The 57,671-nt window shown below is 69.5% G+C and carries 42 protein-coding genes, 5 tRNA genes and 1 pseudogene (1 of these 48 cut by a window edge); 7 read left to right on the top strand and 41 right to left on the bottom strand.

The features are described 5' to 3' along the window. The 4 genes from gap to rapZ all read right to left on the bottom strand — a co-directional run. Positions 1 to 272: the start of a type I glyceraldehyde-3-phosphate dehydrogenase gene (gene gap, locus HMPREF9062_RS07440; RefSeq protein WP_009749474.1), read on the bottom strand. It extends 733 nt beyond the left edge of the window; only the first 272 of its 1,005 coding nucleotides appear in the window; it begins with the start codon at positions 270 to 272; its stop codon lies off the left edge, out of view. Positions 273 to 637: 365 nt separating this feature from the next. Continuing rightward, positions 638 to 1,618 (bottom strand): DNA-binding protein WhiA, encoded by a 981-nt coding sequence (whiA, locus tag HMPREF9062_RS07435; protein WP_009749473.1) that lies wholly within the window; start codon positions 1,616 to 1,618, stop codon positions 638 to 640. Positions 1,619 to 1,652: 34 nt separating this feature from the next. Next, positions 1,653 to 2,660 carry a gluconeogenesis factor YvcK family protein gene (locus HMPREF9062_RS07430; protein WP_009749472.1) on the bottom strand — a complete coding sequence of 336 codons (1,008 nt, stop codon included), beginning with the start codon at positions 2,658 to 2,660 and terminating at the stop codon, positions 1,653 to 1,655. Between the two features lie 6 nt (positions 2,661 to 2,666). Then, on the bottom strand, positions 2,667 to 3,644 hold the full coding sequence (rapZ, locus tag HMPREF9062_RS07425; RefSeq protein WP_009749471.1) for an RNase adapter RapZ: 978 nt from the start codon (positions 3,642 to 3,644) through the stop codon (positions 2,667 to 2,669). A 108-nt stretch (positions 3,645 to 3,752) separates the two neighbouring features. Here rapZ and purT point away from each other — a divergent pair, with 108 nt between their 5' ends. Further along, positions 3,753 to 4,982 (top strand): formate-dependent phosphoribosylglycinamide formyltransferase, encoded by a 1,230-nt coding sequence (gene purT / locus HMPREF9062_RS07420; protein WP_009749470.1) that lies wholly within the window; start codon positions 3,753 to 3,755, stop codon positions 4,980 to 4,982. Positions 4,983 to 5,002: 20 nt separating this feature from the next. Here purT and HMPREF9062_RS07415 read toward each other — a convergent pair whose 3' ends face one another. The 9 genes from HMPREF9062_RS07415 to HMPREF9062_RS07375 form a co-directional block, all read right to left on the bottom strand. Next, positions 5,003 to 6,430, bottom strand: a complete 1,428-nt coding sequence (locus HMPREF9062_RS07415) for a glycoside hydrolase family 1 protein (RefSeq protein ID WP_009749469.1) — start codon at positions 6,428 to 6,430, stop codon at positions 5,003 to 5,005. A 43-nt stretch (positions 6,431 to 6,473) separates the two neighbouring features. Then, positions 6,474 to 8,441, bottom strand: coding sequence for a beta-glucoside-specific PTS transporter subunit IIABC (locus HMPREF9062_RS07410; RefSeq protein WP_009749468.1), 1,968 nt, complete (start codon positions 8,439 to 8,441; stop codon positions 6,474 to 6,476). 211 nt (positions 8,442 to 8,652) lie between these two features. Next, on the bottom strand, positions 8,653 to 9,516 hold the full coding sequence (locus HMPREF9062_RS07405) for a PRD domain-containing protein (RefSeq protein ID WP_009749467.1): 864 nt from the start codon (positions 9,514 to 9,516) through the stop codon (positions 8,653 to 8,655). Positions 9,517 to 9,610: 94 nt separating this feature from the next. After that, positions 9,611 to 9,823: a TOBE domain-containing protein gene (locus tag HMPREF9062_RS07400; RefSeq protein WP_009749466.1), complete on the bottom strand. Its 213-nt coding sequence runs from the start codon at positions 9,821 to 9,823 to the stop codon at positions 9,611 to 9,613. Continuing rightward, positions 9,820 to 11,985, bottom strand: coding sequence for an excinuclease ABC subunit UvrC (gene uvrC / locus HMPREF9062_RS07395; protein ID WP_009749465.1), 2,166 nt, complete (start codon positions 11,983 to 11,985; stop codon positions 9,820 to 9,822). The genes HMPREF9062_RS07400 and uvrC overlap by 4 nt, the downstream gene beginning before the upstream one ends. Positions 11,986 to 12,115: 130 nt before the next feature. Then, positions 12,116 to 12,778: an ArsR/SmtB family transcription factor gene (locus HMPREF9062_RS12160; protein ID WP_083820035.1), complete on the bottom strand. Its 663-nt coding sequence runs from the start codon at positions 12,776 to 12,778 to the stop codon at positions 12,116 to 12,118. A gap of 174 nt (positions 12,779 to 12,952) precedes the next feature. Continuing rightward, positions 12,953 to 13,027, bottom strand: a tRNA-Val gene (locus tag HMPREF9062_RS07385). Position 13,028: 1 nt separating this feature from the next. Next, positions 13,029 to 13,099, bottom strand: a tRNA-Cys gene (locus HMPREF9062_RS07380). Between the two features lie 40 nt (positions 13,100 to 13,139). Then, positions 13,140 to 13,212, bottom strand: a tRNA-Gly gene (locus HMPREF9062_RS07375). Between the two features lie 151 nt (positions 13,213 to 13,363). Between HMPREF9062_RS07375 and HMPREF9062_RS07370 the strand changes: the two genes are divergently transcribed. Then, a tRNA-Val gene (locus HMPREF9062_RS07370) sits at positions 13,364 to 13,436 on the top strand. 63 nt (positions 13,437 to 13,499) lie between these two features. On the opposite strand, the gene HMPREF9062_RS07365 is transcribed toward HMPREF9062_RS07370, so the two are convergent. Genes HMPREF9062_RS07365 through pdxS form a run of 3 tightly spaced genes read right to left on the bottom strand, consistent with a single transcriptional unit; the run spans position 13,500 to position 16,497 of the window. Continuing rightward, positions 13,500 to 14,876, bottom strand: coding sequence for a UTP--glucose-1-phosphate uridylyltransferase (locus HMPREF9062_RS07365; protein WP_009749463.1), 1,377 nt, complete (start codon positions 14,874 to 14,876; stop codon positions 13,500 to 13,502). Beyond that, entirely contained in the window at positions 14,873 to 15,544 is a 672-nt protein-coding gene (gene pdxT / locus HMPREF9062_RS07360) for a pyridoxal 5'-phosphate synthase glutaminase subunit PdxT (RefSeq protein WP_009749462.1), read from the bottom strand. The genes HMPREF9062_RS07365 and pdxT overlap by 4 nt, the downstream gene beginning before the upstream one ends. After that, complete coding sequence (gene pdxS / locus HMPREF9062_RS07355; RefSeq protein WP_009749461.1) at positions 15,541 to 16,497, bottom strand: pyridoxal 5'-phosphate synthase lyase subunit PdxS; 957 nt, start codon at positions 16,495 to 16,497, stop codon at positions 15,541 to 15,543. Before pdxS ends, pdxT begins: the two co-directional genes overlap by 4 nt. 107 nt (positions 16,498 to 16,604) lie before the next feature. Here pdxS and pdxR point away from each other — a divergent pair, with 107 nt between their 5' ends. After that, positions 16,605 to 17,921 carry a MocR-like pyridoxine biosynthesis transcription factor PdxR gene (gene pdxR / locus HMPREF9062_RS07350; RefSeq protein ID WP_034253935.1) on the top strand — a complete coding sequence of 439 codons (1,317 nt, stop codon included), beginning with the start codon at positions 16,605 to 16,607 and terminating at the stop codon, positions 17,919 to 17,921. 10 nt (positions 17,922 to 17,931) lie between these two features. Here the strand turns inward: pdxR and uvrA are convergent, their stop codons facing one another. Then, complete coding sequence (gene uvrA, locus HMPREF9062_RS07345; protein ID WP_009749459.1) at positions 17,932 to 20,778, bottom strand: excinuclease ABC subunit UvrA; 2,847 nt, start codon at positions 20,776 to 20,778, stop codon at positions 17,932 to 17,934. 194 nt (positions 20,779 to 20,972) lie between these two features. Between uvrA and HMPREF9062_RS07340 the strand changes: the two genes are divergently transcribed. Further along, a complete protein-coding gene (locus HMPREF9062_RS07340) occupies positions 20,973 to 21,257 on the top strand; it encodes a YciI family protein (protein WP_009749458.1) in 285 nt (94 codons plus the stop codon). Between the two features lie 66 nt (positions 21,258 to 21,323). Here the strand turns inward: HMPREF9062_RS07340 and HMPREF9062_RS07335 are convergent, their stop codons facing one another. The 13 genes and pseudogenes from HMPREF9062_RS07335 to polA form a co-directional block, all read right to left on the bottom strand. Beyond that, positions 21,324 to 22,715: an NAD-dependent succinate-semialdehyde dehydrogenase gene (locus HMPREF9062_RS07335; RefSeq protein WP_034253932.1), complete on the bottom strand. Its 1,392-nt coding sequence runs from the start codon at positions 22,713 to 22,715 to the stop codon at positions 21,324 to 21,326. Between the two features lie 61 nt (positions 22,716 to 22,776). Then, a complete protein-coding gene (locus tag HMPREF9062_RS07330; protein ID WP_009749456.1) occupies positions 22,777 to 25,335 on the bottom strand; it encodes an HAD-IC family P-type ATPase in 2,559 nt (852 codons plus the stop codon). Further along, positions 25,332 to 26,321 carry a TerC/Alx family metal homeostasis membrane protein gene (locus tag HMPREF9062_RS07325; protein ID WP_009749455.1) on the bottom strand — a complete coding sequence of 330 codons (990 nt, stop codon included), beginning with the start codon at positions 26,319 to 26,321 and terminating at the stop codon, positions 25,332 to 25,334. Before HMPREF9062_RS07325 ends, HMPREF9062_RS07330 begins: the two co-directional genes overlap by 4 nt. Positions 26,322 to 26,971: 650 nt before the next feature. Beyond that, positions 26,972 to 28,651, bottom strand: coding sequence for a glycosyltransferase family 39 protein (locus HMPREF9062_RS07320; protein ID WP_009749454.1), 1,680 nt, complete (start codon positions 28,649 to 28,651; stop codon positions 26,972 to 26,974). Continuing rightward, a complete protein-coding gene (locus HMPREF9062_RS07315) occupies positions 28,648 to 30,153 on the bottom strand; it encodes a glycosyltransferase (RefSeq protein WP_009749453.1) in 1,506 nt (501 codons plus the stop codon). The genes HMPREF9062_RS07320 and HMPREF9062_RS07315 overlap by 4 nt, the downstream gene beginning before the upstream one ends. After that, a complete protein-coding gene (locus tag HMPREF9062_RS07310) occupies positions 30,150 to 30,761 on the bottom strand; it encodes a hypothetical protein (RefSeq protein WP_253270681.1) in 612 nt (203 codons plus the stop codon). Before HMPREF9062_RS07310 ends, HMPREF9062_RS07315 begins: the two co-directional genes overlap by 4 nt. Before the next feature lie 204 nt (positions 30,762 to 30,965). Continuing rightward, positions 30,966 to 33,062 (bottom strand): excinuclease ABC subunit UvrB, encoded by a 2,097-nt coding sequence (uvrB, locus tag HMPREF9062_RS07305; RefSeq protein ID WP_009749451.1) that lies wholly within the window; start codon positions 33,060 to 33,062, stop codon positions 30,966 to 30,968. A 219-nt stretch (positions 33,063 to 33,281) separates the two neighbouring features. Beyond that, entirely contained in the window at positions 33,282 to 34,004 is a 723-nt protein-coding gene (locus HMPREF9062_RS07300; RefSeq protein WP_009749450.1) for a hypothetical protein, read from the bottom strand. Between the two features lie 140 nt (positions 34,005 to 34,144). Further along, positions 34,145 to 35,488 carry a dephospho-CoA kinase gene (gene coaE / locus HMPREF9062_RS12155; protein ID WP_009749449.1) on the bottom strand — a complete coding sequence of 448 codons (1,344 nt, stop codon included), beginning with the start codon at positions 35,486 to 35,488 and terminating at the stop codon, positions 34,145 to 34,147. 232 nt (positions 35,489 to 35,720) lie between these two features. Further along, positions 35,721 to 35,816: pseudogene (locus HMPREF9062_RS13625) on the bottom strand (QacE family quaternary ammonium compound efflux SMR transporter); the annotation flags it as partial. 119 nt (positions 35,817 to 35,935) lie between these two features. Then, positions 35,936 to 37,690, bottom strand: a complete 1,755-nt coding sequence (locus HMPREF9062_RS07290; RefSeq protein ID WP_009749447.1) for a hypothetical protein — start codon at positions 37,688 to 37,690, stop codon at positions 35,936 to 35,938. Between the two features lie 175 nt (positions 37,691 to 37,865). Further along, complete coding sequence (gene rpsA, locus HMPREF9062_RS07285; protein WP_009749446.1) at positions 37,866 to 39,320, bottom strand: 30S ribosomal protein S1; 1,455 nt, start codon at positions 39,318 to 39,320, stop codon at positions 37,866 to 37,868. A gap of 227 nt (positions 39,321 to 39,547) precedes the next feature. Next, complete coding sequence (gene polA, locus HMPREF9062_RS07280) at positions 39,548 to 42,373, bottom strand: DNA polymerase I (RefSeq protein ID WP_034254842.1); 2,826 nt, start codon at positions 42,371 to 42,373, stop codon at positions 39,548 to 39,550. Positions 42,374 to 42,390: 17 nt separating this feature from the next. On the opposite strand from polA, the gene HMPREF9062_RS07275 reads away from it, so the two are divergent. Further along, positions 42,391 to 42,936: a PaaI family thioesterase gene (locus HMPREF9062_RS07275; RefSeq protein WP_009749444.1), complete on the top strand. Its 546-nt coding sequence runs from the start codon at positions 42,391 to 42,393 to the stop codon at positions 42,934 to 42,936. A gap of 71 nt (positions 42,937 to 43,007) precedes the next feature. Here the strand turns inward: HMPREF9062_RS07275 and HMPREF9062_RS07270 are convergent, their stop codons facing one another. Then, positions 43,008 to 43,628 carry an ANTAR domain-containing response regulator gene (locus tag HMPREF9062_RS07270; RefSeq protein WP_034253929.1) on the bottom strand — a complete coding sequence of 207 codons (621 nt, stop codon included), beginning with the start codon at positions 43,626 to 43,628 and terminating at the stop codon, positions 43,008 to 43,010. Positions 43,629 to 43,696: 68 nt separating this feature from the next. Here HMPREF9062_RS07270 and HMPREF9062_RS07265 point away from each other — a divergent pair. Next, positions 43,697 to 43,770: transfer RNA gene (locus tag HMPREF9062_RS07265), tRNA-Leu, on the top strand. A gap of 293 nt (positions 43,771 to 44,063) precedes the next feature. Here HMPREF9062_RS07265 and pyk read toward each other — a convergent pair. From pyk to hisF, 9 genes are all read right to left on the bottom strand, one after another. Next, positions 44,064 to 45,482 (bottom strand): pyruvate kinase, encoded by a 1,419-nt coding sequence (gene pyk, locus HMPREF9062_RS07260; RefSeq protein ID WP_009749442.1) that lies wholly within the window; start codon positions 45,480 to 45,482, stop codon positions 44,064 to 44,066. Between the two features lie 72 nt (positions 45,483 to 45,554). Next, positions 45,555 to 47,015: a glutamate synthase subunit beta gene (locus tag HMPREF9062_RS07255; protein WP_009749441.1), complete on the bottom strand. Its 1,461-nt coding sequence runs from the start codon at positions 47,013 to 47,015 to the stop codon at positions 45,555 to 45,557. Beyond that, positions 47,008 to 51,579, bottom strand: a complete 4,572-nt coding sequence (gene gltB / locus HMPREF9062_RS07250; RefSeq protein WP_034253926.1) for a glutamate synthase large subunit — start codon at positions 51,577 to 51,579, stop codon at positions 47,008 to 47,010. The genes HMPREF9062_RS07255 and gltB overlap by 8 nt, the downstream gene beginning before the upstream one ends. 106 nt (positions 51,580 to 51,685) lie before the next feature. Next, positions 51,686 to 52,588, bottom strand: a complete 903-nt coding sequence (lgt, locus tag HMPREF9062_RS07245; RefSeq protein WP_009749439.1) for a prolipoprotein diacylglyceryl transferase — start codon at positions 52,586 to 52,588, stop codon at positions 51,686 to 51,688. Further along, positions 52,589 to 53,413: an indole-3-glycerol phosphate synthase TrpC gene (locus HMPREF9062_RS07240; protein WP_009749438.1), complete on the bottom strand. Its 825-nt coding sequence runs from the start codon at positions 53,411 to 53,413 to the stop codon at positions 52,589 to 52,591. 118 nt (positions 53,414 to 53,531) lie between these two features. Continuing rightward, complete coding sequence (hisI, locus tag HMPREF9062_RS07235; protein ID WP_009749437.1) at positions 53,532 to 53,930, bottom strand: phosphoribosyl-AMP cyclohydrolase; 399 nt, start codon at positions 53,928 to 53,930, stop codon at positions 53,532 to 53,534. A 47-nt stretch (positions 53,931 to 53,977) separates the two neighbouring features. Beyond that, the gene (locus tag HMPREF9062_RS07230; protein WP_009749436.1) at positions 53,978 to 54,364 is read right to left on the bottom strand and encodes a DUF2752 domain-containing protein; all 387 of its coding nucleotides are present in this window, start codon (positions 54,362 to 54,364) and stop codon (positions 53,978 to 53,980) included. A gap of 22 nt (positions 54,365 to 54,386) precedes the next feature. Further along, positions 54,387 to 54,929 carry a DUF4190 domain-containing protein gene (locus tag HMPREF9062_RS13620; protein WP_253270680.1) on the bottom strand — a complete coding sequence of 181 codons (543 nt, stop codon included), beginning with the start codon at positions 54,927 to 54,929 and terminating at the stop codon, positions 54,387 to 54,389. 64 nt (positions 54,930 to 54,993) lie between these two features. Continuing rightward, a complete protein-coding gene (gene hisF / locus HMPREF9062_RS07220) occupies positions 54,994 to 55,764 on the bottom strand; it encodes an imidazole glycerol phosphate synthase subunit HisF (protein ID WP_009749434.1) in 771 nt (256 codons plus the stop codon). Between the two features lie 128 nt (positions 55,765 to 55,892). Between hisF and HMPREF9062_RS12150 the strand changes: the two genes are divergently transcribed. Continuing rightward, a complete protein-coding gene (locus HMPREF9062_RS12150; protein ID WP_009749433.1) occupies positions 55,893 to 56,570 on the top strand; it encodes a 4-amino-4-deoxychorismate synthase in 678 nt (225 codons plus the stop codon). On the opposite strand, the gene HMPREF9062_RS07210 is transcribed toward HMPREF9062_RS12150, so the two are convergent. Next, positions 56,548 to 57,671 (bottom strand): hypothetical protein (locus HMPREF9062_RS07210; protein WP_009749432.1); only part of this gene is annotated, 1,124 nt, incomplete at its 5' end. The genes HMPREF9062_RS12150 and HMPREF9062_RS07210 overlap by 23 nt on opposite strands.

Genomic DNA, 57,671 nt, shown 5'->3' with positions numbered 1-57,671 from the left:
ACGCCCAGCTTGCCCCAGGGCAGGTCGGCGGGGTCACGGTGAGCGAGGACCTTGATGTGCTTGCCGTCGACGACGATGCCCTCATCATCGTAGGAAACCTCACCGTTGAAACGGCCAAGGATGGAGTCGTACTTGAGCAGGTGAGCGAGAGTCTTGTTGTCCGTCAGGTCGTTGACGGCGACGACTTCAAGGTCCGCCTTCTGCTCGAGGGCGGCGCGGAAGAAGTTGCGGCCGATACGACCGAAGCCGTTGATACCAACGCGGGTGGTCACTTTGGGTCCTCCTAGTGCACCAGTGCGGCACACGCTATTCGTAGGTCTTCGCACACCTCGGTGTGCCCCGGACCGGTGAGGCAACCGCCTCCTCGCTCCGACACGGCGAGTCTAGCCTTTGCCACTGACCGCACGCGAGCACCCTCCACGCCACGGGCGAACAGATCGGTGACGGAACAAGCTCTGGACGTGACCTGATAGACGTCCGGCAGCCTGAAATGGGACTGATGTCCCATAGCGCGGGGGAAGACCCGCTGACGAGCGCACCGCCGCCGCACCGCGTCGATACCGACAGGCGCCCTGCGCGACTCGTGCGACCTCGATGCACGGCTGTAAAACCCCACCTCGCATGGCCTCATATGTCCTCACATATCGAGCATGTCCTGAGTGAGGACGGACTCGGTATCGGGAACGCCCATCTCATGGGCCCGTTTGTCCGCCATGGCCAGCAGACGTCGGATGCGACCCGCGACCGCATCCTTGGTCAGCTGTGGATCGGAGAGCCGACCGAGCTCCTCCAAGCTGGCCTGCTTGTGGTCGACGCGCAGACGACCGGCCTGCACCAGGTGGTCGGGAACGTCGTCGCCCAGGATCTCGAAGGCCCTCTCGACGCGTGCGCCGGATGCAACGGCCGCCCGCGCTGAGCGGCGCAGGTTGGCGTCGTCGAAGTTGGCCAGGCGGTTGGCCGTCCCGCGGGTCTCACGACGGGATCGGCGCTCCCCCCAAGCGGCAAAGGCCTCCGCCGCACCCATGCGGTTCAGCAGGATGCCGATGGCCTCCCCGTCGCGCACGACGACCCGATCGGCCCCGCGCACTTCGCGAGCCTTGGCGGCGACGTCGAAACGCCGTGCCGCACCCACCAACGCCAGCGCGGCCTCGCTGCCGGGACAGGTGACCTCCAGGGAAGAGGAGCGTCCGGGCTCCGTCAGCGAGCCACGAGCCAGGAAGGCCCCGCGCCAAGCGGCCGCCGAGGCGTTGCGACCGCCCTGAACAACGGCCACCGGCATGCCGCGCACGGGGCGGCCGCGCCCGTCCACGAGCCCGGTCAGTCGCGCCAGATCCCTGCCGCGCTCGGTCACCCGCAGCACGTAGCGGTTGCCCCGGTGCAGGGATCCGGACTGGACGATCATGACCTCGGGGTCCATGGAAAACAGATCGCGCAGCTCGCGGTGAAGACGCCGCACCGCTCCCCCGTGGTCGAGCTCGGCCTCGACGACGATTTTGCCCGAGACAAGATGCAGTCCCCCGGAGAAGCGCAGCATGGCGGCGACCTCGGCGCGCCTCTGAGCAGCGTTCTGGGTGGTTGCGTGTGCGAGCTCGTCCTTGACGGTCACCGTCAGTGACATGGCAGGAACCTCCTCGATCGGTGGGGGCGGGCAGTCAGTCCGCCACGGTCTGGGTGACGTCCCCCATGACGCCGTCGAAAGCGTCGCGGAAGGCCGCAGCCAGACGCAAAGGGTCATGGTTGCACACGGTGTCGCCCGTGCGCACCTGACGCAGGACAACAGCGGCTCCGAGCTGGCCCGCAACGGTCTCCAGGTCGTCAATATCCTCCACGACGCTCGGGTCCGCGATCACGACGTCCAGCCGCAGGCCCGGTGCGTACTCGGCCAGCACACGCAGGTGGTCCGCCGAGGTCATCCCGTCGGTCTCCCCACGCTGGGCGGATAGGTTGAGCACGACGGCCTTGAGCGCCTTCGTGCTCTCCAGGGCCTGTCGCATCGAGGGCAGGACCAGGTGGGGCAGGACCGAGGTGTACCAGGAGCCGGGACCCAGCACCACCCAGTCGGCCTCGCCGATGGCCCGCAGCGCCTCGGGGTGAGCCCGCGCATCGGCGGGGACGACGCCCACGTTCTCCATGCGGCCACGCTCGGTGGCCACCGCCACCTGCCCGCTCACCCGCCTGCGATCGACCCCGTCGACGATATCGGCCTCGATAACCAGCGGCGAGGAGCTCATCGGGACCACCCGGCCGTGGATCCCCAGGAGCCGTCCTACCCAGTCCAGGCCCTCGACCTCGTCGTCGAGCAGCTGCCACAGCGCCAGGATGAGCAGATTGCCCAAGGCGTGATTGTCCAACTCGCCCTCACCGGCGAAACGGTGCTGGAGCACGTCGCGCCAGGTCAGTCCCCATTCGGAGTCGTCGGTTAGAGCCGCCAGCGCCATGCGCAGATCCCCGGGCGGCAGGCAGTCGAACTCCCGGCGCAGGCGGCCCGAGGAACCGCCGTCGTCGGCCACGGTCACGACCGCCGTGAGCCGGTGGGTGACGTGGCGCAGGGCCCGCAGCGTCGCGGACAGGCCGTGCCCGCCGCCGAGGGCCACGACCGCGGGGCCGTCCTCACCGCGTCGTGGCCAGCCCGCGGAGTCGAGCATCGTATGCGCGCCCATGGCCTCTCACTCCCGTCCCAGGTCCCGGTGCTGGGTGGAGACCTTGAAGCCGGCGGTACGCAGGTGGGCGGATATCCGCTCGGCCGATGCCACCGAGCGGTGCTTGCCGCCCGTGCACCCCACGGCGATCGTCACGTTCGGCTTGAGCTCCTCAATATAGGAGGGCAGGGCCGGGATGAGCAGGGCCGCGTAACCGTCGACGAACGCCTCCGCGCCCTTCTGCCTGAAGACGTACTCGGCCACCGGCGCATCCCGCCCTGTCAGGTGGCGCAGCTCGGCGATCCAGTAGGGGTTGGGTATGAAACGCACGTCCAGGACATGGTCCGCGTCCATGGGCAGGCCGTACTTGAAGCCGAAGGACATCACCGTCACCCGCAGTGCCAGCTCGGACTCGGTGGCGACCAGCTCTCGCACGTGCCGCGCCAGGTCGTGAACCGAGTAGTCGGTGGTGTCGATGACGTCGTCCGCCTGCGCCTTGAGGCCTCCCAGGAGGGTGCGCTCGTGCTGGATGCCATCGAGAATCGAGCCGGTGCCCTGCAGCGGGTGAGGGCGCCGGGAAGACTCGAAGCGGCGGATGAGAGCGGAGTCCGAGGCATCCAGGAAGATCAGGCGCAGCGTCACCCCGGATGTGCGCAGCTCGCCGAGATACCGCATGAAAGAGGCGAAGAACTCGCGGCTGCGCACGTCCACGACAGCGGCCAAGCGGTGGACGCCCGCACCGACCGTCGTCATCATCCCCGCCATGGCGGGCAGGAGCTGGGGCGGAAGGTTGTCGACGACGTACCAGTCGAGATCCTCCAGCGCGTTGGCGGCGCGCGAGCGCCCGGCTCCCGACAGCCCGGTGACGATGATCATCTCGGGACGCTGAGCCGGTGCAACCGGCGGAGTCGCCTCGTCGATCGCGGGAATGAAGGACGGCACGGTGTCCCGCAGGGGGTCGCGAGCGGAGTCGGCGGCGGGCTGCGAGCGGTCCTGTGGATCCATGGGCCTAGCATGGCACGCCTCGCCGACGCAAACGGGGTGCGTTACGGGTTGCGTTGGGTAGCGTGTGCCGGTGATCCGTCCTCGTTCCGCACGTCTACGGAGGCGCCCGTGACCGCCCGCCGTTATCCAGACCCCCCCGTCATCGGGACGCCGGGAACGCCGTCCGCCACCCATGTCGCGCTCCTGGGCTCGGGAGAGATCGGCAAGGAAATCGCCATCGCGCTGGCCCGTCTCGGAGTGGAGGTCACGGCGATCGACCGCTACGACGGCGCCCCCGCCCAGCAGGTGGCGCACAACGCCCTGACGGTGGACATGTCCAACCCGGCCGAACTCACCGCCGCGATCCGCTCCACCGGCGCGAGCATCGTCGTGCCCGAAATCGAGGCCCTGGCCACCGACGCGCTCCTCGCCATGGAAGGCAGCGGCCAGGTGCGCGTCGTGCCGACGGCGAGGGCCGTCCACCTGACGATGGATCGCGAGGGCATCCGCCGTCTGGCCGCCGAGGAGCTCGGCGTGCCCACGAGCCCCTACGTCTTCGCCGCGAGTCAGGCCGAGTTGGCGGCCGGCGTTGAGAAGATCGGCCCTCCCTGCCTGGTCAAGCCGGTCATGTCCTCCTCCGGGCACGGTCAGACGGTGATCCGCTCCCCCGACGACGTGGCGACCGCGTGGCGGCGCGCGGCCACCGACGGGCGAGTGGACCGTGGGCGCGTCATTGTCGAGGGCCTGATCGACTTCGACACCGAGATCACACTGCTCACGGTGCGCTCGCGCAGGGAGGGGACCGGCGGGACCGTTACGGACTTCTGCGAGCCGATCGGCCACCGTCAGGAGGACGGCGACTACGTGGAGTCCTGGCAGCCGCAGGCGCTGGCGACCGCGGCGCTGAAGCGCGCCCGGCAGGTGGCGGCCACGGTGACCGGAGCTCTCGGCGGCTGGGGCGTCTTCGGCGTCGAACTGTTCGTGTGCGGCGACGAGGTGCTCTTCTCGGAGGTCTCGCCCAGGCCCCACGACACCGGGCTGGTGACGCTAGCCAGCCAGCGCCTCAGCGAGTTCGAGCTTCACGCCCGAGCCCTGCTGGGCCTACCGGTGGACACGGCGCTGCGCCTTCCCGCCGCCTCCGCCGTAGTCAGAGCCGATCGGGAGATCGGACGCGAGCACGGTCCCCGAGTACAGGGGGTGGCCGAGGCACTGGCGGTTCCCGGGACGGACCTGCGCGTCTTCGGCAAGCCCGAAGCGCGTCCGGGTCGGCGCATGGCGGTGGCCGTGGCGAGCGCTGACAGCGTGGCGGCCGCCCGCGAGCGGGCGCGGGCGGCCGCGGCGGCTGTCAGTGCGGGGTGACCGGTCGGCCCCTCAGGTTCTTATGGACGTGCAGTGGCCCCGTTGGAGGCGATAAGGTTCCTGTACCAGTCGAAAGACTTCTTGCGGTAGCGGGCGAGCGTGCCGGTGCCGTCGTCGTTGCGGTCGACGTAGATGAAGCCGTAGCGCTTGGACAGTTGGGCCGTGGAGGCGGAGACGAGGTCGATGCAGCCCCAGGCGGTGTAGCCGAGGACCTCGACGCCGTCGGCGATGGCCTCGCGGACCTGGACGAGGTGATCGTTGAGGTAGGCGATGCGGTAGTCGTCCTCGACGGTTCGCCCGTCGGGGCCGCCGTCGACGAGGACGTCCTCGGCGCCCAGGCCGTTCTCCACGATGAACAGGGGCTTGCGCCAACGGTCCCAGTAATCGTTCATGATGATGCGCAGGCCCACCGGGTCGATCTGCCATCCCCACTCGGAGGCCTCGAGAGTCGGATTGGGCACCCCGCCCATGAGATTGCCCGGTCCCGGTTCGACCGACTGGGTGACGGTCGAGCACATGGACATGTAGTAGCTGAAGGAAACGAAGTCGACGGTGTTGTTCTTCAGGAGCCTGCGATCGTCCTCGGTGATGTCGAGCTCGACGCCCTTGTCCCTGAGCACGCGCAGGAAGTAGCCCGGGTACTCCCCGCGCACGTGCACGTCCCCGAAGGCGTAGTTCTCGCGTTCGGCCTGCTTGGCCGCCCATACGTCCCGCGGATCGGGGGTCAGCGGGTAGAAGGGCGCCGCCAGGATCATGCAGCCGACCCGCATGTCCGGGTTGATCTCCCGTGCGGCTCGCGTAGCGGCCGCCGATGCGACGAGCTCGTGATGCATGGCCCGGTAGAGATCCTGATCGCTCAGCTCGCCGCGGGGCGTAGCGATGGCGCCGGAGGTCAGGGGATGGAAGCCCAGCGAGTTGATCTCGTTGAAGGTGAGCCAGTAGCGCACGCGCTTCCCGTAGCGCTCGAAGAGAACCCGGGCATAGCGTTCGTAGAGGCCGATGAGCCTCCGGTCGGTCCAGCCGTTGTACGTGCGCGCCAGGTGCAGCGGGGTCTCGTAGTGGCTGATGGTGATCAAAGGCTCGATGCCGTGCCTCTCCAGTTCGTTGAGGACACGGTCGTAGAAGGCCAGGCCCTCCTCATTGGGCTCGGCCTCGTCTCCGCGTGGGAAGATGCGCGACCAGGCGATGGAGAAGCGGAAGACCTTGAAGCCCATCTGGGCGAGCAGGGCGATGTCCTCGGCGTAGCGGTGGTAGAAGTCGATGCCTTCGAGCTTGAGGTTGTCCGGGGTCGGGGTTTCGGTGGGCGGTGCGGTGATGCCCTTGGGGGTGACGTCCTGGACACTCAGTCCCTTGCCCCCTTCGGCGTAGGCGCCCTCGATCTGGTTGGCGGCGGTGGCGCCTCCCCACAGAAATCCGGTGGGGAAGGTGAGAGCGGTGGTGTTTGTCATGGCTGGTCCTTTCATGGGGAGCGTCGGTCTGCCGGAGGCGCGGTTATCGGCTGATGACGAGTGCGTCCTGACCCGCTTGGACGTCCTGGCCCGTGCGGGTGGAGGTGACGGCGGTGTAGGAGGCGGCGTTGGTGACGAGCAGGACGGTGATCGGCGAGTAGCCGGCGGCCTTGATGCGCTCGAGGTCGACGTGCACGAGGACATCACCGGCCTGGACGCGCTGTCCTTTGACGACAGCGGCCGTGAAGCCGTCGCCTTTCATGGTGACCGTGTCGATGCCGACGTGGACGAGGATCTCGACGTCGTCGTCGGACTTGATGCCGAAGGCGTGGCCGGTGTCGGTGGCCACGACGACGTCCCCGGTTATCGGGGCCACGACCGTGCCGTCGGCGGGGACAATGCCGGCGCCCTCGCCCATGACGCCGGAGGAGAAGACGGGGTCGGGCACCTCCTGGAGGTCGATGACCCTGCCGGCGATCGGGCTGACGACGCTGATGTCGGCGGGAGCGCCGGGCCGGCCGGCCGTTTTCCCGTCCCCCTCGTCCCCGTCGGGCGCGGTCGCCGGCTCGGGGCCGGTGCTCTGCGTCTGGTTGTCGGCGCCGCCAGCAGTCTGCGCGCCCTCGACATCGTCGGCCGGCCCGGCGCTGCCGGTGGTGTCCTCGTCTCTGACGCCGAAGAAGAAGGTCAGCGTGAAGGAGATAACGACCGCCAGAATGACGCCGATGAGCCACAGCGCAACGTTGGGTGTATCCAGCAGGTAGGCGGGCAGGCCGATGAGTGAGGGGAAGATGCCGGCCTGCCCGACGCGTCCACCTGCGAGGGCGCCCAGAGCGCCGCCGATCGCCCCGCCGACGATGCCGAAGTAGAAGGGCAGTTTGCGGGGCAGGTTGACGCCGTAGATCGCCGGCTCGGTGACGCCGGCGAGGAAGCCGGACAGGGAGGCGGGGCCAGCGAGCTCGCGGGTTCTCTTGTCGCGGGTACGCAGCATGACGGCCGCGGTGGCGGCGGCCTGGGCCAGGACAGCGGCCTCGATGGGTCCATAGATGAGGGAGTAGCCGTTGGTGGTGATCTCCTGGGTCATGATCGGCACCAGACCCCAGTGCAGACCGAACATGACGAAGACCTGCCAAAAGCCCCCGATGACGATGCCGCCGATCAGCGGAACGGTCGCGAAGAGCCACTGGACGCTTGAGGCGATGCCGTCGGCGATGAGCGTGGTGGCCGGTCCGATGGTGAGCAGAGTCAGTGGGACCATGATGAGGACAGTGATCCACGGAGTCATGAAGTTGCGGAAGGAGCTGGGGACGAGCCTCATGCAGGCGCGTTCGATGTAGCTCTGGACCCATACGGCCACGATGATGGGCAGTACTGAGCTCGTGTAGCTCATGACGACCAGGGGGATGCCGAAGAAGGTATGGGGAGCGCCGTCGTTCATCGCGACGACGGAGGGGTAGACCAGGGCTCCGGCGATGGCCATGGATGTGAACTGGTTGGCCTTGAAATGGCGTGCTGCGGTCACGGCCAGCACGAGGGGCAGGAAGTTCATGAAGGCATCGGAGGCCGCGTACAGGACCGTGTAGGTGTCGCTGGTCTGGCTCAGCCATCCGAATGAGGCGAACATGGCCGTGAAGGCCTTGAACAGGCCGGTTCCCGCCAGGGTCCACAACATCGGGGAGAAGATGCCGGAGATCAGAGCGATGAAGGCATCCAGGAGATTGCGCCCGGAGGCGGGGTCGTCGTCGGAGTCATCTGCGAGGTCTGGGAGGAGCTTCATCAACTCGGCGTAGACCTCGGGGACGTCGTTGCCGATGACCACCTGGTACTGTCCGCCGGACTGGACGACGGTGACGACACCGCCAGTGTTCTTGATAGCGTCGGTGGCGGCCTTGGACTCGTCTTTGAGGGCGAAGCGAAGGCGGGTGGCGCAGTGAGACAGGGCGCGGACGTTGCCCGCGCCCCCGACCCGGGTCAGCAGATCGGGCGCGAGTGCCGCGTAGTCGGTGCCGGGCATTGTCAGATCCTCCTCGATCCAGGGCCAGCCGGAGCGGAGACGAAAAAAGACCTGAGACGCCGTGCGCTCGCATGCGCATACGTCTCAGGTCTTGCCCCTGGCGGGTCACAATCCTGCGGGCCCATTGGGCCCGCATCTAGGCTAGTGATGATCATCTTTCTCGACTAGGCCCCGTCATGGTGTCCTAGCTCTCACCGCTCACTCTCGTCCGTCATCCGTCGTTGCAGCCCGGAGGCGCGGGGCCGAGGGACTGTTCGAAACGGGCGACGTGCATGGTCAGGTAGGCGGTCTCGTCCTCGCAGACCGTTGTGCCCAGCCTTAGTTCGAGGAGCTCCTGGACCCGCAGGGCGACCTGGTAGGCGTGGGGACGTGCGTCCCGCAGAGCGGCTCCGATGACGTCGGCGGTGGAGTCCACCACCTGGGCGCCGGTGCGGGTGCGAGTCAGGAAGTACCGCAGATGGGTGGCGAAGCGGGCGGCGTCGATAGCGTCGGGGTCGAAGGCCGGGCCGTAGGCAGCCGCCAGGACGCTCATGACCTGGCCGATGAGGCGCGACTGGCGCACGGCCTCCCGTGTCGAGGGGACCCCGACGACGGCGGTGAACAGGTGGAGCGCCAGCGCGACGGCCTCGCCCGCCGGCAGCTGGAGCTTCTGGGAGGCGTTGAGCTCGCGGACCATCTGCTCGGCCAGGCGCAGCTCGTCGGGGTGGAGATGGGCCGCCTCGGCGCGCAGGGGGTAGTCCATGACCTCGCCGCGGCCGACACGTTCCATGGCCTGGTTGACGTGGTCGACGACGGCGATGACGGTCGAGGAGGGCACGCTCACGCCGAGCTCACGAACGGCCCGCCGGAAGGTCCGTTCTATCAGCGCCAGGCGTTCCAGAGGTATGCCGGCGATGACCTCGCCGACGGAGGCGGCGTTGTCGACGGGGATGAAGCGGCGCGCGATTCGGGAGGTGTCGACGGCATCTCCCGCCCGCCGTTGGAAGCCCAGGCCCCGGCCGGTCAGCACCGCCTCGCGGCCGAGCTCGTCACGGGCCAGGACGACATTGTTGTTAAAGACCCGCAGTACGCGCACACGCCGGATTGTCTCACTCAGGAGCCGCCGGCGGCAGCGGGTCGCACCGTCCCGTCCCGGCGGGGCCAGGCCCGGGGACGGCACGGTGGCGCGGTCAATCCGTCACGCCCACCATGACGGAGGAAGCCTTGATGACAGCGGTGGCCGCAGCGCCCTCGGTCAGGCCGAGCGCATCGATGGCGGCGTTGGTGATAGTGGAGGTGATGACCAGACCGGGAGCGACCTCGATCTTGACGATGCCGTTGACGGCGCCTTTGTCGATCGCGACGACGGTGCCCGGGAGCTGATTGCGCGCGGAGAGCCTCATGCATGTTCCTTCCCTTCGTTCTCGCCGGCGACGCCCTGAAGCGTCTTCGGGGCCGGCTTGAGGTGCGTGAGGATCGTATCTGCCAGAGCCGGGCCGATGCCCCGCACCGAAGCAATCTGCTCGGGTGTGGCGGTGCGGATCCGCTTGACGGAGCCGAACTTCTTGAGTAAGGCGGCCTGCCGCGCGGGGCCGAGCCCGGGAACGTCATCGAGCACGGAGCGGGTCATGCCGGCCGAGCGCTTCTTGCGGTGGTGGGCAATGGCGAAGCGGTGGGACTCGTCGCGCAGGTACTGCAGCAGGTAGAGCGCGGGCGAGGTGCGTGGCAGGACCACGGGGAAGTCATCGTCCGGCACCCATACCTCCTCCAGACGCTTGGCCAGGCCGACGAGGGGCACGTGGATGCCGAGGTCGTCGAGGACGGCGCGGGCGGCGCCCACCTGGGGCAGCCCGCCGTCGACGACGACGAGGCTGGGGGCGTAGGAGAAGCGCTTGGCACGGCCGGTGGCCGGGTCGATGGGTCCCGAGGCAACGGGGACGCCGTCGCCGTCGGCTCCGATGAGCTCGGCGTCAGCGGCGGTGAGAGCGGCGCCCTGCTCGGCCAGCAATCGCCTGAAGCGACGAGTGAGGACCTCGTGCATGGCGGCCGTGTCGTCGGCGGCGCCCCCGCCGTCGGTTCCGCGGACGGTGAAGCGCCGGTAGTCGGACTTCCGCGGCGCCCCGTCCTCGAAGACGACCATGGAGCCGACCTGGTGGGTGCCCTGAGTGTGGGAAATGTCGTAGCATTCGATGCGCAGGGGCGCCTCGGGAAGGTCGAGGGCCTCGGCGAGCTCCTCCAGAGCGGCCGAGCGCTGAGTGAGGTCGCTGGCACGGCGCGTCTTGTGCAGGCGCAGCGACTCCTCGGCGTTCTTGCGCACAGTGCCCATGAGAGCCGCTTTGTCGCCGCGGGCCGGCACGCGCACATCGACCCTGGCACCGCGCAGGCCGGCGAGCCAGGTGCGCACGGCGGCGGCGTCGGCGGGCAGGACCGGAACAAGGACCTCGCGCGGAACGGCGGTGGTGGCGGTGTGAGCGACGTCGTCAACGCTGGTGGCCGCGGCCCCGCCGGACCCCCGGCATACTCCCTGGGGGCCGGAGCGGGCCAGGGGCGCGGCGGGGGCGCGAGCGCCCACACCGAGTGAGGTCGTGGGACCCGAGCGTCCGGGCGCACCGGCCCCGGAGGGGTCGAGGAGATCGCCGTAGACCTGTTGAAGAAGCCGTTCGATAAGCTCGGTGTCGGTGGCGTCCTCGACCAGGTCGATGACCCAGCCGCGTTGGCCGCGCACGCGCCCGCCGCGCACGTGGAAGACCTGGACGGCGGCGGTCAGCTCGTCGCGCACGAGGGCGAAGACGTCCGCGTCAGTGGCATCGGGCAGGACGACGGCGTTGCGTTCGATGACCCTGTGCAGCGCCTCGGCATCGTCGCGCAGACGTGCGGCTCTCTCGAACTCCAGATTCCCGGCGGCCAGACGCATGCGGTCCTCCAGCTCGCGCACGTAGGGGTCGGTGCGTCCGGCCATGAAAGAGCAGAAGTCCTCGGCGAGCGCGCGGTGATCCGCCTCGCTGATGCGGCCCACGCAGGGGGCCGAGCATTTGTCGATGTAGCCCAGCAGGCAGGGGCGCCCCGAGGCGCGGGCGCGCTTGAACACGCCGGGCGAACAGGAGCGGATGGGGAAGACGCGCAGGAGCTGGTCGAGAGTCTCGCGGATGGACCACACCTGGACGAATGGGCCGAAGTAGCGGACTGCGGGTCTGCGAGCGCCGCGGACCACCTGAGCGCGCGGGTAGGTCTCCTGCATGGTGACGGCCAGGTAGGGGTAGGACTTGTCGTCCTTGTACATGACGTTGAAGCGCGGATTGAACTCCTTGATCCAGGAGTACTCCAGGGCTAGAGACTCCACCTCGGTGCCCACGATCGTCCATTCCACGGCGCAGGCCGTGGTCACCATCCTCTGGGTGCGCGGGTGGAGGGCCGCCACATCCTGGAAGTACGTGGACAGGCGGGCCCTGAGGTTCTTGGCCTTGCCGACGTAGATGACGCGGCCCTCGGAGTCGAGGAACCGGTAGACGCCGGGCGAGGTGGGGACCTCGCCGGGCGCGGGGCGGTACGTCGAGGGGTCGGCCATAGAGGGCAGCCTAGATGAGCCGTGCGGAGGGCCGCCGTAAGCGATCTCGCACAGGCAGGTCGCCCGCGCGAACCGCCTCGCCCACGTCCAGCCGTCGCTCAGGAGACGGATGATCCGCACGGTCCGAGCCTCACACCGCTTCCGGGGTCTCCTCCTCGTCGTCGCGCCCGGGCGTGCGCTCGACCGGGACCTCCAGGCGCGCGCCCCGTCGAGTCTCGGGCACGAGATCGGTGGCGAAGGCGTAGCGGGTGAAAGCCGTGCCGGGTTCGGCGCTCCGCCGAGCGGCCTCGGCGGCCCGCCGCATCTCACGGGCCAAGTCGGCCAGACGGCGGACGTAAGTACGGGCCAGATCCGTCGGCATCCAGATCATGCCGTTGACGTGGACCAGCGGGCCCTCCTCGGCCGCCCGAGCGCGGATGACGTGCTCGATGACCTGGTTGGCGCGTGTGCGCAGGGCGGCGTTCACGATCTCATCATCGTCATCATCGGCGTCGGCGGCCCCGGCGGCCGGGTCGGAGGCGGACTGCGCGGCGTCGGAGGCCGCACGCTGGGGTGAGGCGTACCAGTGATCACGCGCGGTGCCGCCCTCGGGTCCTTCGACGTCGACCACATAGCCGGCGTCCCGCAGCCTGCGGATGTGGTAGCTGACGGAATTGGCGGGCTCACCGAGAGCCTCGGCGAGGTCCGCCGCCCGCAATGGTCTGTCGGCGTCCCACATCTCGGCGAGAATCGCCAGGCGCAGCGGGTGCGCAACAGCCCTCATGACAGCGGGATCGACGCTTTTGCGGGGCATGTTCCGACCCTAGACAGCACGAAGATTCCGCGCAACACGCAGTGTGCACGATTTGTTGCGCATAAGGTGTTGCGCAGCGACCGGTCGTGATGCCGCCCCGCTTCGGGGTTGTGGGACCGTGCGCCGCTGGCGGTGAGAAATAAGGGCCCGGAACCGTGTGGTTCCGGGCCCTGCTGGTGGGCGATACTGGGATCGAACCAGTGACCTCTTCCGTGTCAGGGAAGCGCGCTCCCGCTGCGCCAATCGCCCGAGGTGGGTACCGGATTCGAACCGGTGTCAACGGCTTTGCAGGCCGGTGCCTAACCTCTCGGCCAACCCACCAACGAGATGCCGGGGGCGGGGAGGCTCCCCAGCTCCTCGGAGCGGATGACGGGACTCGAACCCGCGACCCTCACCTTGGCAAGGTGATGCTCTACCAACTGAGCCACATCCGCGCATGTTCCACACGGCCCATCCGAACCGGTCGGTGCTGAGAAACCATAGCACCCCGACAACCATCGACGGCAAACGACACCACGGTGATCCACCTCACCGGACCCGTATTTGCTCCACTCACCCGCCGCTGGTTAGCCTGTCCCCCGCGCCGGGCGATTGGCTCAGGGGTTAGAGCGCCTCGTTCACACCGAGGAGGTCACTGGTTCGATTCCAGTATCGCCCACCCATCGTGCGCAAGAGGGCTGGGCCGGCATGCTCCGGTCCTCTTGCGCACTGGATGCCCGGCTCAGAGCCGGGTGCCGGAGGCCACCTCGCCCGGCGAGCCCGCCTCGCCGACACGGGCGTCCCCGATGGCGACAACGTCGGCCCCGAAGGTCCAGTCGCCCTCGACCGTCAGTGACTTGGCCTGTCGAACGGAAGGGACGCCGTGGGGGAATCGCGCCTCGAAGTCCCTGATCTTCTTGTAGTAGCGCGGGTCGAGGTTCACCGTGCAGGCGCGCTCGGGCACCATCTGGAGCAGACCGGCATCATCGACCTCGTAGACGTCCGAACGCAGCAGAAGCAGGTCGTTGGTGGTCTTGACCGGCAGGAAGCGACTGCGCGGCACTTCGATGGCGGTGGCGCCCTCGAAGGCCTCCACGGCTGTACCCATGGCCGTCTCGAGCTGGATCACCGGTACCGAGGAGGCATCCGCCGGATCGACCGTCTTGGCGTTCTTGATCAGCGGCAGTCCGAGGATCCCTCTGCGCTCGGCCAGCGTGTCGCGCAGGACTTCCAAGTCGAACCAGAGGTTGTTGGTGTGGAAGAAGGGGTGGCGGTACTGGTCGGTGAAGAAGTGCATCTCATCGGCCGGGGTCTGGGCGGTCTCGCGCAGGATGATGCGGCCATCACTCTTGCGCACCGCCAGGTGGCCGCCCTTGACGTCCGCCGGGGTGCGACGGCACAGTTCGGGCGCGTAGGGCGCGCCCGAGGCGGCGAACCAACCGGCGACGCGGGCCGACGGCGCCGCCCCGAGGTTGTCCGAGTTCGAGGTCATGGCGTATTTGTATCCGCTCTCCAGCAGAGCATCGAGCACACCGGAGGCGGTCAGAGCCGTGTAGATATCGCCGTGTCCGGGCGGGCACCATTCGAGATCGGGGTCCGCCGCCCACGTCACCGGAGTGAGGTCGTCGGCGCGCAGCTTGGGCTCGCGGTTCTGCAGGAAGTCCAGAGGAAGCCCGTCGACCCCGATGCCGGGGTGGGCGGCGAGCGCCGCGAGCGTGTCCCGACGGGTGCGGAAGGAATTCATGAAGATCAGCGGCAGGGTGACGTCGTAGATCCGCCGCGCTGCCATCACCTGATCGACCAGCAGGTCGAGGAACGACTTGCCCTCGCGCACGGGTAGCAGCGACTTGGTCCTGTCCATCCCCATCGACGTGCCCAAGCCGCCGTTGAGCTTGATCAGGACGGTTCGCGACAGCGCCTCGCGGGCACCGGCCTCGTCAATCTCGACATCCTCGATGGAGTCGATCCGCGTGAGCGGTTCGATCGAATCCTCGGGAATCAGACAAGTGGCGCCGTTGTCCAGGGCCCTGTAGTAGTGGCTGAAGACGTCAATGGCCTGCTCGGCGATGCCGGCGTCGCGCATCTTGTGCCGGGCAGCGGTAAGTCCGTTCTCGCTCATGGCAGGAGGGTATCCGTTAAAGCGCCCGCTGAGAATGAAGGCGCCTCCGCGCAGGCGGTGTTGCCCGCCCCGGCGAGGCCAGGCCGTGCCGTTTCAGACCGCCCCAGCGCCGCCTCCCGCGGGCCCCGAGCGAGCAGCAGCCGGTGCAGCGTCGCGTCCCCCGTCAGCTCGGGATGGTAGGAGACGGCCATGACACCCCCCTCCTCCACTCCGACGACGTACGGCGGTCGGCCGGGGCGAGCAGGATCGGCGTAGGTCGAGCATACGGTCACGCCCGGCCCGACCCGTGTGATGGCGGGAGCGCGGATAAAGGCCGCCCTCAGCTCGCGCCCCCTCCACTGCAGGTCCGCGCTCGCCGAGTCGACCTGGGGGCCGAAGGCGTTGCGCTCGACATCGACATCGAGCACCCCCAGGGCCGCCAGCATGATGAGCCCCGCGCAGGTGCCCAATGTGGGCAGGCGTCCGGCTGCCCGTTTCAAAGGCTCGCGCAGCCCGGTCAGATCCGCCAGCCGCAGCAGGGCGGTCGACTCGCCCCCGGGCAGAATCAGGGCACCCACGTCGGCCAGCTGCTCGGGGCGCCGCACGAGCACAGCGTCATGGCCCAGCGCATCGACAAGACGGGCGTGCTCGACGACGCCTCCCTGGAGCGCGAGGATGCCGACTCTCACCAGCCCCGCTCCGCCAGGCGGTGGGGCGCCGGCAGGTCGGCGACGTTGATGCCGACCATGGCCTCGCCCAGAGCGCGCGAGGCCCGTAGGACCACGGCGGGGTCGTCGTAGCCGGCCGTGGCCCGCACGATGGCGGCGGCCCGCCGGACCGGGTCCGCGGACTTGAAGACGCCCGAGCCCACGAAGACCCCGTCCGCGCCCAGCTGCATCATCATGGCCGCATCGGCAGGCGTGGCCACTCCCCCGGCGGTGAACAGCACGACGGGCAGCGCACCGCGCTCGGCGACCCCGCGCACTAGCTCGTAGGAGGCGCCAAGCTCTTTGGCGGCGACGTAGAGCTCGTCCTCGCCGAGGCCGCGCAGCGCCGCGATCTCCTTGGTGATGGCGCGGATGTGACGGGTGGCCTCGGAGACGTCGCCGGTGCCGGCCTCGCCTTTAGAACGGATCATCGCGGCGCCCTCGCTCACCCGGCGCAGCGCCTCGCCGAGGTTGGTGGCCCCGCACACGAAGGGGACGGTGAAAGGATGCTTGTTGATGTGGTGGACGTAGTCGGCGGGCGAGAGGACCTCGGACTCGTCGATGAAATCGACCCGCAGTTCCTGAAGGACCTGGGCCTCGACGAAGTGTCCGATGCGGGCCTTGGCCATGACGGGAATGGAGACCGCCTCAATGATGCCCGCGATGAGGTCGGGGTCGCTCATACGGGCCACACCGCCCTGAGCGCGGATGTCGGCCGGAACGCGCTCGAGGGCCATGACGGCGACGGCTCCGGCATCCTCGGCGATACGGGCCTGCTCGGGAGTGACGACGTCCATGATGACGCCGCCCTTGAGCATGTCGGCCAGACCGCGCTTGACGAGCGGGGACCCGGTCTCCGGCGCCTGCGAGGAGGCTGCGCTCCCGACGCTCGTCCCCACGGCGTCGGCGGTGCTGTTCTCAGTGGTGTCACTCATGCGAGTGATGCTGCCTCCGCGGGTGGACTATGGTGAAGTCCAGTTCGGGAGCACTCTTTTGGACCACATGCCGGATCGGAGAGAGGATCCCGGCACGCTCGACGGAGGTGACGCACGTGCAGATCGATCGCAGCCGTCCCCTCCCCGCCCAGATCGTCGAGGACGTGCGCGGCAGGATCACCGACTCCCGCCTCGCACCGGGCGATCCACTGCCCTCCACGCGCGTCCTGGCCCGTCAACTGGGAATCTCCAGAGGCAGCGTGGTGAGCGCCTACGAACAGCTCGTGGGCGAGGGCCTTCTCATCACCAGTCCCGGCGGCACCCGGGTCGACCCCTCACTGCGCGTTCCCGGCGGACCGGCCGCCGCGCCGGCACCCGGACCGCGACCCGCCCCGCCCCGAGGGGATCTGAAACCGGGCGAGCCGGCTACGGGCCTGCTGACGGGCGCACTGTGGCGCAGCGCCTGGCGGGCGGCGGCCGCCCGGCCCACCGCGCATCCGGCTGCGGGCTCCGAACGCCTGCGAGCCCTCGTCGCCGAGCACGTGCGCCTGACCCGCTCCGTGCGCGTCGAGGCGCACGACATTGTCATCACCGCCGGTGCCCGCGACGGCCTGCGCCTGGTTCTGGCCGCCCGTGGCCGTCGGGGAACCCTCGCCGTGGAGGACCCCGGCTACCCCTCGCTGCGCCACGTGCCCCGGGCGATGGGGTGGCGACTCCAGCCGGTCGACACGCGCGCCGCGGGCACGGGCCCCCGCGCGACGCCCGACCGGCACGCCGACGCCATCTTGGTCACGCCCAACCACCAGTTCCCCACCGGTGCGCAAATGCCCGCCGCACGCCGCTTCGCACTGCTGGAGGCGGCCCGGCGCGCGGACGCCCTCATCGTCGAGGACGACTACGACTCGGCGCTGCGGCAGACCCATCCCCCGCTGCTCGCCCTGGACGCCGAGGGGCGTGTCGCCATGCTCGGCTCCTTCTCCACGACCCTCACGCCCGCCCTCGCCCTGGGCTACCTCATCGTGCCGCCGCTCCTGCGCGAGCGAGTCGCCGACCTGTGCCTGCCGACCTCCGGACTCGTCCAGGACGCCGTGGCCGCCTACATGGAGGCCGACGGCCTGCGACGGCACACCGCGCGCGTGCGCCGGGAGTACCGTCGGCGCCGCACTGCCTTCGTCGAGATCTTCCCCGAAGGCGTCCCCATGGAGAGCGGGCTGCGCGCCGTCGTCCCACTGCGCGCCGGCGTCGACGAGGACGGCGTCGTCGCCCGCTGTCGGGCCCAGGGCCTGGCAGTGGAGGGAATGTCCGGCTACTGGTCGGCCCGCGGCCCCCGAGCCCCAGGTATCGTCCTGGGTCTGGGGACTGGTCCACTCGACCGTCTGCGGGAGCGGCTCGCCGTGCTGCGGCGCACCGTCGACGGGAGCTGAGAAAACCGCCTCAGGACCGCGCCCGCTCCAGCATGGGGGCGAGGAAGCGTCCCGTGTAGGAGTCCTCGACCGCGGCGATCTTCTCGGGCGTGCCCGTGGCCACGATGGTGCCGCCTTCTCTGCCGCCCTCCGGCCCCATGTCGATGACCCAGTCGGCGTTGGCGATGACGTCCAGATTGTGCTCGATGACGACCACCGAATTGCCTTTGTCGACAAGTCCCTGAAGCACGCCGAGCAGCTTGCGGATGTCCTCGAAGTGCAGGCCGGTGGTCGGCTCGTCCAGCACGTAGATGGTTCGCCCGGTGGAGCGGCGCTGGAGCTCGGTGGCCAGCTTGACGCGCTGCGCCTCGCCGCCGGAGAGGGTGGTCGCCGCCTGCCCCAGGCGCACGTACCCCAGCCCCACCTCCACCAAGGTGTTCAAGTGACGAGCGATGACCGGGGTGGCTGCGAAGAAATCGGCGGCCTGACGGATCGTCATGTTCAGGACATCGGCGACCGTCTTGTCCTTGTAGCGGATCTCCAAGGTTTCACGGTTGTAGCGAGCCCCGTCGCAGACCTCGCAGGGCACGTAGACGTCGGGCAGGAAGTTCATCTCGATCTTGAGTGTGCCGTCGCCTCTGCAGGCCTCGCAACGCCCGCCCTTGACATTGAAGGAGAAGCGACCGGGCCCGTAACCGCGGACCCTGGACTCCGGCACGGCGGCGAAGATCTTGCGGATGTGGTCCCACACGCCCGTGTAGGTCGCGGGGTTGGAGCGCGGCGTGCGTCCGATGGGCGACTGGTCGACGTGGACGACCTTGTCGAGGTTGTCCAGACCGCGCACCGTCTTATGACGCCCCGGCACGCCCCGGGCCCCGTTGAGCCGGTTGGCCAGCACCTGGTAGAGGACGGCATTGACCAGGGAAGACTTGCCCGAGCCGGAGACCCCGGTGACGGCGGTGAGTACACCGAGAGGAAAGGTGGCGGTGACGTCCTTGAGATTGTTCTCACGCGCGCCCACGACCGTCACCGCCCGGCCCCTGACCGGCTTACGACGGGCGGCGGGGAGTTCGATGGCGCGCCGGCCGGCGAGGTAGTCGCCGGTGACCGAGGCCGGGGCGTCGAGCAGTCCGCTCACGTCCCCGCAGTAGACGATCTCGCCGCCCTTCTCCCCCGCGCCCGGGCCGATATCCACGACCCAATCGGCGGCTCGAATGGTCTCCTCGTCGTGCTCGACGACGATGAGCGTGTTGCCCAGGTCCCGTAGACGCTCCAGGGTCTCGATGAGACGGGCGTTGTCGCGCTGGTGCAGCCCGATGCTGGGCTCGTCGAGGACGTAGAGGACGCCGACCAGGCCCGAGCCGATCTGGGTGGCTAACCGGATGCGCTGAGCCTCCCCGCCCGAGAGGGTGGCGGCCCCGCGCGACAGGCTGAGGTAGTCCAGGCCCACGTCCACGAGGAAGCCGAGGCGGGCATCGATCTCGGTGAGCACGCCGCCGGCGATCCGTCTGGCCTGACCGGTCAGGTCGAGAGCCTTCAGGGCGGCGCGAGCCTCCCCGACAGGCAGGTCGCACAGCTCGGCGATGGAGCGCTCGCCTACGCGCACCGCCAGCACCTCAGGCTTGAGACGGGTACCACGGCAGACGGGGCAGGGCACCTCGCGCATATAACCCTCGTAGCGCTCCTTCGACCGCTCCGACTCGGTCTCATCATGCTTGCGCATGATGTAGTCGAGCACCCCCTCGAAGCCGGTGGAGTAGATTCGCTCGCGGCCCCACCGATTGCGGTACCTGACCTTGACCTCGTAGTCCTTGCCGCGCAGGATCGCCTCCCTGGCGCGTCGAGGCAGGGCCCGCCAGGGCGTGTTAACGTCGAAGGACAGCTCCTCGCCTAGGGCCCTCAGCTGACGAGTGAAGTACTTCTGGTGGCCGGCCCACGGCGCGATGGCGCCCTCGGCCAGGGTGAGCTCCTCGTCGGGGACGACGAGCTCGGGATCGACCTCCAATCGGGAGCCGATGCCGGTGCACTGCGGGCAGGCGCCGTAGGGGGCGTTGAAGGAGAAAGTGCGCGGCTCGATCTCCTCCAGCGTCAGAGGATGCTCGTTGGGGCAGGCGCGCTTCTCCGAGAAGCGGCGCACCCGCGCCGGATCGTCCTCGTCCAGATCAACCAGGTCGATGAGGACCAGCCCATCGGCCAGGCCCAAGGCCGTCTCGATCGAGTCGGTCAGGCGCTGACGGATGCCCTCGCGCACGACCAGCCGATCGACGATGACGTCGATGTCGTGCCTGAGTTTCTTGTTCAGCTCGGGGACCTCGCCGAGCCGATGGACTCGACCGTCGACCCTCACCCGGCTGAAGCCCCGCCCCCGCAGCTCGTTCAGCAGCTCGGAGTACTCCCCCTTCCGGCCACGCACGACCGGAGCGAGGACCTGGAAACGGGTGCCCTCGTCCATGGTTCGCACCTGGTCGACGATCTGCTGGGGCGTCTGGGGGGAGATGACGGCGTCGCACACGGGACAGTGCTGAACACCGGCGCGAGCGTAAAGCAGACGCAGGTAGTCGTAGACCTCGGTGACCGTACCCACGGTCGAACGCGGGTTGCGGGAGGTGGACTTCTGGTCGATCGACACCGCTGGCGACAGGCCCTCGAGGAAGTCGACATCGGGCTTGTCCATCTGTCCGAGGAACTGTCGGGCGTAAGAGGACAGGGATTCGACGTAGCGGCGCTGGCCCTCGGCGAATATCGTGTCGAAGGCCAATGAGGACTTACCCGATCCGGACAGGCCGGTGAAGACGATCATCGTCTCGCGCGGAAGGTCGAGATCGACGCCCTTGAGGTTATGCTCACGTGCGCCGCGGATGATGAGGGAGTCGTTCACGGAGGTCGAGTCTAGGAGGGGCGCAGATCGAGTCAAACACGTGTTCGACTCGGGTCGGCGAGGGATTGGCCACTCGACGTCCTTCCGACACCGCTGCGCCAGCGACCCCGCGACCCCGGCACGAAGACCGCACTCGGCATGACGGGCTAACGCCCCGGTGAAACGGACATGCGGAGATCACCTACGCTGGGCTCATGAGCAGGATCTACGCCATCGAGTACCGCTACGTCACCGACCACGACGAGGAGATGGCCGAGGTCAGACCCTCCCACCGCGCTTTCAACAGCGCCCTGGCCGACAAGGACCTGCTGCTGGCCGCGGGTCCGTACACAGGCACCCACGACGCCCTCATCGTCGTGCGCGCCGAGGATGCGGCCGGCGCCCTGGCCCTCGTGGAGGAGGACCCCTTCAACAGGGCCGGGTTCATCGCCGAGCGCGTCCCGCGCGAGTGGAATCCCGTCGTCGGTCGTCTGTCCTGAGCTCCGGCCCGCCGCCGCCCCGACATCGGAAGGCTCCCGCGGCCGGCGGGCGCGGAATCCCCGTGCTCAGAACCGTCCGTTGATGTCCGCAACGGCGATGACCTTCTCGTTGACGAACTCCTTGAGTCCCAAGTCAACGAGCTCCCGACCGTACCCGGATCGTTTGACCCCGCCGAAGGGGATGTCCGCGGCCACACCGGTGGGCTGGTTGATATACACCATCCCGGTGTCCAAGCGTCGCGCCACGCGCTGCGCACGGCGGACGTCGGTTGAGAAGACCGAACCGCCCAGGCCGAAGGGTGAGGAATTGGCCACGCGGACGGCGTCGTCCTCATCCTCCACCCGGAAGATCGAGGAGACGGGCCCGAAGAACTCCGTGCTCGCGGTCGGAGAGCCGACGGGAATGCCGGTCATGAGAGTCGGCTGGAAGAAGGCGCCCTGTGCCGGAACCGGGGCCCCCACCTCTTCGACGGCGACCCCCGCCTCCCGCGCCGCCCGAACCTTCCCGGCCAGCTCGTCGACCGCAGACTGAGAGGACAGCGGGGCCAAAGTGGTGTCAGGGTTCATCGGGTCGCCCGGGACGAGACGAGCGACCCCGGCGCGGTACCTTTCAACGAACTCCTCGTAGAGGGAGTCGACGACGATGATCCGCTTGGACGAGCAGCAGACCTGGCCGCAGTTCCAGTGACGACCGAAGACCGCCCAGGCCACGGCCTTGTCCAGCTCGGCATCCTCCAGGACGATGAAGGCGTCCGCACCGCCGAGCTCGAGGGTAGACTTCTTGAGGTTTTTCGCGGCGATCACGGCCACCGAGGCGCCGGCCGCCTCGGAGCCGGTAAGCGCCACCGCCCGCACGCGATCGTCACCGAGGATCTGCTCGGAGGCGTCATGGGCGGCGAAGACGTTGACGATGAGCCCCTCGGGCCCGCCGGCCTCGGCGAACAGTCTCTCCATCAGCAGCGCCGATTGGGGTACGTTCGAGGCGTGCTTGAGGACCAGGGTGTTACCCGCCGCGAGCTGGGGCGCACCAATGCGGACGACCTGGTAGAAGGGAAAGTTCCACGGTTCGACGGCGTACAGGACGCCCTGCGGCTCGGCGATCAACTGAACGTCGGTGTCGCCGTACCCGGCGGCCGGCAGGAACCGAGGCGCGAGCTGCTCGGCGGCGCTGCGCACGTAGTAGCGCAGCATGTCGACGCACAGAGCCACCTCGGCCTCCGCCTCGCCGATGAGCTTGCCCATCTCCAGGGTGATGGTCCGGGCGCACTCGCGTCCGTCGGCCTCCAGCCGGTCGGCGACACGGTCCAGAACCACCAAGCGCTCGGCGACCGGTGTGCTGCGCCACGTGCGGAAAGCGGCATCGGCCTTGGCGACGGCGGCATCGATCTCGGCCTCGGTGGCCGTGGGGAAGGTCTTGACGACCTCCCCGGTGTACGGGTTCGTGGTCTGGTAGCTCACGGGTCTTCTCCTGGTCTGAATCCGGGGACGCGCCCAACCTATGCCGTCGGTGCGGCCCGCGTCAGCCGCCGCGCGCCCAACGACCGCATTCGCCCTCATCCGCGGGCCGGCAGGCGGCGCGCACGAGGCGAACCGCCTCGATCCCGGCTGCGGCGGCCCCGCCGCACACCGCGACGACCAGCCAAGTGGCCGGAGCCGGCCACGCCAGGAGGAAGAAACTCCGTACCGGTGCGATCAGCACTCCCAGCACTGCGGTGCCGCCCATGAGGACGATCAAACCGAGCCGCCAGCCCAGCAGGGGCCTGGCAGTCAGCGTGAGAAGCCACAGCCCCGAGACGACCAGGACCAACGTGGCGCCGGTGGTGACTTGGCCCTGGTCTGCGGACCCGTGGGCGAGCCACTGGCGGGCCGTGAGCGTCGCCGCCCCGGCGACGAGGCCGGCCGGGACGCAGAGCGTGAGCACCCGGCGCAGGAAGCCGGGGCGGTAGCGCCGGCTGTTAGGGGCCAGGGCCAGCACGAAAGCGGGGATGCCGATCGTCAGGGAGGACACGATGGTCAACTGGCGGGGCAGGAACGGGTAACTGATCGCGCTCACCGCCACGATGACGGCGATGAGCGAGGCGTAGACCGTCTTGGACAGGAACAACGAGGCGATGCGTTCGGTGTTGGCCATGACCCGGCGCCCCTCGGCGACCACCGCAGGCAGCGCCGAGAATTCCCCGCCCAGCAGGACCATGCGGGCCACCGCCCTGGTGGCCGGCGCCCCGTTGCCCATGGCGATGCCCAGGTCGGCGTCCTTGAGAGCCAGGGAGTCGTTGACACCATCGCCCGTCATGGCCACGGTGCGTCCGCGACTGCGCAGCGCCCGGACGAAGGAGCGCTTCTGCTCGGGGGTGACGCGGCCGAGGACCTGGGCCCCCTCGAGCGCCCCGGCGAGCGCGTCCAGGGTCGCCGGGTCTGTGGCCTCGGCTGGCAATTCGCGGGCGTCGAGGGCCACAGGTCCGCCCCCGTCGGGAGATGTGATCGCAGCGCCGGCGGCGACGGCGGCAACGGTCGTCGGATTGTCACCGCTGATGATCTTGACGTCGACGCCCTGGGAGCGGAAGTAGGCCAGGGTCCGGGCCGCGTCGGAGCGGATCTGCTCGGCCAGCACCACGAGACCGGCCGCCCGCCTAGTCGCCGGCAGGCAGGGTTCGTCGTCGGTGCCCCGAGCGCAGGGCTGGGGCGCGCTGACCACGGCGAGAACGCGCACTCCCGTGGCCGTCAACCGCTGGGCGTGGGCGAGCAGGCCGGGGCCCGCCTGCGCCTGGGCCAAGACGATCTCGGGGGCGCCCATGATCCAGGTCTGGTGGTCCAGGACGGCGGCCGACCATTTGCGTCGGGAGGAGAAGGCGATGGCGCCGCTGACGCGCGATGCGACGTCCTGCGCCCCGGGGAGAGGACCGCTCGCGTCGGCGCCGGGAGTCGCGGACCCTTCCGTGAGTCCTTCGAGGATCGCCTCGGCGGTCGCGTTCGGGTCAGCGACCGCGGTGAGAGCCAGCAACGGCTCACGCAGTGCTGCGGTAGCGTCGATGAGAGCTCCATCGCCGTCGTCGGCGAGGACTTCACTCAGGGCGATCCGGCCGGTGGTGAGCGTGCCGGTCTTGTCCAGGCAGAGGGTGTCGACGCGCGCGAGGACCTCGACGGCGGGCAGCTCCTGAACAAGCACCCGACGGCGGGCCAGAGTCAGGGAAGCGGTGGCGAAATTGACGCTCGTGAGCAGGACGAGCCCCTGGGGCACCATGCTGACCACCCCGGCGATGGAGGCGACCAGGGCGGCGCGCCACTGGCCCGCGGGGACGGCGGCGGCGCTGATGGCCGTCCCGCGCATCTGCGACCAGAACAGCAGTAGAGCGACGGGCACGATCACCCAGGAGATCCACTGCAGAACGCGGTCGGTGCCCGCCTGCAGTTCGGAGGTCACCACCGAGTAGCGGCGGGCCTCGCTCGCCAAGCGGTTGGCGTAAGCGTCGGCGCCCACAGCCATGGCACGCACGAGGGCGGTGCCCGCGATCACAGTGGTCCCCGACATCACCCGCTCGCCCGCACGGGGCCGGACGGGAACCGACTCGCCGGTGAGGATGGACTCGTCGACTTCCAGGCCGTCAGCCCGTACGACGGTGGCGTCGGCCGGCACCTGATCCCCGCTGCGCAGACGCAGGACGTCATCGAGGACGATGTCGGCCACGTCGATCTCGATGTCCCTCCCATCGCGCACGGCGCACGCAGTAGGCGCCTGAAGGACGGCGAGACGGTCGAGCGCGCGCTTGGAGCGCACCTCGGCGAGCGTGCCCGTGGCGGTGTTGAGAACCATCACGAAGCCGAACAGGGCGTCGGGCCACCTGCCCACGAGGAGCACGAGGACGAGCGCGGTCGCCAGGATGGCGTTGAAGACCGTGAAGACGTTGGCGCGCAGGATCGCGATCACGGAACGGGAGGTGCGCACCCGATAGGCATTGGTGCGCCCCTCGCGCACGCGTGCGGCGACCTGCGCGGATGAGAGCCCCGGGAGCTCGTTGGACGCCGGCGTTTCGGGACCTGCGGGACCGGGGCGTTCGACGCGCCCCCGCGGGGCGCTCACGAAGGCCTCCGGGTGCGGATGAGCGAGGCCACGGCCACGAGGAGGAGTGTGACGACGATCAGTCCCAGCGAGACCGCGGTGGAAGGCTCGGGGACGGCGGTGACGGGGCGTCCACCGGCGACGAAGGGCAGCGTGTTCTCATGCAGGGCGTGGTTGACGAGCTTGAAGCCGATGAAGCCCAGGATGACGGCCAGGCCGTAGGGCAGGTAGACGAGCCGCTCGAGCAGGCCGTCGATGAGGAAGAAGAGCTGTCGCAGGCCCAGTAATGAGAAGGCGGTGGCGCTGAAGACGAGGAAGGGCTGGCTGGTCAGACCGAAGATGGCGGGGATGGAGTCGAAGGCGAACATGAGATCGGCGCTGCCCAGGGCGACAATGACGATGAGCAGGGGCGTGATCATGGTGCATCCGGCGTGCCGGTGTATGAGTCTGTTGCCCACGAAACCGTCGGTCGTGGGCAACAGCCTTCGCACGAAGCGGGTCACGGAGTTGTCGACGTAGGCGGTGGCGTCCTCCTCCTCGTCCTCGTCCTTGCGCGCGTCGACAACCTGTTTGACGGCGGTGTAGACGAGGAACGCGCCGAAGAGGTAGAAGACCCAGCTGAAGTGTTCGATGAGGGCCGCGCCGAGCAGGATGAAGACCAGGCGCAGAACCAGGGCGGTGGCGATGCCCAGCAGCAGCGCCTTCTGCTGGAAATTCCGCGGCACACGGAAGGTGGACAGGATGAGGATGAAGACAAAGAGGTTGTCGACGCTCAGGGACCACTCGGTCAACCAGCCGGCGTAGAACTCCGCCGCGTAGATGCCTCCCGCGCTCGCCCAGATGGCCAGGCCGTAGACGGTCGCCAGGGCGGTGTACCCGATGGTCCAGCCGGTGGCCTCGCGCATGGACGGCGGATGGGGGTTGCGGGCATGGCCGACGAAGTCGATCGTCAGCAGGCTCGTGACGATGATGGCCAGGGCGAGCCAGGCCAGGGGGCTGACGCTCATGTTCTCGTGCTCCTTGACGGGACCGCACCGTACCCGGGTGCCGGTGGGGCTCCGATCCGGGCCGGCCCGGGCTTGACTCGCGGTCGCCGCAGGACCAGCGGAACGGCAATGAGAGCGACTGCGATGTTCCGCACCGGCCGGGCCCCGGTGGGCGGCCCTCCGTCGGCGGCGGGGACGCCGTCTGCGCCGCCGACGCACGGGAACGGGAATGCCGTCATGGTGCGCTCGGCACGACAGCGAATGCGCCGAGCGTCTCGCCCGCTCGTGGGCGGGACGGGCGCGGGAGCGCCTCGCATGACGGCGTCGGGGGCCGGCCATCTCAGGACGTCAGCATCCACTGGTGATACCTCCGGTACGACTCGGGTACCGGAGGTCTCCTCCCGCCGCGTAATTCCTGCCGCCGTAGCGGCCGTCATACTGGCCTGCGACGCCGGGGGCCGGCGTTCACAAACCCGGTCCGCCGTGATGACGACGTCGCCGTTGGTGGGAGTACTCCCCTCCGCATAATGACGTGTATAGCGAGTGTAACGTCCCGAGCGCTCCCCGGACTCGACCGACGAGAACAAATGCTGTGGCATCGGCTACTCGTCGGCCGGATCCGGGGGGCAGGGCCGTGACGCGAGCCCGCCCCGGACGGGCCTCCCCGCCCATCAGTCGGACGGGGTCTCGTCGTCGAATCGGTAGAGACGCCAGGTGAATCCTGAGTCGTCCTGCCACTGCCGGGCCAGGGTGGCCACACCCCCGCCGTCGTCGAAGATGCCTGGGTAGCGGGTCGCCACGGCGTCCGCTGAGGAGTCCTGTCTGGAGGTGACCAGGGCGAACCGGACCCCGTACCCGCCTGGATCGTTCAAGGCCACGGTGAAGTCCCGGTCGGGGGTGATGACGAATTGCTTGGGCCTGTCACTGGCCAGAACGACGGCGAAGGAGTAGGCCACGTCGGTGACGACCGAACCGTCGGGCAGGCTCATCGCGTCGATATCCGACGCGATACGGTCCGTCATGACGTACTGCCCCGCGCTGGCCGACTCGCGCGCCAGCGTCTCCTCGCGCGCCAGAAGGGGGTCCGCCTCCCCGATCCACGCCAGAGGCATGGCGATGGTGAGACCCACGACCAGCAGGAGCGTGACGAATGCGGCCGGGAGGCGGTGCCCGTCGGAACGGAGCCCGGCCGACCGCACCGCCCCGCACAGGCAGGCGGCCGCGAGCAGGCCCAGGGGCACGGCGGCGATCTGGAACCGCATCCATCCGAAGGACATGCCGAACAGGAAGGTCAGCTCCTGAAAGCCCAAAACGGCGCCCAGCACGACTGTGGGAGCCAGGATCCGGGCGTCCGCGCGCACCCAGGCCGCCACCAGGGCGAAGAGGAGCAGCGGCGGGGCCAGCGGCGCTGTGTGGACCAGCTGTGCCAGGAGATAAGCGGCAGCGTGCCCCATGCCGGTGCCGCCGGTGACGGCGTCGATGGTCTCCCGCGCCGTCCCCACCTGGGCGGAGTTGCCGTACTGGGAGGTGAAGGTCTCCAGCCACGAGCCCATGATGATCCTGCTCGCCAAGGACCACAGGGCGAAGGTCGCGGCCAGCGGCGTGACCGCCAGAGTCACGTCGAGCAGGGACACCGTCCACGGCCGGCTGCGACGGCGGGCGCGCAGAAGCGAAACGCACAGCACCAGCAGGCCGACGGACACGCCGATGGCCAGTGCCTCGTAACGCACCAGATAGGCCAGCCCGGTGCCCAGGCCCACGTGCACCAGCGCCCAGGGGTCGTCCGTCTGCAGCCAGCGCAGGAGATGACGTGCGGTGTAGACGCACACGGCGAGCAGCATCGCCTCACTGGCCCCGGTCGCCGCCGACAGCAGAACCAGCGGGTGAACGGCCATGAGCACCGTCAGGGCGGCAGCGGTCGCGGGCCCCGCCCCCAGATCACGGGTCAGTCCGTGGAAGCGGCCCACGGTGTAGGCCCCGCACAACGACGAGACGATGCATCCGGCCAGGGCATGGCCGGCCAGCGCCGGCCACAGCGGCGTCGCCAGCAGCAGGGGCATGGTGAGCAGTGACGGCAGAGGATTCCACACGAAGCCGATAGCGGCCAGGTGCGGGTCCCGGCTGAACAGCACATAGTAGCCGTTGGCGACACGGCTCATGGCATCGGGGAAGACGAGGTCGTGAGCGCTCAGCCACGCCGCCACGGTCAGGTACATCATGAGTGCGCTCAGAGCGAGCACCTGCTGGACGCGACCGTCCCGGTCGCGGGCCGCGTGCCTGGCGGCGACGGCTCGTGCTCCGGCGCTCGAGGTCGTGAGGACGGATCCTGTGGGGAGGGCGGCGGCGGTCATGCGACTCGCCCCGCCATCGGGGCCGCCGGAACCCGCGCCCGATTCAGACCGTGAGCGGTCTTCTCCCAGTAGGAGGGCGCGGTCACAAGCTGGATGACGGCTTTGAGGGCCGCCAGCCACATGAGCGCCCAGTACAGGGGCATAAGGAAGGCCGCCAGCAGAAGGTCGGGGCGCTCCATCTGCCGGGCGGTGAAGACGCCCATGTAGAGCACGGCGAGGTTACCCAGCACCAGGCAGATCATACCGAGGTAGTAGACGACCGATGGGAACAGGGCCGCAAGCGTCGGGTCGTGGGAGGTGAACCACATGACAGTCAGGGCCCAGAAGAAGCCGTTGAGCGCGGACAGCAGCGGCGTCCCCGCGATGAAGACGACCAGTCCGACGATGCCGCGCCATCCCAGCTGGCCGGTCACGAGCCGAGGCCGGCGCGCATGCACCAGAAAGGTCTGGACATAGCCCTTGTACCAGCGGCTGCGCTGACGCACCCAGTTGATTGCATCGGAGTTGGCCTCCTCCCGCGTCACCGAGTCGAGCACCCCGACCTTGTAGCCGGCGCGGTGCAACCGCAGGCCCAGATCGGCGTCCTCGGTGACGTTCCACGGGTCCCAGGCTCCCGTCGCGCGCAGCACGTCGGCGCGGAAATGATTGGAGGTCCCGCCCAGGGGCACGGGGGCGCCCAGAGCGACGAGCCCGGGGAGCATATTGGCGAACCATGAGCCGTAATCCAGTGCGAACCATCGGGTCAGGAGATTCTGGTCGGAGTTGTAGAAGCCGAGCCGGGCCTGCACGCAGGCGTAATCGGGTCCCAGGCGCCTCATCGCTACGACGGCGCGCCGCAGCTGCAACGGGTCGGGGGCGTCCTCAGCGTCGTAGATGGTGCACATCTGCCCTTCGGAGGTCAAGAAGCCGTAGTTGCACGCCTTGGGCTTGGTGCGCGGCTCGCGGGAGGGCACGTAGACGATCCCCAGGTGATCACGCGCTTGAAGGGTCTTAGCGGCTTCGGCGGTCTCGTCGTCGTCCGCCTCCAGGAGGAGCTGGATGTCGAGTAGGTGGCGCGGGTAGTCCAGCGTCTCCAGGCGCTCGACGAGGTCCGCCAGAAGCGGCTCGTGGAAAACCGGCACGAGAACGGTGTAGACGGGCAGGGCAGCGTCGGGCACCGCGCGCGCCTCCTCATCGGTAACCGCCACCATGCGGCCCCCGCGGGCGCCGAGACGGAAGAGGATGAGCCGGTAGGTCAGGGCGGTGACGTAGGCGAGCGTCGCCACGGCGACGAGCACGATCCCCGCGACCCGGGGGCGCAGTACGAGCCCGGCCAGGACGACCGCGGTCGCACCAGCCAGAAGGACCCTCTGCCAGCGCACGAGCGTGCCGCGGGCCGAGTACTCCGGCGCGGCCGCCGACAGGCCGAAGCAGGACAGGCCGATGAGCTGGTCGCGGTCGCCGCGGACCTCCACGGGCGTCGGCAGGGTCAGAGACCCCGCGCGCTGGACGGTCAGCGTCATGCGATCCACCCCCTGGCGGCCACGAGCACGGCGACGGCGGCGGCCGCGGGGACGACCAGCCTGAAAGGCGGCAGGGCATCGAGCTGCCCGACGGGAGCGGGTCCCCATCGCCACGCTATGACGATGCTCACGAGCAGGCAGACGGTCAGGCCGACCGCCCCGGGGATCGGAGCCGCCAGGGCCGGTCTGGTTCCCAGCAGGACGGGCAGGACGGAGGGGGCCAACCAGCCGGTCTCCCGAGTGCCGACCATCCAGAACAGGACTCCCGCCGCGAGGCAGATCGCAGCGAGAACGGCCGCCGCGGGGTGGAACGCGACGTCCCACTGGGCCACGATCCAGCCGGCGCTCGCCAGTCCGCCGGCGCCGAGAATCCGGTCGAGATCGCGGTCGTTGATATGGGGCTGACGGCGGCGGGAGAAGACGAGCGCGCACGCCAGCACAACGGCGCCCGCATCCCACAGCCACGCGCCCGGTGGTCGATCGGGCACGAGTACGGCGGTGCACAGCAGGCAGATCGCACCGAGTACGGCGAGATGCTGGGAGGCGACGGGTACCCCGGCGCGTGCGGGGGCCGAAACCTGCGAAGTGGTCAAGGACGAGGCGCTCACCGGCGTCTCCTCTCCACGGCGAGCCCACCAGGGGACGGGCGCCGTCAGGGAACAGAATCAACGCCCCGGCGATCAGGACCACCAGGGCTCACAGCGTATGGTGGCACACGCACGGGGGTTGCGCTGTGATCCGCGTCGGCACGTCGTCGGGAGATGGATCACGTTACGGCGGCCTGCACGCCGGCCCCGCCGGCAGCGACTCGTTCAGGCGGTAGCGCGCATATCGCGCAGCTCCTTCTTCAGGTCCTGGATCTCGTCGCGCAGGCGGGCCGCGAGTTCGAAGTGAAGGTCCTCAGCGGCCGCGTGCATCTGAGCGGTGAGCTCGTCGACGAGGGAGGCGAGATCGCTCTCGGCGGCTCCGGCGAGCCTGGAGCGGACTGTGGCCTCGGCCGCCTTCTTACGGCGGGAGGTCACGGACCGCTCCTCGTGACCGCGGTAGCCGCCGGCCAACAGCTCGGCGGTGTCTACGTCCTCGCGCGCCAGCATGTCGGTGACATCGGCGATCTTCTTGCGCAGAGGCCGAGGGTCGATCCCGTGGGCATCGTTATAGGCCAGCTGCTTGGCGCGACGCCGTTCGGTCTCCTCGATGGCCTCGGTCATGGCGGGGGTGATGATGTCGGCGTACATGTGCACCTCTCCGGAGACATTGCGGGCGGCGCGTCCGACAGTCTGAATGAGCGAGGTCGATGAGCGCAGGAAGCCCTCCTTATCCGCATCGAGGATCGCCACCAGCGAGACTTCGGGAAGATCCAGTCCCTCGCGCAGAAGATTGATGCCGACCAGCACGTCGAACCGGCCCAGCCGCAGCTCGCGCAGAAGCTCGACGCGGCGCAGGGTGTCGACGTCGGAGTGGAGGTATTCCACGCGCACGCCGCGATCGACCAAGTAGGTGGTCAGATCCTCGGCCATGCGCTTGGTCAGCGTGGTGACGAGGACCCTCTCGCCCTTGTCCGCTCGAGTGCGCACCTCCTCCAGCAGATCGTCGATCTGCCCCTGCGTGGGCTTGACGACGATCTTGGGGTCGACCAGGCCGGTGGGCCGAATGATCTGCTCGACGACGCCATCGGAGCGCTGCGTCTCATAGTCCCCGGGCGTGGCGGACAGGTAGACGGTCTGACCCACCCGGTCCTCGAACTCGGCGAAGGTCAGAGGACGATTGTCCAGGGCGGAGGGCAGGCGGAAGCCGTGGTCGATCAGCGTGCGCTTGCGCGAGGCGTCGCCCTCGTGCATGGCGCCGATCTGCGAGACGGTGACATGGGACTCGTCGATGACCAGGAGGAAGTCCTCTGGGAAGTAGTCGAGCAGCGTGTTGGGCGGGGTGCCCGGGGAACGTCCATCGATATGCATGGAGTAGTTCTCCACGCCCGAGCACGTGCCGATCTGGCCGAGCATCTCCAGGTCGTAGGTTGTGCGCATGCGCAGGCGCTGGGCCTCCAGCAGCTTGCCGTCGCGCTCGAGGACGGCCAGACGCTCGGCCAGCTCCGCCTCGATACCCCTGATGGCCCGCTCCAGGCGTTCAGGGCCGGCGACGTAGTGGGAGGCGGGGAAGACGAAGACCTGATCGGTGGCGTCGATGACATCACCGGTCACCGGATGCAGGGACGCCAGGGACTCGATCTCATCGCCGAAGAACTCAATGCGGATGGCCAGCTCTTCGTACATGGGGATGATCTCGACGGTGTCGCCCCGTACTCGGAAGGTCCCGCGGGTGAAATCGACGTCGTTACGCGTGTATTGCATGGCCACGAAACGGCGCAGGAGTTCATCACGGTCGATCCGCTCGCCCACGGACAGCGGCGTCATGCGGTCGACGTACTCCTGGGGCGTACCCAGGCCGTAGATGCACGAGACCGAGGAGACGACGACGACGTCACGGCGGGTCAGCAGGGAGTTGGTGGCGGAGTGGCGCAGGCGCTCGACCTCGTCGTTGATGGAAGAGTCCTTCTCGATGAAGGTGTCCGTCTGCGGAACGTAGGCCTCGGGCTGGTAGTAGTCGTAATAGGACACGAAGTACTCAACCGCGTTATTCGGCAGCAGCTCACGGAACTCGGCGGCCATCTGCGCGGCCAGAGTCTTGTTGGGCTCCATGACGAGGGTAGGGCGCTGCACCTTCTCGACCAGCCAGGCGGCGGTGGCGGACTTGCCGGTGCCGGTGGCCCCAAGCAGGACGACGTCCTTCTCCCCCCCATCCAACCGCTCGGCGAGCTCGCGAATCGCGGTGGGCTGGTCGCCGGACGGCTGGTAGGGGCTGATGACCTCGAACGGCTTGTCGGCGCGGCGCAGATCGGTGACGGGACGCATGCGCCAAGGCTACGCGGCGGAGGCCCCGACGGTCGGATGCGGTCAGGCGTCGTCACGGCGACGGTGAGTCCGCAGACGGCTCACTGAGGATCATGCCGGACGTTCCGCATCCGGGACGCGGGCACCGCATTCCGGATCCGGGCCGTCCGCACCTGCTCGAGATAGGGAGGCTGAGCGCGAAACGGCCCGTCTCGGCCGCGTCGGGGAGAGCACGAGACCTCAGGTGCCGCGCAGGTCGGAGCCTCCCCATTCGACGGCCGTCAGGCCGGTGCGCGGCGGGGCCGAGGCGAGCGTCTGCTCAGGCACCTCTTGATCGGGGACCTCCCCGACCAGGAGGTAGACGCGCACGAAGACGTCCGGCACGATCGAGGCGCCGGAGCCCGGGTCGGTGAAGGTATACCGGGCGACTTGAGAATGCTGGTCGGCGGCGAAGGTGAGCAGGGACCGCTCGTGCTGCTCGATGCGCGGCGCCCAGAAGGTGATGAACTCAGCGGCCTCCCGGTCCGTGAGCCCCAGCAGGCCCAGCATGTCCTCCAGCAGCCCCGTGACCCGATCCCGCGTCACGACGAAGCCCTCAGTCTGCTCGAATGGTTTGGCGGCGATGCCCTCCCAGAACAGGGACGGGTAGGTGCGCCCCGACGGATCCGTCAGCGTGCCGTCGGGGGCCGCGGTGACCGACCAGACCGCGCTGGTCCCCTCCTGCCGGGGCTGCGGGTAGCAGTAGGTCAGCTGCCCGTCGTAGGCCAGGGCGACGTCCAGGGCGGCCTCCGCTTCCGGGTAGATGGAGAGGACCGGCTTATAAGCCCTGCCGTTCCGGCGCCAGCCGCCGCCTCCGCGGCCGTTGTCCCCGCGGCCGTTGCCGCAGGCCGCCAGAGCGCCCGCCGAGGTCAGGGAGCCGAGGGCGAGTACTGACCGGCGGGAGACATCTCGAACATAGGGCACGATGACCTCCGAAGATCTCCGGTGAACAGCCGGCGGCGAGGGCCGCCGTGACCCGGCCGTCGCACGGGACCGACCTCATGGAACAGCCGCGGGTAACGGTAGCAGATCGGTGCCCGCGGCCGGCAATGATCCCGCGACGCTCATGCAATGCCGGCGGAAACGCCGGCGGAGATGTTGGCGCGGACGCGATGCTCCCACAGCCAGTCCACGCCATCGACCAGGTCCTGCTCGGTGCCGTTGTTGACGAGCACGACGTCGGCCGCCCGCCGGCGCTCCTCATCACCGACCTGGCCGGCCATGCGACTGCCGGCCTCCCGGCGCGATAGCCCCCGCTCCTCCAGCCGCGACAACCTGGCCGTGAGGGGAGCCTCGACAACCAGAACGCAGTCGAAGAGGTCCTCCGTCCCCGACTCGATCAGGAGGGGAACGTCGTAGACGGCCACGCCGTCGGGTCCCGCTTCCTCCATGCGCCGGGCCGCCGCCTGGGCGATCCTCGGCAGAGTGATGGCCTCCAGCTCGGCGCGGGCGCGGGGGTCGGTGAAGACCCGCGCGGCCAGCGCGGCCCGATCCAGGCCCCCGTCCGCGGTGAGGACTGCGGTCCCGAAGGCTTCGACGACTTCGGACAGACCGGGGGTGCCCGGCTCCACCACCTCGCGGGCGATGACGTCGGCGTCGACGACGCGAGCCCCGCGGGCCGCGAGCAGCCGCGCCGCCGCGGACTTGCCCGCGCCGATGCCGCCGGTCAGGCCCACGCGCAGGACCCGGTTGCCGCGCGGCACCGCCAATCGCCCCAGGCCGGCGCGGGAGGCGCGGCGGCGACGGATCAGGTCGGCGAGCTCGACGATGAGCGCGCGGAGCACCTGCGCGGCCGCCGGCGCGGGCACAACCTCCTCGGGCGGCACATGCACGAAACCGATGACGGGCCGGTCCTTCGCGGGCGCTTTCGCGGCGGCGGCGAGGGAGGCGTAGAACGTGGCATTGCAGACGTAGTCGCCGGCGTCATCCGAACGGGCCACCGGCAGGCCCGCCGCGCCCAGTCGCCCCACCAGTGCCGCCGCCGGCCACGTGGCGCGCAGCTCCGACGGGCCGCCGGGGACGAGCCGCCCAGCGGGCGTGCGCCCGGCGTTGTCGGCAGCGCGCGCAGCGGTCGTATTGCGAGCGGTGGTCTCCAGCCTCACCTCGCGGGCCCGCGTCCCGAGTCCGACGTGCACGACGATGTCGGGGCACGCATGCTCAATAACCCTGCACCCGGCCGCGGCCGCTCCGGCGAAGGTCACCGGGAGGAGCTCCCGGGTCACGATGGCGCTGCCGCCCACCAGCTCGATGATCTCGGGCAGGAACCGCACGGCATCCCAGGAGGCATTGGACGCGGCTCCATCGAAAGGTTCGAAACCCGTGATGTGAACCGTCACCGGCGCACCGGTTACGTCCTGGACCGCCATGGCACGGCCACGCGCGCCCGGGTCGTCATGCATGCGCGTCATGCGGTGAGATTAGCCCTACGGACATCTGCCAGTCACATGCATGGCGCACGAGCAGAGCTTGCCCGTCGACGTCAACGGGGCTGCGTGAGCTTGAGTCCCACGACGCGGGCCATGAGTTCGGCGAGCAGGAGGGCCCACGGGAGCAAGACGAGCTCGGCCCCGGTGGCCACCAGGCGACGGTCGTGGCAGCCCCGACGGCGGTCCGCACGGCATAGCGGGTACCCACCGGAATATCCTTGAGAGCGATCGCCAGGCCGCCCATGGAAATAAGGCAGGACACGGCGAAGACGAAACTGGGCAGGCGGGTGAAACCCTCCGAACGGCTCATGGCCGTGACCCAGACGGCCTCGAACAAGCCGAAGACGATGAGAATGATCCACGCCGTGGTGGAGCCCTCTTCATGAGAGGCAGTGGCGGCGTACGCGGCGCGGGGCCCGGGCGCGCCGTTCACCCGTTGACGGCTCTGTCCTGGTCACCAGCGGCGGGGGTGGCCATCGTCTCATCGCCACCGGTGCGTCGTCGGCCGGACCGCCCTCGTCCATAGGGGGCGATAGCCCACTCGACTGCGGCGATCCGGTCGACGAGACCACCGGGAGCTGACTTGCATCGGTCAAGCTCGGCCCGACCCCGTCTGCACGCCTCCTTCGCGGCAGAAGCGCGAGCGGGCTCCGCGGCGACGGTCTCGGCGGTGACCTCGGCCAGCAGCGTCAGGGCGAGACAGCTCGTCTCGGGGTCCGCGATGGCGTCGGTCAGGACGGTGAGTCGCTGGCTGATCCGCGACGTCCCCCAATCCCCCATCTGCCCGCGCACGCGGAGCCAGTGATTCCGCGCTGTCTCATGGTCGCCGCGGGCGTCCGCCGCCCGCGCGGCGGTGGCCAGGCTCGCGCACGCCAGTTCGATCCACCCCTGCGACAGGCACAGCTCGGCGGTGTCGAGGGACTCGCGTTCGGCACGCTCGACCGCACCCAGCGCCAGCAGGAGTCTGGCGAAGGCGATCCGCAAGTCGACGACGCTCTCCAGCTGGGTGTCGTCGGTGGCGAGCTCAAGCGACCGGCTGACGGTCTCGGCCGTCCTCATGGCTCGCTCGTGCACCGAGCTCAGCCCGTACCCGCGGGCGAGGACCAGCAGCTCGTCAACTTCGGCCAGCAGGGCTCCGCGTTTATCCAAGCGGTCCTCGTCGACCGCAGTGCCGGTCACCGTGCCGTAAGAGCGGCCAGCCAGCCCGGCGGCCTCGCCGGCCATACGCGACTCCACCCGGTAGGAGACGCCGTTGTTGCCGTTGCGCTTGTCGAAGCGCACACCGATCGCACGGGCGAAGGCCGTCACGGCGTCATAGGCGTGAACCACCGTGTCCCAGCCGGTGACGCTCAGCGACGCCCCCCAGGAGGTGGACCAGCTGATGGACGACCCCAGAGCGTTCGATCCGTAGCCGGCCCGGTTGGCCTCGCGCAGGACGAGGCTGGCCCCAATCGCCGTGCTCAGCATCCCCCAAGCGGTGAGTTCCTCCCCTGCGCCGGTCAGGTCGGTGTGCCGCAGCAGCGCCAGCCCCCGCTCCCACTGGCCGGACAGCCCCAGGTACTCCAATTCGTCGCCCCAGACCCGTGCACGCAGCGAACCCGGCACCTCAAGCCAGTGAAGCGACATGAACGCGTCCTCGGCTTCGACTCTGCGCCGCTGGGCGAGAAGAGGCAGAAGAGAGGCGGCCAGTTTGCGGGCGGTTCCCACCGGGTCGGCCTCGGGCCGTCTGGCCACCCCGGACGTGGTGCGGATGATGCCGGAGAAGTCGTCGTGCATTCGGGCCGCCGCCAGAGCCGCGCCAACGTCGACGCCGTCGAAGGAGAACAGCCGGGCGACGCGCAGTTGTTCGAGCGCATCGGTGCGCTCCCCGAAGAAGGTGCACAACTCCACGCGCGCGTACCGCAGGGGCAGGATGGAACGTCCCCCCGCCGCCCGCAGCCGACTGCACCGGTCAACAGCCCGGTCGATGTCCTCGCGCGAGCGCACAGGGTCCTCCCCCAGACCGGCGAGCCAGGCCCGGTCCACAGTCGCGAGAGCCGCAGCGAGGCGGGCGGCGCGCTCCCCCTGCGGCTCATCTCCCGACGGACTGATGACGAGCGCATCGTACAGGCGGGTCTGACCGGCGGGCGAGCACACATCCCCCGGGTCGGCGAGCAGGTCGGCGAGCTCGTCCCACGCGGTCATCGTCCCTCCCGGCTCATCAGTCGTGTCCGCCGTGCCCGGCCCTGCTCCCCCGCCAGCCTCGCACACCAGCGACCGTGATGCGACCAACCGCGCCCGACACGGGCGGGGGCCCGCCCACCTGCCAGTGAACGAGCCCTCGCGAGGCCGGGGCGGATCCCGTCATGAGCCCGCCGACTCAGTTGCCGGTCAACTTCTCGCGCAGAGCGGCCAGGGCCTCGTCGGAGGCCAGAGTGCCGGTCGACTCCGAAGCGGACGAGGAGTAGGAGGTGCCGCCCGATGAGGACGGGGTCCCGCTGGTCTCCGTGTCCTCCTCCATGGCCCGAGCGACCTGAGCCTTGTGGGCCTCCCACCGGGCGTGGGCGGCCGCGTACTCGGCCTCCCAGGCCTCGCGCTGGGCATCGAAGCCCTCGAGCCACTCATTGGTCTCCGGATCGAAGCCCTCGGGGTACTTGTAGTTGCCGTTCTCGTCGTATTCGGCCGCCATGCCGTACAGCGAGGGGTCGAAGTCCTCGGAGTTGGGGTCGACGCCCTCGTTGGCCTGCTTGAGCGACAGGGAGATGCGACGACGATCGAGATCGATGTCGATGACCTTGACGAAGACCTCGTCGCCGACCTTGGCGACCTGCTCGGGCACCTCGACGTGGCGCTGGGCGAGCTCGGAGATGTGGACGAGCCCCTCGATGCCGTCTTCGACGCGGACGAAGGCGCCGAAGGGAACGAGCTTGGTGACCTTGCCGGGGACGACCTGGCCGATGGCGTGGGTACGGGCGAAGGCCTGCCACGGGTCCTCCTGCGTCGCCTTGAGCGACAGGGAGACGCGCTCGCGATCGAAATCGACGTCGAGGACCTCGACGGTCACCTCCTGGCCGACCTCGACGACCTCGGAGGGGTGATCGATGTGCTTCCAGGACAGCTCGGAGACGTGGACGAGTCCGTCAACGCCGCCCAGATCCACGAAAGCGCCGAAGTTGACGATGGAGGAGACCACACCGGTGCGGATCTGCCCCTTCTGGAGGGTCTGGAGGAAACTGGTGCGCACTTCCGACTGGGTCTGCTCAAGGTAGGCCCGGCGGGAGAGAACCACGTTGTTGCGGTTCTTGTCCAGCTCGATGATCTTGGCCTCGAGCTCACGGCCGACATAGGGCTGGAGATCGCGGACGCGGCGCATCTCGACCAGGGAGGCGGGCAGGAAGCCGCGCAGGCCGATATCGAGGATGAGACCGCCCTTGACGACCTCGATGACGGAGCCGGTGACGACGCCGTCCTCCTCCTTGACCCGCTCGATAGTGCCCCAGGCGCGCTCGTACTGAGCGCGCTTCTTACTCAGGAGCAGGCGGCCCTCCTTGTCCTCCTTCTGGAGCACCAGGGCCTCGATCTCGTCGCCGACCGAGACGATCTCGTCGGGGTCGACGTCGTGTTTGATCGACAGCTCGCGTGCGAGGATGACGCCCTCGGTCTTGTAACCGATGTCGAGGAGGACCTCGTCACGGTCGACCTTGACGACGGTGCCCTCGACGATATCGCCGTCATCGAAGTACTTGATGGTCTCGTCGACGGCGGCGAGGATCTCCTCGGTCGAGCCGATGTCGTTGACGGCGACCGGGGCAGGGCTGGGCGTGGTTGTGGTCATTGAGTGGTTGCTCCGAATACGGACAGATAGGTCGGGTTGATAGGAACCATGCGTCCCCCGATCCTCGGGCCAGCCCGGACTGGTCCCTTGGCGCGGCGGCATGTCAGGAAGACACCCAGGGTCGCACATCTCGGACTCTATCAGGACACGCCCAGCGCGTAACCCGTTCGAGATCACCAAAGAGGACCGCAGATCCCGTGCAATCCCTCACTATCAATCATTCATTGTCAGTGCGCGGCCTCCCGCCAGGTCGCGCCCCGACCGACCGAGACGTCCAGGGGCACCAGCAGCTCGGCCGCGCCGGCCATTCGCTCGCGCACAACATCCTCGACGGCCGCCGACTCCCCCGGCGAGACTTCGACGAGCAGCTCATCGTGGATCTGCAGCAGCAGCCGCGAGGTCAGCCCGGCATCGTCCAGGCATTGAGCCACGTCGATCATCGCCTTCTTGACGATGTCCGCCGCACTGCCCTGGATCGGTGCGTTGAGGGCGGCCCGCTCCGCCATCTCCCGGCGCTGCCGGTTGTCGCTGGTCAGGTCCGGAAGGTAGCGGCGCCGTCCGAACATGGTCTGGGTGTAGCCGTCGCGGCGGGCCTGCTCGACAACTCCCTCGAGATAGTCGTGGACGCGGCCGAAACGGGCGAAGTAGGCGTCGCGCAGAGCGGCCGCCTCGGTGTTATCGATGCCCAGTTGCCTGGCCAGTCCGTAGGTGGACAAGCCGTAGGCGAGCCCGTAGCTCATGGCCTTGACACGACCGCGCTGCTCACCGGTGACAGCGGAGACGTCGATGTCGTGGACCATGGCGGCGACGTAGCGGTGCAGGTCCTCTCCGCTCCGGAAGGCCTCGATAAGAGCCTCATCCCCCGACAGGTGCGCCATGATGCGCATCTCGATCTGCGAGTAGTCGGCCGTCAGCAGGCACTCGTAGCCCGCGCCGACGGTGAAGGCCTCACGGATGCGCCTGCCCTCCTCGGTCCGCGCCGGAATGTTCTGCAGGTTGGGGTCGGTCGAGGAGAGCCTGCCGGTGGCGGTGATCGTCTGCTGGAAGGTGGTGTGGATGCGCCCGTCGGGCAGGATCGCTTTGCGCAGACCCTCGACGGTCTGGCGCAGCTTGATGGCGTCGCGATGCTCGAGCAGATTCTCCAGGAACGGATGCCCGGTCTTGACGTACAGGTCGGCCAGGGCGCCCGCGTCGGTGGTGTAGCCGGTCTTGGTCCGTCGAGTCCTAGGCATGTCGAGCTCGTCGAACAGAACCGTCTGAAGCTGTTTGGGGCTGGACAGGTTGAGCTCGTGGCCAGCGGCGGCCCAGGCGGCCTCGGCGGCGTGGGTGACGCGAGCATCGAGCTCCACCTCGCGGGCCGCGAGCACCGCATCCTCGACGGCGATGCCGGTGTCCTCCATCTCCGCCAGGGTCGCGGCCACGGGCATCTCCAGCTCGGTGAAAAGCATCTCGGCGTCCCGATCCCGCAACTCATCGCACAGGGCCGCGGCGAGGTCACCCTGGACGGCGGCGCGGCGGGCGGCGGCCACGGCCCCGGCCGAGATGGTGCCGCGATCCTCACAGGCGGTGAGAGCCTCCAGGTCGAAGGCGCTCTGGGCGGTGACATCATCGTCGTCGAGCGCCTCCAGATCGACGCCCAGCCAACGCTGCGCCAGGGACGCCACGTCGTAGCCGCGCTGCTCGGGGCGGCACAGGTACCCGGCCAGGGCGGGGTCGAAGACGACGCCGTCCAGGGTGAAGCCCCGGGCCCGCAGAGCGTGCCAGGCGCCCTTGGCGTCGGTGACGATCAGAGGCGTGCGGGGATCGGCGAGCACGTTCTCCAAGGTCTTCTCGTCCTCAGGCGAGGCCATCGCCAGGTCGACGACGACGGCGACGTGCGCATCCGACAGCGACACGGTGGTGGCATCGGCCCGGCCGGGAGCCAGAACCCCGACGACATCGAGACCGAGGCCAGAACCGTGGGCCTTCCCGTGGACGCTGCTCGCGCGGGCTCCGACGTGGTCCGTCAGCCACTCTCCCAGCCCCCCGGGGGCCAGGTCGCGGCCGAGTACGGCGACCTCGAGCCCCTCGAGGCGGGAGGCCGGGCAGTCCCCGCCGGTGAGCGCGGCGGCATGGTCGGCGCCGTTGTCGGCCTCGCGGAAAGTCAGGACCCTCTGAGCGCGCTGGTGAAGGGTACGGAACTCCAGGGTGTCCATGACCCGGGTGAGCTCGTCCCGGTCGGCGCAGCGCACGGCCAGGTCGGCAGTCGGGGACACGCCCAGGTCGAGGTCCGTCAGCAGGTGGTTGAGACGGCGGTTGCGCACGACGTCGGACAGGTGGTCGCGCAGGGACTGGCCCGCTTTCCCCTTGATCTCGTCGGCGTTGGCGATGACGCCCTCGAGCCCGTCGTAAAGGGTGATCCACTTCGCCGCGGTCTTGGGGCCGACTCCGGGCACGCCCGGCAGGTTGTCGCTGGTCTCGCCCACCAGGGCGGCCAGGTGGGGGTAGCGCTGCGGCGGCACGCCGTAGCGCTCCTCGACCTCGGCCGGCGTCATGCGGCGCAGGGTGGACACGCCCTTGACGGGGTAGAGCACGGTGCAGCGATCGGTGACCGTCTGGAAGGCGTCCCGGTCTCCGGAGCACAGGAGGACCTCCATGCCCTGAGCCTGGGCGGAGGCGGCCAGCGTAGCCAGGATGTCATCGGCCTCGAAACCGGGGGCGGTCAGGGAGCGCACGTTCATCGCGGCCAGCACCTCCTCGATGAGCTCGACCTGACCGACAAAGGGGGCCGGGGTCTCGTCGCGCGTGGCCTTGTATCCGGCGTACTCCTCGGTGCGGAAGGTCCCGCCGGGCAAATCGAAGGCGACCGCGACGTGGGTCGGCTCCTCGCGCTCCAGCAGGGACAGGAACATGGAGACGAAGCCGTGGACGGCATTGGTGGTCTGTCCGGTGGAGGTCGTGAAGCTGTCCACCGGCAGAGCGTAGAAGGCTCGGAAGGCCATGGAGTGGCCGTCAACGAGGAGAAGGCGTCCTCCGGCGGGGGCGGGTGCGGGGCTGGTCGCGGTAGTGCTCACCATGCCAGCCTACGGGTATGACCTCCGACCAGTTCCAGGACTCCCGATCCGCCGACGCGCCAGTCGCCTTCCCCGCCAAGGCGGTGCGCCCGTTCCCCGATCCGCGGCCCGCGGGCTCCGCCGTCAGCGCGGTGAGCGCCGTCGGCGCAGCGGGCCTGGCCGATCCCGAGCGCGGCACCCTCATGGCGACGCTGCGCATGCAGGTGCTGGAGCGCTCCGCCGAGCGGACGGTCGTGCGCATGCCGGTCGACGGGGCCCGCCAGGTCATCGGGATCCTGCACGGGGGCGCGAGCGCCGCACTTATCGAAACGACCGCCTCGGTGGCGGCACGCGAAGCCGCCCCGGACTCGACGGTGCCGGTGGGCGCCGAGCTTCAGGTCAGCCATCTGCGCCCCGCTCGGCGCGGCTGGGTGACGGCGGTCGCGACCCCGGTCCATCGGGGTCGGCGCACGACGGTCTACGAGGTGCGGATCAGCGACGAGGATGGACGCACCGTCGCCCGGGGCTCGCTGCGCAGCCTCTACACGACGCCGACGGATCCCGACAAACGCAACGAGGACTGAGGGGGCCGCCGGGGCGGCAGTGGTAGCCGGCGTCCGAATGGGGAATAAAGGGCTGCTCGAGCCCTCCGCGGTCAGCTCTCCTTGTTGTCCTTGGTTCCCGGGCCGACCTGCTCGATGACGGCCTCAGCCACCTCGCGCATGGTCAGGCGGCGGTTCATGGAGGTCTTCTGCAGCCACCTGAAGGCCTCGGGCTCGCTCAGGCCCATCTTCTCCATGAGCAGCCCCTTGGCGCGGTCGACGCGCTTGCGGGTCTCGAAACGCTCCTGCAGGTCGGAGATCTCGGTCTCCAAGGACTGGATCTCCTCGTGGCGGCTGAAGGCGATCTCCAGGGCGGGGATCAGATCGGCCGGGGTGAAGGGCTTGACCACGTAGGCCATGGCACCGGCGGCGGAGGCGCGCTCGACGAGCTCGGTCTGCGAGAACGCCGTGAGCATGACAACAGCGCAGTTGTGCTTGTCCAGGATGCGCTCGGCAGCGGTGATGCCATCCAGAACCGGCATCTTGACGTCCATGACGCACAGGTCGACCACGTGCTCGTCGGCGAGCCGCACGGCCTCCTCACCATCGGCGGCCTCGGCGACGACCTCGTAACCGGCGTCGGTGAGGGTCTCGACGATATCCAGGCGGATCAAGGTCTCGTCCTCGGCGACCAGGACCCTGCGGGTGCGGGAAGAACTTGACTCGTTGCTCACGCGCTGAATCCTAGTATGGTGGGCCACGTCGACGCGCGAGCGGCACCCGTTCCTGTGAGCGCGGCCACGCCTCCATAGCCCAACTGGCAGAGGCATCCGACTCAAAATCGGAGTGTTGTGGGTTCGAATCCCACTGGAGGTACCGAAAGTTCCGGGCTCTGGGACGGCGGAACCGCACGCCCGCTTCTCCTCCTCCTTGAGAGGGCACCGCGACGGTCGACCTCGCCAACCTTCTCCCAGGGCCGCCGATGCCAGCCGACCCTCGCTCATGACCGGAGGAGTGACGAGCTCCTCTCACCGGACGGAGCCGAAGAACGCGTACGGCAGGGGCTCGGTGATGAGATCGGCCGGCCTCGTCAGCACACGAAGTCGGGGGGGAGGTCGATCATCGGGCTCGACCCTCCCCGCCACGAATCCGTCCGCGGCTCCGTCGAGTCAGTCAGTCTCGCCGACCGTGTGAAGGCGGATCGAGTTGGTCGACCCGGGCGTGCCCGGGGGCATGCCCGCCACGATGATGACGCCGTCGCCGGGCCGCGCCAAATGCTTGGACTGGAGCAACTCGTCGACCTGGACGACCATGTCGTCGGTGTGCTTGACCTCGGGCACCTCGTAGGTCTGCACGCCCCAGGACACCGCCAGCTGGTTGCGCGTGGAGTGCAGAGGGGTGAACGCCAGCAGCGGGAGGGGCGAACGCAGACGGGACAGCCGCCGGGCGGTGTCCCCCGACTGGGTGAAGGTCACCAGATAGGTGATGTCGAGCTGCTCGCCCATCTCCGCGGCCGCGCGCGTGAGCGCCCCCCCGCGGGTCTGCGGGTAGGACCCGAGCGGCGCGATGCGCTCGCCACCGTGCTGCTCGACATTCTCGATGATGTTGGCCATGGTGCGCACGGCCTCGATGGGGTAGGCGCCTACGGAGGTCTCGCCGGAGAGCATGACGGCGTCGGCCCCGTCGAGGATCGCGTTGGCGCAGTCGGAGGCCTCGGCACGGGTGGGACGCGGGTTCTGAATCATGGACTCCAGCACCTGCGTGGCGACGATGACGGGTTTGGCCTGGCGGCGGGCCAGTTCAATAGCGCGCTTCTGAACCAGCGGGACGGCCTCCAGCGGCATCTCGACGCCCAGGTCCCCGCGAGCGACCATAATGCCGTCGAAGGCGGAAACGATGTCGAAGAGGTTCTCCACCGCCTGGGGCTTCTCGATCTTGGCGATGACGGGGATGCGGACCCCGGCCTCGTCCATGATGTCGTGAACGTCCTTGATGTCGTCCGCAGTGCGCACGAAGGACAGGGCGATGAGGTCGGCGCCGATCGTGATGGCCCAGCGCAGGTCGTCGCGGTCCTTCTCGCTTAGGGCCGGCACCGAGACGGCCACGCCGGGCAGGTTGAGCCCCTTGTGGTTGGAGACGTAGCCGGGCACCTCGACCTTGGTGATGACATCGGTATCCGTGACCGCGGTGACGCGCACGGCGACGTTACCGTCGTCAATGAGAAGGCGATCCCCGGGCCGGCAGTCACCCGGTAGACCTTTGAAGGTTGTGGAGACGCGCTTGACCGTGCCGAGGATATCGTCAGTGGTGATCGTGAACTCGTCGCCCTTGTTGAGCATGACCTTCTGGTCGTTGACGAAGCTGCCCAGACGGATCTTGGGCCCCTGGAGGTCGACGAGGATGGCGACGGGGCGTCCGGAGGCCTCGGAGGCCGCGCGCACGCGGGCGATGACCTCCTCCTGGTCCTCGGCGCGCCCGTGGGAGCGGTTGATGCGTGCAACGTTCATGCCTGCGTCCACGAGCGCCTGCACCTGCTCGGGAGAGTCAGTGGCGGGTCCCAGGGTGCATACGATCTTTGCTCTGCGCATGGGGCAAGCGTAGAGGACGCCCGCCCTTTACGACGAGGCCGGGAACCACTGACCCACCTGTTGGGAGCTTCGTCACGGTCGGTACTGCACTTGGGAAGGCGTGATCGGACTGGGAAGCCCGGTGGTCCCGCACAGGTAGCGGTCCACGGAGGCTGCGGCTGAACGGCCTTCAGCGATCGCCCACACGATGAGGCTCTGGCCGCGACCCGAGTCGCCCGCCACGAAGACCCCGGGCACGCCCGCGCTCCAGTCGTTATCGCGTTCGATGCGCCCGCGGGCGTCCAGGGTCAGCCCCAGCTGCTCGACCAGACCGGTCGGGGCCACGCCCGTGAAGCCCATGGCCAGCAGTACGAGCTCGGCGGGAATGATGCGCTCGGCGCCCTCCACGGGTACCGGACGGCCGCCCTCGAAACGAACCTCGGAGATCCGCAGAGAACCGACCCGCCCCTCGCCGTCGTCAAGCATCTCGAGCGTGGACGCGGCCCAGATACGCTCACCACCCTCCTCGTGGGCGGATGCGACCTTGTACAGGCGCGGGTAAGCGGGCCAGGGCTGATCCGCGGGCCGCTCGGAGGGAGGAGCGGGCATGATTTCAATGGAGGTCACTGACGCCGCGCCCTGCCGGATCGCCGTGCCCAGACAGTCCGCGCCGGTATCGCCGCCGCCGATGATGACGACGTCCCTGCCCTCGGCGCTGATGGGAGTCGAGCCGCCCCCATGGACTTCGCGAGTCGCGGCGGTCAGGTAGTCCAAGGCCTGGTGAATGCCTCGAAGCTCGCGTCCGGGTACGCCCAGGTCGCGGCGCTGCGGCGTGCCCATGGCGATGACGACGGCGTCGTAGGACTCCAGGAGCTCCGGGCCGGTGACGTCGGCGCCGACATCGACCCCGGTGCGGAAGCGGGTGCCCTCCGCCTCCATCTGGGCCAGACGCCGGTCCAGGATCGCCTTCTCCAGTTTGAACTCGGGGATGCCGTAGCGCAGCAGCCCCCCGGGGCGATCATCCTTCTCGAAGACGGCCACAGTGTGCCCGGCCCGCGTCAGCTGCTGGGCGGCGGCCAGGCCCGCAGGCCCCGAGCCGACGACGGCGACCGTGGAGCCGGTCAGGACGGCGGGCACCTGCGGGGTGATCAGGTCGTCATCGAAGCCGGTGTCGGCCAGGGAGTGCTCGATGCTCCTGATGGTGATGGGCGGCTGATTGATGCCCAGGGTGCAGGCGTACTCGCAGGGCGCCGGGCACAGCCTGCCGGTGAAATCCGGGAAGTTGTTGGTGGCGTGGAGGCGCTCGACGGCGCCGGCCGTGTCACCCCTCCAGGTCAGGTCGTTCCACTCGGGGATCAGGTTGCCCAACGGGCAGCCCGAGTGGCAGAAGGGAATGCCGCAGTTCATGCAGCGCGAGGCCTGACGGCGCAGCACGGCCCCGTCCCAGCCGGTGCGGTCTTCGATCTCCTTGTAATCGAGGATGCGGACTTCAACGGGTCGGCGGGCGGGCAGTTCGCGCTCGGTAACGGTCAGGAAGCCGCGGGGATCAGCCACGGGACACCTCCAGGATTCTCTTCCACACAGTGGCATCGGACGGGGTCTGGCCGTTACCGCGCGTCTCGGCCAGGATCCGGCGCACGTTGGCGTAGTGGCGCGGCAGGATGCGTGTGAAGCGCTCGGACAGGGCACTGGGATTCTCCAGCAGAGCGGCGGCGACGGCGGAGCCGGTTTCGGCCGCGTGCCGGTGCAGGATCGTCGTGAGCACTTCGCGGTCGGAGGCACTCGGAGCGGCCAGCTCGAGCGCGCCCGAAGCGAGAGCCTCGGCGTTCACCTTGGCGCGGTCCAGGTCCATCACGTAGGCGGTGCCCCCGCTCATTCCCGCGGCGACGTTGCGGCCCGTGGGCCCCAGGATGACGACGGTGCCGCCGGTCATGTACTCCAGGGCATGGTCGCCGGTGCCCTCGGCCACGAGGGTGGCCCCCGAGCCGCGCACGCCGAAGCGCTCGCCGACGCGCCCGCGGATGAACAGCTCGCCGGCGGTGGCACCGTAGCCGATGACGTTGCCAGCGACGACGTTGTCCTCGGCCACGAAGCCGGCGTCCTCGGCGGGGCGCACGCTCACCCGCCCGCCGCACAGCGACTTGCCCACGTAATCGTTGGCGTCGCCGGTCAGACGGATGGTCACCCCGTGCGGCATGAAAGCGCCCAGGGACTGGCCGGCGGAGCCGGTCAGGGCGATCTCCACGGTTCCGTCGGCCAGACCCTCGTCTCCGTAGACCTTGGCGATCTCATGGCCGAGCATGGTGCCCACCGAACGGTCCGTGTTCCGCACCGAGTGAGCGATGGCCACATGGTCCCCGCGGGTCAGCGCGGGGGCGGCCTGCTTGATGAGGGTGCGATCCAGGACGTGGTCCAGTCCGTGCTCCTGGGCGCGCACGCGGTAAAGGGCCGAGCCGGGCCGCGGCTGGGCCATCATGAGCGTGTCGGTCAGGTCCAGACCGCGAGCCTTCCAATGCTCGACGGCACGACGGGCGTCGAGCAGGTCGGCGCGGCCGACCGCCTCCTCGATGCTGCGCAGCCCCAGGCCGGCGAGGAGCTCGCGCACCTCCTCGGCGATGTAGCGGAAGAAGGCGATGATGAACTCGGGACGTGCGGAGAAACGCTCGCGCAGCAACGGATTCTGCGTGGCCACGCCCACCGGGCAGGTGTCCAGGTGGCACTTGCGCATCATGACGCACCCTGAGACGACCAGGGCGGTGGTGGCGAAGCCGAATTCTTCGGCGCCCAGAAGCGCGGCGACCACCACGTCGCGGCCGGTCTTGAGCTGCCCGTCGCACTGGACGACGATGCGGTCGCGCAGATCGTTGAGTACGAGCGTCTGCTGGGCCTCGGCCAGGCCGATCTCCCAGGGGGCGCCGGCGTGCTTGACACTGGTCAGAGGCGCCGCGCCGGTGCCGCCGTCGTATCCGGAGATGAGAACGACGTCGGCCTTGGCCTTGGCAACCCCCGCGGCGACCGTGCCCACTCCGATCTCGGAGACGAGCTTGACATGGACGCGGGCGTCCTCGTTGGCGTTCTTCAGGTCGCTGATGAGCTGGGCCAGGTCCTCAATGGAGTAGATGTCGTGGTGGGGCGGCGGCGAGACGAGCCCGACACCCGGAGTGGAGCGGCGGGCCCGAGCGACCCACGGGTAGACCTTGTGAGCGGGCAGCTGGCCGCCCTCACCGGGCTTGGCGCCCTGGGCCATCTTGATCTGGATGTCCTCGGCGCAGGTGAGGTATTCGGCCGTGACCCCGAAGCGGCCGGAGGCGACCTGCTTGATCTTCGAACAGCGCTCCGGATCGTGCAGGCGTTCGCGCATCTCGCCGCCCTCCCCCGTATTCGACTTGGCGCCGAGCCGGTTCATGGCGATGGCCAGGGTCTCGTGAGCCTCCTCGGAGATGGAGCCGTAACTCATCGCTCCGGTGGCGAAGCGCGTGACGATCGACTCGACGGGCTCGACCTCCTCCAGCGGCACCGGGTCGACGTCCTCGGTGCGCAAACGCATGAGTCCGCGCAGGGTCATCAAACGCTCCGACTGGTCATTGATCTCGTCGGTGTAGCGGCGGAAGACGTCGCGCCGGCCGGTGCGTGTGGCGTACTGGAGGCGCGAAACGGTGTCCGGGTTGAACAGGTGCTCCTCACCCTCGCGGCGCCATTGGTAGTCTCCTCCGGTCGCCAGAGTGCGGTGGGCCGGGGAGACGCCCGAGGGTGGATAGGCGACCAGGTGGCGCGCCAGGACTTCGGCGGCAATGACGTCCAGACCGACGCCGCCCACGGGCGTGGGAGTGCCGGCGAAGTACTCGTCGACCAGCTCGGCGGACAGGCCCACGGCCTGGAAGACCTGGGCGCCGCGGTAGGAGGCAACCGTCGAGATGCCCATCTTGGACATGACCTTGAGCACCCCCGTGCCGAGGGCGTGCACGAGGTTGGCGACGGCCCGGTCGGGTTCGACCGCGATCGCGCCCGAGCGCGCCAGATCCTCTACGGACTCCATAGCGAGATAGGGGTTAACGGCAGCGGCGCCGTAGCCGATGAGCAGGGCGACGTGGTGGACCTCGCGCACGTCGCCGGCCTCGACGACTAGCCCGACCTCGGTCCGCGTGTGAGCGCGCAGCAGATGGTGGTGCACGGCGCTGGTCAGCAGCAGCGAGGGGATCGGCGCCATCTCGGCGGTGGACTCGCGGTCCGACAGGATGATGAAGGAGGTGCCCCGCTCGACGGCCTCATCGATCTCGGCGCAAATCTCTTTCAGGCGTTTCCGCAGCGCCCCCTCGCCGCCGCTGACCCGGAACAGTCCCGTGATCTTGACCGCGGTGAAGCCCTTGCCGGCCCGGGCGCGCCCGATGTGGGCGATCTGAGCGAGCTGGTCGGAGGTGAGCACCGGGAAGGGGATGACGAGCTTGCGGGCGTGCTCGGGCTCGTCGGCCAGAAAGTTCGGCTCGGGCCCGATCGCCGTCGACAGGGACGTGACGAGCTCCTCGCGATAAGAGTCCAGCGGCGGGTTGGTGACCTGGGCGAACAACTGAGTGAAGTAGTCGAAGACGAGCCGGGGCCGTGAGGAGAGGACCGCGATGGGCGTGTCGGTTCCCATCGACCCGATGGCCTCCGCACCGTCCACCGCCATAGGGGTCAGCAGCATGGACAGCTCCTCGTGGGTGTAGCCGAAGGTCTGCTGACGGCGCAGGACCGAGGCGGCGGAGTGGCCCACGTGCTCGCGGCGGGGCAGATCCTCCAGGTGGACCATGTGCTCGGCCAGCCATTGATCGTAGGGCGCCCGACGGGCCAGCGCCCCCTTGATCTCCGCGTCGGGCACGACTCGTCCGCTCTCCAGATCGACCAGGAACATGGTGCCGGGCTCCAGGCGCCCGCGGGCGACGATGTCCGGCTCGGCGATGGGCAGGACGCCGGTCTCGGAGGCCAGCACGACAGTGCCGTCCCTGGTGACGGTCCAGCGGCCGGGTCGCAGACCGTTGCGGTCCATGACCGCCCCCACCTGGCTCCCGTCGGTGAAGACCATGGCCGCCGGTCCGTCCCACGGTTCGACGATGCCCGCGCTGTAGCGGTAGAAGGCGCGTAGCGCCGGGTCCATGGTCGTGTCCTTCTCCCAGGCCTGCGGCACGAGCATCGCCATGGCGTGCGGCATGGAGCGGCCGGCCAGTGTCAGCAGCTCGAAGACTTCGTCCAGGGAGGCGGAGTCCGACGAGCCCGGCGTGCACACCGGCAGCAGCGGCGCAAGGTCCCCCAGGAGGGACGACCTCATGAGTCCCTCGCGAGCGGCCATCCAGTTGCGGTTGCCGCGCACGGTGTTGATCTCGCCGTTGTGGGCGATCATGCGGAAAGGCTGGGCCAGCGGCCAGGAGGGGAAGGTGTTGGTCGAGAAGCGGGAGTGGACCAGGGCGACGCGGGTGGCCATGCGCTCATCGGTCAGGTCGGGGAAGAAGGGGGCCAGCTGGTTGGTGGTGAGCATGCCCTTGTAGACCAGAGTCCGGCTGGACAGCGAGGCCATGTAGACGTCGGCCTCGTTCTGGGCGCGTCGCCGCAGTCGGTAGGCCAGCCGGTCCAGGGCGAGCCCGCTCAGGCGGCCGGCCCGGTCGGTGACGACCAGGTGGCGGAAGATCGGCATGCAACCGCGGGCCGTCGGGCCGATCATGGAGTCGTCGGTGGGCACGTCCCGCCAAGCCACGACGCGCAGGCCCTCCTGCCGGGCGATGCGCTCGATGGCGGCGACCGCTCGGGAGCGCGCCTGGGCGCCGTCGTACGCGCCGGGGAGGAAGACCAGGCCGACGGCGTAGGCGCCGGCAGCGGGCAGGGAGGCGATCTCCTCACGGAGGAAGGCGTCGGGCACCGCCATGAGCAGGCCCGCTCCGTCTCCCGAGCTCTCCTCGGCGCCCACGGCGCCGCGGTGGTCCAGACGCTCAAGGACGTGCAGTGCGTCGACGACCACGGAGTGAGTCGGGACTCCGCCGAGGCGGGCGACGAAGCCCATGCCACAGGCATCGTGCTCCTGGGCCGGGTCGTAGAGTCCCCGGCGGCGGGGAGCTGTCACGATGGGAGGGGTATGAGGGGTGTGCTGCATGCCGACCGTCCTTCGGTGGGTCAGTCCCGGCGCCCCGCGCCGTAGACTCGCAGCCCTGGATGCGGGACTGCCGCGTCTCGTTCATGCGAACGATCGCAGCACTCCATTACCCCTCTATTTCGCCATATTCTCCTTGCGCATCTTCCGTCCGGGGCTGTGGTTCGTCGCCTTGGGCAGTGATCGCCTCGCTGGTGATCGCATCACTGAGGTGACGACGCGACACGACAATGTAGCCGGCCAGACCGAGTAGGAAGACGACGAGTGAAGTCCACACGTTGAGACGCAGCCCGAGCAGGTGGTGCGCCTCGTCGATGCGCAGACATTCGATCCAAGCCCGCCCGACTGTGTAGACCATGAGGTAGACCCAAATGAGCCGACCGCCCACGCTCTGACCGCGCCGGCGCCAGCGCCGCTCGAGCCCCACGATCAGGGCCGCCCCGACAAGATCCCACAGCGCTTCGTAGAGGAAGGCCGGGTGGAACAGGGTCCCGTCGGCGTAGCCGGGCGGAAGGTGCGCGGCATCGATCTCCAGACCCCACGGCAGGGTGGTGGGCAAACCGAAGATCTCCTGGTTGAACCAGTTCCCCAGGCGACCGATCGCCTGGGCGACCAAGAGCGCCGGTGCGACGGCGTCGGCGAAGGGCGACAGGCGCAGGCCCCGCCGGTGCAGCAGCCAGGCGCCGGCGGCGATACCGGCGGCGATGGAACCCCACAGCCCCTGCCCGCCGTGCCAGATCTGGGGGATCTCCCAGGGGTCGCCGTTGGGCCCGAAGTAGGCCGATGGAGAGGTCAGCACATGGTAGAGTCGCGCGCCCACGATGCCCACCGGCACGGCCAAGATGGCGATGTCGAAGGTCGTATCCTCATCGCCTCCCCGCGCCCGATAACGCCGCGAGGTCCACCACGCCGCCGCGAAGATACCAGCGAGGGTGCACAGTGCGTAGGCGCGAACGGGAAACGGCCCGAGGTGCCACACTCCCCGGGCGGGGCTGGGTATGGAGGCGAGCATTCAGAAGACCTCTCGGTGGGTGGCGGGAAGGAGCGCCGGATGGCTGCCGGCGGCGACCAGCTCGGCGACGAATTGCTGGGGGTCGGCCGAGCGGATGACGGCCTCTCCCACGATGACGACATCGGCCCCGGCGCGCGCGTAGCTCATTACGTCGTGGGGGCCGCAGACGCCGCCGGTGGCGACACGGGTCACCGAGGCGGGCAGCACATCCGCGACCTGCTCGAAACGCGAGCGATCGACGGCCAGCGTGTCCGGATCACGAGCGTCGACCGACACGTAACGCGCTCCGGCGGTCACGGCGGCCAGCGCCTCGTGCCGCGAGTGCGCCTCGACGACCGCCGCCATGCCCAGAGAATGGGTGCGCTCGATCAGCGACTCTAGAACGAGCGGCTCGAGGCGGGCGTCCACGACGAGCATGTCGGCCCCGTGAGCCCTGGCCTCGTGGACCTGGTAGGGGGTGACGATGACGTCGTTGGCCAGCACCGGCACCTCTACGGCCCCGCGCACCGCGTCGAGATCGGCCAGGCGCCCGTGGGAGCGCACCGGCTCGGTGACCACGGAGACGCAGGCGGCCCCGCCGGCCTCGTAGAAGCGGGCGAGAACGGCCACGTCCCCCACTCCCGACAGGTCCGCGAAGGTCGCGGTGGCGCGCTTGACCTCGGCGATCACGGAGACGGCGCGCCCCGGCGAGCGCAGCGCCGAGGTGACGTCGCGCGCGGTGGGGGCCGAGCGGACCCGCCCGCGCAGCTCCTCCAATGGAGCGCGTCGCTGCCGGGAGGCGACGGCGGCCCGGGCGGCTGCGACGAGGTCGTCGAAGGCCATCACGAGACACCACCTCCTGCATGCGCGAGACCAGGACTGCGCCGTGCGCAGCCAGCAGGTGCGCCGGCGGCGCCCTCCTCGGGCAATCGTCCCCGGGGGCGGGCTGCTGAGGCAAATCCGCTCAGCCGAGGGGACGCCTCCCTACGAGGGCGCCCAGGTCGCCCCCGGCCAGGAAGCACGTGCGCTCACCGGTGTGGCAGGCGGCCCCGACCTGGTCGACCTCGACCAGCAGAGCGTCGCCGTCGCAGTCGAGGTGGACGGCCTTGACGTACTGGCAGTGCCCTGAGGTGTCACCCTTGCGCCAGTACTCCCGACGGGACCGGGACCAGAACGTCACGCGCCCTTCGGTCAGCGTGCGGTGCAGTGCCTCATCGTCCATCCACCCGACCATGAGGACCTCGCGCGTGTCGTACTGCTGGACGACGGCGGCGACGAGCCCGCCCGCGTCGCGCTTGAGACGGGAGGCGAGCCCGGCGGGCAAGGAGGACGCGAATGGGGCCGGGCAGTGGGAGTCGTTCACGGCCGGATTGTCCCATGGTGTCCGAACCCTCACCGCCCGACGGCGTATCAGGCCCCGTATCCGGGCGGGCCGAGGAGGCGGGCCAGCCAGGGCTGGAGCCACGGCGTATTACGGGCCGCGAAGAAGACCACCGCCGTGACACCCAGGGCGATCCCCTCCCGCCCGGTCAGGAGCATCCGCGTGCGCCCCTGCGCCCGGGCCGCCGCATAGCGCAGGAGGGCCGCCACCAGGACGCACTCCAGCATGAGGGCGAAGGGGTTCCAGCCGAGCGCCTCCGTCAGACTCCCGTCCAAGAGCGCCCGGGTCGCCCGGGTGCCACCGCACAGCGGACACCACAGACCGGTGACGACATGAAGAAGGCACGTGTTGGAGCCCGGCCACCACGCAGGAAGGTGCTGCGCAGACGTACTGGTGAGCAATGCCGACAGCGCCATCGACAAAGTCCTCTCGTCGGGGTCAGTGGGAGAACTGGTAGAGCCCGTTCGAGTAATTGACGATGACCCCGATCGTGTTGAGTATGGAGAAGGCGATCCCCAGCGACAGGCCGACAATGGCCATGGTCTTGTTACTCGCCTGCCCGCGGTTGGCGGCGCTGATGCCCATCGCGCCGCAGATGATGGCGGGGATGCCCGTGAACCATGAACAGCACACCGAGGCGATCCCCAGTCCGAGGGCCCAGCCCCCCAGAGCGTTCTTCTCAGTGCCGGCCCCGTAAGGACTCATGCCGGGGCCGTAGGCGCCGCCCGCGGGGTAGGGCGTCGGCTCCTGGGGGTACTGCTGGGACTGGTCCCCGTAGGACGTCGGGTTCCCGTACGGGTCCGAGTAGGACTGGTTCGGGTCGTAGCCGCCCCCCTGGGACGGGCCGCCCGGGGCGCTCGGGGCGCTCGAGGAGTTGTTGTGATCGTTGCCCTGGCCGAAGCCGGGCTGGTTCGGATCGTGGTTCGGATCGTACTGCGTCATAAGAGTCTCCAAGTGGGTAAGGGTGACGGGGGTCGTCACTGAAGGGTAGCGGGCCGGTACGGTTCTGATGCAACCTCGTTGCACGGCGCGGCGTGGGGAGTTCTCACCGCACGGGATGACCCGCCCGACGCAGAGCCTGCTTCACGGCGCCGATGGTGAAGACCCCGTAGTGGAAAACGCTCGCCGCCAGCACCGCGTCCGCGCCGTGGTCCGCGGCGTCGGCGAAGTCCTCCGGCCGCCCCGCACCCCCCGAGGCGATGAGCGGGACGCTCACCTCGCGGCGGACGTCGTCAAGCATACGCAGGTCGAAACCCGCTGTGACGCCGTCGGCGTCCATCGAATTGAGCAGGATCTCACCGGCCCCCAGCCCGACGGCGCGCACGGCCCACCGGACGGCGTCGATGCCGGTGGAGCGCCGGCCCCCGTGAGTTGTCACCTCGTAGCCCGACTCGGTGCTCACGCCCCGCGGGCAGCGACGGGCGTCCACCGATAGGACCAGGACCTGGTTGCCGAAGCGCTCGGCGACCTCGCTCAGCAGCGCGGGACGGTCGATGGCGGCAGTGTTGATGCCGACCTTGTCCGCCCCCGCGCGCAGGAGGCGATCGACGTCATCGACGCTGCGCACTCCCCCGCCCACGGTCAACGGGACGAAGACCTGCTCGGCGGCAGCGGCCACGACCTCCAGCATGGTCGAACGTCCCTCGGCGGAGGCGGAGACGTCCAGGAAGGTGATCTCGTCGGCGCCCTGAACGTCGTAGCGCCGGGCGAGCTCGACCGGGTCGCCGGCATCCCGAAGCCCGGTGAAGTTGACGCCCTTGACGACACGCCCGTCCTTGACGTCGAGGCACGGGATGACGCGGACGGCGACGCTCATGGCGGCTCCTGGACGGATCGGCTGGACGGATCGGCGGCGGGCACCGTGCCAGAGTAGCGCGGCCGTGCCGCCGCGAGCCCCGCGCCGTTCCGCTGCCCTTGGCCAGCATCGGCTCATATCCTGCCGACATGTCCGCCCCCGTACCCGATGTCGACCGTAGCGTCCCGTTCGATGAGGCCGTGAGCGCGCTCATGGACCTCCTGCGCCGCCGCGAGGACGGCTCATCCGACCGGTGGCGCAGGCAGGGAGCACTCGTGGTGGTGGACGGCCCTACGGGGGCGGGCAAGACGACCCTCGCGCACTCCCTCGTCGGAGCCCTCGCGCGAGGGAACGCCTCATACGGCGCGCGCGTGCTCGAACTGGAAGCGGTCGTGCCCGGCTGGGACGGGCTGGCGGAGGGGGTGCGCCGGTGCGCCGGGCTTCTGGCCGATCTCGACTGCGGGCGGCCGGCGCACGCCCCCCGGTGGAACTGGCATTCCATGAGGCCGGGCGGCCGGGTGTCCCTGCCCCCGCTGGCCGGAGGGCTTCTCGTGCTCGAGGGCTGCGGCGCGCTCGCCGCAGCGGCGCAGCCCCTGAGGGGACTGGTGGCGGTGCGCGTCTGGGTCACCGCCCCGCCGCGCACCCGCCGCGCCCGCATCGCCGCCCGCGACGCCTACGGGTGGGACGTGTCCGCCTGGGAGGTCCAGGAGCGCTCACTCGCCCGCGCCTGGCGGAACCGGGCCGGCCTGGGACCGGACCTGGTCGTCGACTCCCGGGACGGACCCGCCACTGCGCTCGGAACGCCTACTGAGTCGCGCCGGGAGTAACGTGCACGATCCCGGAGCTGGCGTCGGAAGGCGGGGACGGCGAGACGGTGGCGTCGGTGAGCTCATCGGCGTCCGCGATGGCCAGGACATCGACGACGACGGCCACCGCCCCCTCGCCGGCCGCCTGGTCCGTCGGGATGGAGATGACGACGCGACTGCCCACCTGGGCGTCGACCAGGTGCTCCCTGATGCCCGCGAGAGTGTGGGACATGTCGATAATGCCGGGCGGCGTCGTGGTGCCGTAGGTGCTGGTGCGCTGCTCGCCATCGGACCAGTTCACGATGGCGTACCGGGCCAGGACGACGCTCTCGGACTGGACCTGGGACCCGTCGCCCTGGACGAGGACGGCGGCGGTGGAGCGAGTGGGCGCAGGCAGCCCCTGCACGGACATCGCGATGGTGCCGTCATCGTTGACCGTGACCGACGGCATGCCGTCGGACGGCGACTGGGAGGACCCGGTCGCGGTGGTGGGCAGCACGTCAACCACGGTGATCTCGGTGGTCAGCGCCCCGTTCTCCGTCGTCAGGGGGGCGCGCAGAACGATCCGCGATCCCTCGGTGACGCCCGAGACTGCATTGGCAAGGTCGGACCCCAGAGCGTCGGAGTCGAGCGTCCCCCTGTACAGCCTCGTGCCGGTTCCAGTCCCGGTGGTGTTCGTGCCGTTGGCGCCGCTGAAGGTGGCCACCGACAGCAGGACCGCGTCGCCGAGCCGCAGGGAGCGGCCCTGGCCGGTGATGACCTCGTCGGTGCTGATCGTGGTGGCGGGCGTGAGACTCCCTTTGAGGGAGACGACGGGGACGGCGCCGACGCGTCCGGCGACTTCCAGGACCGTGTCCAGCGGTCCATCGGCACTGACGGTTCCGGCGGAGGCGGCCCCGCTGGTGCTGGCGCGGCCCGATCCTCCGCCGGCCATGTGGGTCACGACCAGGGGCACCGCGACGATGGCGACCGCCGCGAGAACGGCCAGAACGACGGCGACGCTCCCCCTGGGTCGGGGTCGGCCCAGGGCCGCGCCGATGGCGCGCTGGGCGCCCGTGGAGGCGGGGGGCTCGGCCGCGCAGGGCGAAGAGGCCGACGGCTCCGACGGCCCGGGCGGCGCTG

The organism is Actinomyces sp. oral taxon 448 str. F0400, assembly GCF_000220835.1.
Taxonomy (GTDB): Bacteria; Actinomycetota; Actinomycetes; order Actinomycetales; family Actinomycetaceae; genus Actinomyces.
The sequence above is the reverse complement of the archived record's forward strand: the minus strand, read 5'-3'. Positions and strand labels throughout refer to the sequence as shown.

Excerpts from the sequence above, each read along its gene's own strand:
- HMPREF9062_RS07340 (WP_009749458.1), top strand. The coding sequence starts at position 20,973 with ATGAGCAGGATCTACGCCATCGAGTACCGCTACGTCACCGACCACGAC.
- uvrB (WP_009749451.1), bottom strand. The coding sequence starts at position 33,062 with ATGCGTCCCGTCACCGATCTGCGCCGCGCCGACAAGCCGTTCGAGGTC.
- gltB (WP_034253926.1), bottom strand. The coding sequence starts at position 51,579 with ATGCAGCACACCCCTCATACCCCTCCCATCGTGACAGCTCCCCGCCGC.
- rapZ (WP_009749471.1), bottom strand. The coding sequence starts at position 3,644 with ATGGATCCACAGGACCGCTCGCAGCCCGCCGCCGACTCCGCTCGCGAC.
- HMPREF9062_RS07275 (WP_009749444.1), top strand. The coding sequence starts at position 42,391 with ATGACCTCCGACCAGTTCCAGGACTCCCGATCCGCCGACGCGCCAGTC.
- pdxS (WP_009749461.1), bottom strand. The coding sequence starts at position 16,497 with ATGAGTGACACCACTGAGAACAGCACCGCCGACGCCGTGGGGACGAGC.
- HMPREF9062_RS07290 (WP_009749447.1), bottom strand. The coding sequence starts at position 37,690 with ATGACCGCGTGGGACGAGCTCGCCGACCTGCTCGCCGACCCGGGGGAT.
- lgt (WP_009749439.1), bottom strand. The coding sequence starts at position 52,588 with ATGCTCGCCTCCATACCCAGCCCCGCCCGGGGAGTGTGGCACCTCGGG.
- HMPREF9062_RS07410 (WP_009749468.1), bottom strand. The coding sequence starts at position 8,441 with ATGCCCGGCACCGACTACGCGGCACTCGCGCCCGATCTGCTGACCCGG.
- hisF (WP_009749434.1), bottom strand. The coding sequence starts at position 55,764 with ATGAGCGTCGCCGTCCGCGTCATCCCGTGCCTCGACGTCAAGGACGGG.
- coaE (WP_009749449.1), bottom strand. The coding sequence starts at position 35,488 with ATGACGCGCATGCATGACGACCCGGGCGCGCGTGGCCGTGCCATGGCG.
- rpsA (WP_009749446.1), bottom strand. The coding sequence starts at position 39,320 with ATGACCACAACCACGCCCAGCCCTGCCCCGGTCGCCGTCAACGACATC.
- HMPREF9062_RS07365 (WP_009749463.1), bottom strand. The coding sequence starts at position 14,876 with ATGAGCGAGAACGGACTTACCGCTGCCCGGCACAAGATGCGCGACGCC.
- whiA (WP_009749473.1), bottom strand. The coding sequence starts at position 1,618 with ATGTCACTGACGGTGACCGTCAAGGACGAGCTCGCACACGCAACCACC.
- HMPREF9062_RS12150 (WP_009749433.1), top strand. The coding sequence starts at position 55,893 with ATGTCCGCCCCCGTACCCGATGTCGACCGTAGCGTCCCGTTCGATGAG.
- uvrC (WP_009749465.1), bottom strand. The coding sequence starts at position 11,985 with ATGGCCGACCCCTCGACGTACCGCCCCGCGCCCGGCGAGGTCCCCACC.
- HMPREF9062_RS07315 (WP_009749453.1), bottom strand. The coding sequence starts at position 30,153 with ATGACGCTGACCGTCCAGCGCGCGGGGTCTCTGACCCTGCCGACGCCC.
- HMPREF9062_RS07430 (WP_009749472.1), bottom strand. The coding sequence starts at position 2,660 with ATGGGCGCGCATACGATGCTCGACTCCGCGGGCTGGCCACGACGCGGT.
- HMPREF9062_RS07320 (WP_009749454.1), bottom strand. The coding sequence starts at position 28,651 with ATGACCGCCGCCGCCCTCCCCACAGGATCCGTCCTCACGACCTCGAGC.
- HMPREF9062_RS12160 (WP_083820035.1), bottom strand. The coding sequence starts at position 12,778 with ATGCCCCGCAAAAGCGTCGATCCCGCTGTCATGAGGGCTGTTGCGCAC.
- pyk (WP_009749442.1), bottom strand. The coding sequence starts at position 45,482 with ATGCGCAGAGCAAAGATCGTATGCACCCTGGGACCCGCCACTGACTCT.
- HMPREF9062_RS07415 (WP_009749469.1), bottom strand. The coding sequence starts at position 6,430 with ATGACAAACACCACCGCTCTCACCTTCCCCACCGGATTTCTGTGGGGA.
- HMPREF9062_RS07230 (WP_009749436.1), bottom strand. The coding sequence starts at position 54,364 with ATGGCGCTGTCGGCATTGCTCACCAGTACGTCTGCGCAGCACCTTCCT.
- HMPREF9062_RS07325 (WP_009749455.1), bottom strand. The coding sequence starts at position 26,321 with ATGAGCGTCAGCCCCCTGGCCTGGCTCGCCCTGGCCATCATCGTCACG.
- HMPREF9062_RS07400 (WP_009749466.1), bottom strand. The coding sequence starts at position 9,823 with ATGAGGCTCTCCGCGCGCAATCAGCTCCCGGGCACCGTCGTCGCGATC.